This window comes from Exiguobacterium sp. s80, assembly GCF_018618725.1.
Taxonomy (GTDB): Bacteria; Bacillota; Bacilli; order Exiguobacteriales; family Exiguobacteriaceae; genus Exiguobacterium_A; species Exiguobacterium_A oxidotolerans.
The window spans coordinates 1-54,434 of record NZ_JACSMP010000011.1; the positions used below are offsets into that span (position 1 = coordinate 1).

Annotated in this window: 70 protein-coding genes, 1 rRNA gene and 2 other annotated features; of the genes, 1 reads left to right on the top strand and 70 read right to left on the bottom strand. The window is 47.2% G+C overall.

Annotated features, from left to right (window positions below; translation table 11 throughout):
- The 4 genes from KNP94_RS14425 to KNP94_RS14440 form a co-directional block, all read right to left on the bottom strand.
- Positions 1-63: ribosomal RNA gene (locus KNP94_RS14425) — 16S ribosomal RNA — on the bottom strand; the annotation flags it as partial.
- Positions 64-404: 341 nt separating this feature from the next.
- A complete protein-coding gene (locus tag KNP94_RS14430) occupies positions 405-1,010 on the bottom strand; it encodes a KinB-signaling pathway activation protein (RefSeq protein ID WP_214803533.1) in 606 nt (201 codons plus the stop codon).
- Positions 1,011-1,013: 3 nt separating this feature from the next.
- Positions 1,014-2,045, bottom strand: a complete 1,032-nt coding sequence (locus tag KNP94_RS14435) for an Mrp/NBP35 family ATP-binding protein (protein ID WP_029332281.1) — start codon at positions 2,043-2,045, stop codon at positions 1,014-1,016.
- A gap of 191 nt (positions 2,046-2,236) precedes the next feature.
- On the bottom strand, positions 2,237-2,869 hold the full coding sequence (locus tag KNP94_RS14440) for a M15 family metallopeptidase (RefSeq protein ID WP_215115905.1): 633 nt from the start codon (positions 2,867-2,869) through the stop codon (positions 2,237-2,239).
- 100 nt (positions 2,870-2,969) lie between these two features.
- Between KNP94_RS14440 and KNP94_RS14445 the strand changes: the two genes are divergently transcribed.
- On the top strand, positions 2,970-3,260 hold the full coding sequence (locus tag KNP94_RS14445; protein ID WP_088836012.1) for a hypothetical protein: 291 nt from the start codon (positions 2,970-2,972) through the stop codon (positions 3,258-3,260).
- A gap of 93 nt (positions 3,261-3,353) precedes the next feature.
- Here the strand turns inward: KNP94_RS14445 and rpsI are convergent, their stop codons facing one another.
- The 66 genes from rpsI to KNP94_RS14775 form a co-directional block, all read right to left on the bottom strand.
- A complete protein-coding gene (gene rpsI, locus KNP94_RS14450) occupies positions 3,354-3,746 on the bottom strand; it encodes a 30S ribosomal protein S9 (protein WP_029332278.1) in 393 nt (130 codons plus the stop codon).
- Between the two features lie 24 nt (positions 3,747-3,770).
- Complete coding sequence (gene rplM, locus KNP94_RS14455; RefSeq protein ID WP_012369041.1) at positions 3,771-4,208, bottom strand: 50S ribosomal protein L13; 438 nt, start codon at positions 4,206-4,208, stop codon at positions 3,771-3,773.
- A gap of 155 nt (positions 4,209-4,363) precedes the next feature.
- Positions 4,364-5,113: a tRNA pseudouridine(38-40) synthase TruA gene (gene truA / locus KNP94_RS14460; protein WP_029332277.1), complete on the bottom strand. Its 750-nt coding sequence runs from the start codon at positions 5,111-5,113 to the stop codon at positions 4,364-4,366.
- Positions 5,113-5,904 carry an energy-coupling factor transporter transmembrane component T family protein gene (locus tag KNP94_RS14465; RefSeq protein WP_214894451.1) on the bottom strand — a complete coding sequence of 264 codons (792 nt, stop codon included), beginning with the start codon at positions 5,902-5,904 and terminating at the stop codon, positions 5,113-5,115. The genes truA and KNP94_RS14465 overlap by 1 nt, the downstream gene beginning before the upstream one ends.
- Positions 5,901-6,758, bottom strand: coding sequence for an energy-coupling factor transporter ATPase (locus KNP94_RS14470; protein WP_029332275.1), 858 nt, complete (start codon positions 6,756-6,758; stop codon positions 5,901-5,903). The genes KNP94_RS14465 and KNP94_RS14470 overlap by 4 nt, the downstream gene beginning before the upstream one ends.
- Positions 6,746-7,576 (bottom strand): energy-coupling factor ABC transporter ATP-binding protein, encoded by an 831-nt coding sequence (locus KNP94_RS14475; RefSeq protein WP_029332274.1) that lies wholly within the window; start codon positions 7,574-7,576, stop codon positions 6,746-6,748. Before KNP94_RS14475 ends, KNP94_RS14470 begins: the two co-directional genes overlap by 13 nt.
- Positions 7,577-7,671: 95 nt before the next feature.
- Complete coding sequence (gene rplQ / locus KNP94_RS14480) at positions 7,672-8,043, bottom strand: 50S ribosomal protein L17 (protein WP_023466649.1); 372 nt, start codon at positions 8,041-8,043, stop codon at positions 7,672-7,674.
- 34 nt (positions 8,044-8,077) lie between these two features.
- A complete protein-coding gene (locus KNP94_RS14485; protein ID WP_029332273.1) occupies positions 8,078-9,022 on the bottom strand; it encodes a DNA-directed RNA polymerase subunit alpha in 945 nt (314 codons plus the stop codon).
- Positions 9,023-9,159: 137 nt separating this feature from the next.
- Positions 9,160-9,555, bottom strand: coding sequence for a 30S ribosomal protein S11 (rpsK, locus tag KNP94_RS14490; protein ID WP_029332272.1), 396 nt, complete (start codon positions 9,553-9,555; stop codon positions 9,160-9,162).
- A 16-nt stretch (positions 9,556-9,571) separates the two neighbouring features.
- Positions 9,572-9,937 (bottom strand): 30S ribosomal protein S13, encoded by a 366-nt coding sequence (gene rpsM / locus KNP94_RS14495; RefSeq protein ID WP_012369033.1) that lies wholly within the window; start codon positions 9,935-9,937, stop codon positions 9,572-9,574.
- 20 nt (positions 9,938-9,957) lie between these two features.
- Entirely contained in the window at positions 9,958-10,071 is a 114-nt protein-coding gene (rpmJ, locus tag KNP94_RS14500; RefSeq protein ID WP_003156543.1) for a 50S ribosomal protein L36, read from the bottom strand.
- Positions 10,072-10,104: 33 nt separating this feature from the next.
- Entirely contained in the window at positions 10,105-10,323 is a 219-nt protein-coding gene (gene infA / locus KNP94_RS14505; protein ID WP_012369032.1) for a translation initiation factor IF-1, read from the bottom strand.
- A gap of 150 nt (positions 10,324-10,473) precedes the next feature.
- A complete protein-coding gene (gene map / locus KNP94_RS14510) occupies positions 10,474-11,226 on the bottom strand; it encodes a type I methionyl aminopeptidase (protein WP_029332271.1) in 753 nt (250 codons plus the stop codon).
- Positions 11,226-11,873, bottom strand: a complete 648-nt coding sequence (locus KNP94_RS14515) for an adenylate kinase (protein ID WP_026834297.1) — start codon at positions 11,871-11,873, stop codon at positions 11,226-11,228. The genes map and KNP94_RS14515 overlap by 1 nt, the downstream gene beginning before the upstream one ends.
- A 72-nt stretch (positions 11,874-11,945) precedes the next feature.
- Positions 11,946-13,235 carry a preprotein translocase subunit SecY gene (secY, locus tag KNP94_RS14520; protein ID WP_088836008.1) on the bottom strand — a complete coding sequence of 430 codons (1,290 nt, stop codon included), beginning with the start codon at positions 13,233-13,235 and terminating at the stop codon, positions 11,946-11,948.
- Positions 13,235-13,675, bottom strand: coding sequence for a 50S ribosomal protein L15 (gene rplO, locus KNP94_RS14525; RefSeq protein WP_029332269.1), 441 nt, complete (start codon positions 13,673-13,675; stop codon positions 13,235-13,237). The genes secY and rplO overlap by 1 nt, the downstream gene beginning before the upstream one ends.
- Before the next feature lie 35 nt (positions 13,676-13,710).
- Positions 13,711-13,896: a 50S ribosomal protein L30 gene (gene rpmD / locus KNP94_RS14530; protein WP_012369027.1), complete on the bottom strand. Its 186-nt coding sequence runs from the start codon at positions 13,894-13,896 to the stop codon at positions 13,711-13,713.
- A gap of 18 nt (positions 13,897-13,914) precedes the next feature.
- Complete coding sequence (gene rpsE / locus KNP94_RS14535; protein WP_012369026.1) at positions 13,915-14,415, bottom strand: 30S ribosomal protein S5; 501 nt, start codon at positions 14,413-14,415, stop codon at positions 13,915-13,917.
- A gap of 22 nt (positions 14,416-14,437) precedes the next feature.
- Positions 14,438-14,788, bottom strand: a complete 351-nt coding sequence (rplR, locus tag KNP94_RS14540) for a 50S ribosomal protein L18 (RefSeq protein ID WP_029332268.1) — start codon at positions 14,786-14,788, stop codon at positions 14,438-14,440.
- 37 nt (positions 14,789-14,825) lie between these two features.
- Positions 14,826-15,362: a 50S ribosomal protein L6 gene (rplF, locus tag KNP94_RS14545; RefSeq protein ID WP_029332267.1), complete on the bottom strand. Its 537-nt coding sequence runs from the start codon at positions 15,360-15,362 to the stop codon at positions 14,826-14,828.
- 31 nt (positions 15,363-15,393) lie between these two features.
- A complete protein-coding gene (rpsH, locus tag KNP94_RS14550; RefSeq protein WP_012369023.1) occupies positions 15,394-15,792 on the bottom strand; it encodes a 30S ribosomal protein S8 in 399 nt (132 codons plus the stop codon).
- A 31-nt stretch (positions 15,793-15,823) separates the two neighbouring features.
- Complete coding sequence (gene rpsN, locus KNP94_RS14555; RefSeq protein WP_012369022.1) at positions 15,824-16,093, bottom strand: 30S ribosomal protein S14; 270 nt, start codon at positions 16,091-16,093, stop codon at positions 15,824-15,826.
- A gap of 14 nt (positions 16,094-16,107) precedes the next feature.
- The gene (gene rplE, locus KNP94_RS14560; protein WP_029332266.1) at positions 16,108-16,647 is read right to left on the bottom strand and encodes a 50S ribosomal protein L5; all 540 of its coding nucleotides are present in this window, start codon (positions 16,645-16,647) and stop codon (positions 16,108-16,110) included.
- A gap of 31 nt (positions 16,648-16,678) precedes the next feature.
- The gene (rplX, locus tag KNP94_RS14565; RefSeq protein WP_029332265.1) at positions 16,679-16,990 is read right to left on the bottom strand and encodes a 50S ribosomal protein L24; all 312 of its coding nucleotides are present in this window, start codon (positions 16,988-16,990) and stop codon (positions 16,679-16,681) included.
- A gap of 34 nt (positions 16,991-17,024) precedes the next feature.
- Complete coding sequence (gene rplN, locus KNP94_RS14570; RefSeq protein WP_012369019.1) at positions 17,025-17,393, bottom strand: 50S ribosomal protein L14; 369 nt, start codon at positions 17,391-17,393, stop codon at positions 17,025-17,027.
- Between the two features lie 48 nt (positions 17,394-17,441).
- Positions 17,442-17,705, bottom strand: coding sequence for a 30S ribosomal protein S17 (rpsQ, locus tag KNP94_RS14575; protein ID WP_014969155.1), 264 nt, complete (start codon positions 17,703-17,705; stop codon positions 17,442-17,444).
- A gap of 31 nt (positions 17,706-17,736) precedes the next feature.
- A complete protein-coding gene (rpmC, locus tag KNP94_RS14580; RefSeq protein ID WP_012369017.1) occupies positions 17,737-17,940 on the bottom strand; it encodes a 50S ribosomal protein L29 in 204 nt (67 codons plus the stop codon).
- On the bottom strand, positions 17,927-18,364 hold the full coding sequence (gene rplP / locus KNP94_RS14585; RefSeq protein WP_012369016.1) for a 50S ribosomal protein L16: 438 nt from the start codon (positions 18,362-18,364) through the stop codon (positions 17,927-17,929). The genes rpmC and rplP overlap by 14 nt, the downstream gene beginning before the upstream one ends.
- 33 nt (positions 18,365-18,397) lie before the next feature.
- Positions 18,398-19,054 carry a 30S ribosomal protein S3 gene (gene rpsC, locus KNP94_RS14590; RefSeq protein ID WP_026834299.1) on the bottom strand — a complete coding sequence of 219 codons (657 nt, stop codon included), beginning with the start codon at positions 19,052-19,054 and terminating at the stop codon, positions 18,398-18,400.
- A 12-nt stretch (positions 19,055-19,066) separates the two neighbouring features.
- Positions 19,067-19,399 (bottom strand): 50S ribosomal protein L22, encoded by a 333-nt coding sequence (gene rplV / locus KNP94_RS14595; RefSeq protein ID WP_029332264.1) that lies wholly within the window; start codon positions 19,397-19,399, stop codon positions 19,067-19,069.
- 20 nt (positions 19,400-19,419) lie between these two features.
- Positions 19,420-19,698, bottom strand: a complete 279-nt coding sequence (rpsS, locus tag KNP94_RS14600) for a 30S ribosomal protein S19 (RefSeq protein WP_012369013.1) — start codon at positions 19,696-19,698, stop codon at positions 19,420-19,422.
- Positions 19,699-19,761: 63 nt separating this feature from the next.
- The gene (gene rplB / locus KNP94_RS14605) at positions 19,762-20,592 is read right to left on the bottom strand and encodes a 50S ribosomal protein L2 (RefSeq protein ID WP_029332262.1); all 831 of its coding nucleotides are present in this window, start codon (positions 20,590-20,592) and stop codon (positions 19,762-19,764) included.
- 32 nt (positions 20,593-20,624) lie between these two features.
- Positions 20,625-20,909 carry a 50S ribosomal protein L23 gene (gene rplW / locus KNP94_RS14610; protein ID WP_029332261.1) on the bottom strand — a complete coding sequence of 95 codons (285 nt, stop codon included), beginning with the start codon at positions 20,907-20,909 and terminating at the stop codon, positions 20,625-20,627.
- Complete coding sequence (gene rplD / locus KNP94_RS14615; protein WP_029332260.1) at positions 20,909-21,532, bottom strand: 50S ribosomal protein L4; 624 nt, start codon at positions 21,530-21,532, stop codon at positions 20,909-20,911. Before rplD ends, rplW begins: the two co-directional genes overlap by 1 nt.
- A 29-nt stretch (positions 21,533-21,561) precedes the next feature.
- A complete protein-coding gene (gene rplC / locus KNP94_RS14620; RefSeq protein WP_029332259.1) occupies positions 21,562-22,188 on the bottom strand; it encodes a 50S ribosomal protein L3 in 627 nt (208 codons plus the stop codon).
- Between the two features lie 68 nt (positions 22,189-22,256).
- Entirely contained in the window at positions 22,257-22,565 is a 309-nt protein-coding gene (rpsJ, locus tag KNP94_RS14625; protein ID WP_029332258.1) for a 30S ribosomal protein S10, read from the bottom strand.
- 316 nt (positions 22,566-22,881) lie between these two features.
- Positions 22,882-24,069: an elongation factor Tu gene (gene tuf, locus KNP94_RS14630; RefSeq protein WP_088836007.1), complete on the bottom strand. Its 1,188-nt coding sequence runs from the start codon at positions 24,067-24,069 to the stop codon at positions 22,882-22,884.
- A 117-nt stretch (positions 24,070-24,186) separates the two neighbouring features.
- Positions 24,187-26,265, bottom strand: a complete 2,079-nt coding sequence (fusA, locus tag KNP94_RS14635) for an elongation factor G (protein ID WP_029332256.1) — start codon at positions 26,263-26,265, stop codon at positions 24,187-24,189.
- A 124-nt stretch (positions 26,266-26,389) separates the two neighbouring features.
- Positions 26,390-26,860 (bottom strand): 30S ribosomal protein S7, encoded by a 471-nt coding sequence (rpsG, locus tag KNP94_RS14640; protein ID WP_023466623.1) that lies wholly within the window; start codon positions 26,858-26,860, stop codon positions 26,390-26,392.
- 49 nt (positions 26,861-26,909) lie between these two features.
- Positions 26,910-27,332: a 30S ribosomal protein S12 gene (gene rpsL, locus KNP94_RS14645; RefSeq protein ID WP_012369004.1), complete on the bottom strand. Its 423-nt coding sequence runs from the start codon at positions 27,330-27,332 to the stop codon at positions 26,910-26,912.
- A 125-nt stretch (positions 27,333-27,457) separates the two neighbouring features.
- Positions 27,458-27,709: a ribosomal L7Ae/L30e/S12e/Gadd45 family protein gene (locus KNP94_RS14650; RefSeq protein ID WP_088836006.1), complete on the bottom strand. Its 252-nt coding sequence runs from the start codon at positions 27,707-27,709 to the stop codon at positions 27,458-27,460.
- 80 nt (positions 27,710-27,789) lie between these two features.
- A complete protein-coding gene (gene rpoC / locus KNP94_RS14655; protein WP_088836005.1) occupies positions 27,790-31,389 on the bottom strand; it encodes a DNA-directed RNA polymerase subunit beta' in 3,600 nt (1,199 codons plus the stop codon).
- A 20-nt stretch (positions 31,390-31,409) separates the two neighbouring features.
- A complete protein-coding gene (rpoB, locus tag KNP94_RS14660) occupies positions 31,410-34,967 on the bottom strand; it encodes a DNA-directed RNA polymerase subunit beta (RefSeq protein ID WP_088838389.1) in 3,558 nt (1,185 codons plus the stop codon).
- Between the two features lie 231 nt (positions 34,968-35,198).
- Positions 35,199-35,795, bottom strand: coding sequence for a class I SAM-dependent methyltransferase (locus KNP94_RS14665; protein WP_088836004.1), 597 nt, complete (start codon positions 35,793-35,795; stop codon positions 35,199-35,201).
- Between the two features lie 81 nt (positions 35,796-35,876).
- Complete coding sequence (gene rplL, locus KNP94_RS14670) at positions 35,877-36,242, bottom strand: 50S ribosomal protein L7/L12 (protein ID WP_214767887.1); 366 nt, start codon at positions 36,240-36,242, stop codon at positions 35,877-35,879.
- Positions 36,243-36,318: 76 nt separating this feature from the next.
- Entirely contained in the window at positions 36,319-36,825 is a 507-nt protein-coding gene (gene rplJ, locus KNP94_RS14675) for a 50S ribosomal protein L10 (RefSeq protein WP_029332251.1), read from the bottom strand.
- Positions 36,826-36,875: 50 nt separating this feature from the next.
- Positions 36,876-37,030 (bottom strand) — a sequence feature (ribosomal protein L10 leader region).
- A gap of 54 nt (positions 37,031-37,084) precedes the next feature.
- A complete protein-coding gene (gene rplA / locus KNP94_RS14680) occupies positions 37,085-37,771 on the bottom strand; it encodes a 50S ribosomal protein L1 (protein ID WP_029332250.1) in 687 nt (228 codons plus the stop codon).
- 117 nt (positions 37,772-37,888) lie between these two features.
- The gene (gene rplK, locus KNP94_RS14685) at positions 37,889-38,314 is read right to left on the bottom strand and encodes a 50S ribosomal protein L11 (RefSeq protein WP_012368996.1); all 426 of its coding nucleotides are present in this window, start codon (positions 38,312-38,314) and stop codon (positions 37,889-37,891) included.
- Positions 38,315-38,463: 149 nt separating this feature from the next.
- Positions 38,464-39,015, bottom strand: a complete 552-nt coding sequence (gene nusG / locus KNP94_RS14690; RefSeq protein ID WP_088836003.1) for a transcription termination/antitermination protein NusG — start codon at positions 39,013-39,015, stop codon at positions 38,464-38,466.
- 18 nt (positions 39,016-39,033) lie between these two features.
- Positions 39,034-39,204, bottom strand: coding sequence for a preprotein translocase subunit SecE (gene secE, locus KNP94_RS14695; RefSeq protein ID WP_029332248.1), 171 nt, complete (start codon positions 39,202-39,204; stop codon positions 39,034-39,036).
- Between the two features lie 44 nt (positions 39,205-39,248).
- Entirely contained in the window at positions 39,249-39,395 is a 147-nt protein-coding gene (gene rpmG / locus KNP94_RS14700) for a 50S ribosomal protein L33 (protein ID WP_029332247.1), read from the bottom strand.
- Between the two features lie 156 nt (positions 39,396-39,551).
- The gene (gene sigH / locus KNP94_RS14705; protein WP_088836002.1) at positions 39,552-40,196 is read right to left on the bottom strand and encodes an RNA polymerase sporulation sigma factor SigH; all 645 of its coding nucleotides are present in this window, start codon (positions 40,194-40,196) and stop codon (positions 39,552-39,554) included.
- 179 nt (positions 40,197-40,375) lie between these two features.
- Positions 40,376-40,906: an NYN domain-containing protein gene (locus KNP94_RS14710; protein WP_088836001.1), complete on the bottom strand. Its 531-nt coding sequence runs from the start codon at positions 40,904-40,906 to the stop codon at positions 40,376-40,378.
- Positions 40,903-41,664: a 23S rRNA (guanosine(2251)-2'-O)-methyltransferase RlmB gene (gene rlmB, locus KNP94_RS14715; protein ID WP_088838388.1), complete on the bottom strand. Its 762-nt coding sequence runs from the start codon at positions 41,662-41,664 to the stop codon at positions 40,903-40,905. Before rlmB ends, KNP94_RS14710 begins: the two co-directional genes overlap by 4 nt.
- A gap of 79 nt (positions 41,665-41,743) precedes the next feature.
- The gene (locus KNP94_RS14720) at positions 41,744-42,148 is read right to left on the bottom strand and encodes a Mini-ribonuclease 3 (protein WP_088836000.1); all 405 of its coding nucleotides are present in this window, start codon (positions 42,146-42,148) and stop codon (positions 41,744-41,746) included.
- Positions 42,145-43,542, bottom strand: coding sequence for a cysteine--tRNA ligase (cysS, locus tag KNP94_RS14725; RefSeq protein WP_088835999.1), 1,398 nt, complete (start codon positions 43,540-43,542; stop codon positions 42,145-42,147). Before cysS ends, KNP94_RS14720 begins: the two co-directional genes overlap by 4 nt.
- The gene (gene cysE / locus KNP94_RS14730; RefSeq protein WP_214805997.1) at positions 43,496-44,179 is read right to left on the bottom strand and encodes a serine O-acetyltransferase; all 684 of its coding nucleotides are present in this window, start codon (positions 44,177-44,179) and stop codon (positions 43,496-43,498) included. The genes cysS and cysE overlap by 47 nt, the downstream gene beginning before the upstream one ends.
- Positions 44,180-44,224: 45 nt before the next feature.
- Positions 44,225-44,442: a binding site (T-box leader), on the bottom strand.
- Positions 44,442-45,887 carry a glutamate--tRNA ligase gene (gene gltX / locus KNP94_RS14735; RefSeq protein ID WP_215115906.1) on the bottom strand — a complete coding sequence of 482 codons (1,446 nt, stop codon included), beginning with the start codon at positions 45,885-45,887 and terminating at the stop codon, positions 44,442-44,444. (Overlaps the previous feature by 1 nt.)
- 44 nt (positions 45,888-45,931) lie before the next feature.
- Positions 45,932-46,414, bottom strand: a complete 483-nt coding sequence (ispF, locus tag KNP94_RS14740) for a 2-C-methyl-D-erythritol 2,4-cyclodiphosphate synthase (protein WP_029332239.1) — start codon at positions 46,412-46,414, stop codon at positions 45,932-45,934.
- A gap of 2 nt (positions 46,415-46,416) precedes the next feature.
- Positions 46,417-47,100 (bottom strand): 2-C-methyl-D-erythritol 4-phosphate cytidylyltransferase, encoded by a 684-nt coding sequence (ispD, locus tag KNP94_RS14745; RefSeq protein ID WP_215115907.1) that lies wholly within the window; start codon positions 47,098-47,100, stop codon positions 46,417-46,419.
- A gap of 51 nt (positions 47,101-47,151) precedes the next feature.
- Complete coding sequence (locus KNP94_RS14750) at positions 47,152-48,243, bottom strand: PIN/TRAM domain-containing protein (protein ID WP_088835995.1); 1,092 nt, start codon at positions 48,241-48,243, stop codon at positions 47,152-47,154.
- A gap of 130 nt (positions 48,244-48,373) precedes the next feature.
- Positions 48,374-49,750 carry a DNA repair protein RadA gene (radA, locus tag KNP94_RS14755; protein WP_029332236.1) on the bottom strand — a complete coding sequence of 459 codons (1,377 nt, stop codon included), beginning with the start codon at positions 49,748-49,750 and terminating at the stop codon, positions 48,374-48,376.
- Positions 49,751-49,827: 77 nt separating this feature from the next.
- Entirely contained in the window at positions 49,828-52,275 is a 2,448-nt protein-coding gene (gene clpC / locus KNP94_RS14760) for an ATP-dependent protease ATP-binding subunit ClpC (protein WP_088835994.1), read from the bottom strand.
- On the bottom strand, positions 52,275-53,348 hold the full coding sequence (locus KNP94_RS14765) for a protein arginine kinase (protein ID WP_214846401.1): 1,074 nt from the start codon (positions 53,346-53,348) through the stop codon (positions 52,275-52,277). The genes clpC and KNP94_RS14765 overlap by 1 nt, the downstream gene beginning before the upstream one ends.
- Complete coding sequence (locus tag KNP94_RS14770) at positions 53,341-53,769, bottom strand: hypothetical protein (RefSeq protein ID WP_088835992.1); 429 nt, start codon at positions 53,767-53,769, stop codon at positions 53,341-53,343. The genes KNP94_RS14765 and KNP94_RS14770 overlap by 8 nt, the downstream gene beginning before the upstream one ends.
- 17 nt (positions 53,770-53,786) lie before the next feature.
- On the bottom strand, positions 53,787-54,242 hold the full coding sequence (locus KNP94_RS14775; protein WP_088835991.1) for a CtsR family transcriptional regulator: 456 nt from the start codon (positions 54,240-54,242) through the stop codon (positions 53,787-53,789).
- Positions 54,243-54,434 lie beyond the last annotated feature (192 nt).

Genomic DNA, 54,434 nt, shown 5'->3' on the forward strand with positions numbered 1-54,434 from the left:
GACTTGCATGTATTAGGCACGCCGCCAGCGTTCGTCCTGAGCCAGGATCAAACTCTCCATAAAGTGTTTGACTTGCTCGTTTTTGTGACTAAAAGTCACGTTGACGAAGCTTGCGCTTCATTCATTGTTTGTATCCGAAGATACGTTTTTTGCCTCATCGTTCAGTTTTCAAAGTCCGATATGTCATTTGACGACTTTTAAATCTTACAGTAAAGTATTAACTGGTGTCAATTACTTTTTATAAGTTTTTTTCGTTGTATGACGCTCGCTTTCGGTGTGTGCCTCAGCGACATGTATTAATATATCAACTCTTGTTTTTCACGTCAACTGTTTTTCTAAAAAAACTTTTAAAAAAGATGGACTCGATGGAATAGGTCAGAACAACCATCCCTCGAGTCCTTTTCTTATGCCTGTTTTTGCGACTGTACTTTCGCTGGAGCAGGCTTTTCTTGCAGGCGATGCAACATCAGGATTTGATACGCATTACAAACCAAGAGTGTCGCCAGTGCCGCCCAAAGCATCCGCTTGTCTTGCGTTGCCTGAAGAGCTGGTACCCATTCAATCAACGTGATGACCGTCATTAAGAATAACGTCGGGATGAAAGCAGTGAAATTTGTTTCACGGGCTTTCGTACGCGCGACGAGAAACGCGACGAACAATAAGACAACCATTTCACCAATATAGAGGCTTGTCTTATCGAATCCGAACGCAAGTCCACGCAAGTAGACGCCGTCAAACAAGGCGAAGGCAATCAAAACGACCTGAACCCGATTCCATAACTTTGCGCCGCGGAACAGATCAAGTCCGACCCGGTGCAAAATCAAATAAGAGAAAAAGCCCATCAGGCTGATTGCCGTCCATGTACTACTGTATGCCAAGGCCGTAATGTATCCGCTAATCGATTGATTGCGGACGTACCCTGGTTCAGCGACAAGGTTAAACACGAAGCCGGCTAGCGTCCCAATTAGGAGCGTCATCCAGAACAGCTTCAAAAATCCTTTAATCTTCATGTATTATCCCTCTACTTTTTCGATGACACGCGCTGCGAGTTCATTATAGTGTGTTTCAAATGGATGGTCATCGCGATAAATCGATGGTGCAAAGTCCGATTCATTCGCATATGGTTGTCCAAGTGGAATCTTAGCTAGAATATCTGTTTTTAGCGCTTCTGACAACTTCTCTCCGCCACCTGATCCGAAGACATACTCTTTTTCACCGGTTACCTTGCTTTCGAAGTACGCCATATTTTCAATGATACCGAGCAAACGGTGGTTCGTCTTAATCGCCATCGCACCGGCACGAGCTGCAACGAATGCCGCTGTCGCATGTGGTGTCGTGACAATCAATTCCTGACAGCTTGGGAGCATCGAGTGAATATCAAGTGCGACGTCACCCGTTCCTGGCGGCAAATCGAGCAAGAGGTAATCAAGATCGCCCCACTCAACATCCGAGAAGAAGTTATTGAGCATCTTCCCGAGCATCGGTCCACGCCAGATGACTGGTGCATTGTCTTCGACGAAGAAGCCCATCGAGATGACTTTTACGCCAAACCGCTCTGGCGGAATGATCCGGTCATTGACGACGGTCGGTCGTGTTTCAATTCCCATCATATCCGGAACACTAAAACCATAGATATCCGCGTCGATCAAACCGACTTTTTTACCTGCCCGTGCAAGGGCAACTGCGAGGTTGACGGAAACCGTCGATTTTCCGACGCCCCCTTTACCAGAAGCGATCGCGATGAACGTCGTCCCTGACTCCGGTTTAAGAATCGATGGTGTCGTCGCTGCCTGAATCCCGTGATCGCCGAGTGCCTCGAAACGAAGTCCGACCGTCTTGAAGCCTTTTTCTTTTAACTCTTTAACGATTTCTTGTTGTAACGTCAACTGTTCACCTGAACCTGCTTGCGCAAGTGCGATTTTCAGGCTGACGTAGTCTCCTTTGATTCGGACATCACGAATCCCGTTCGTATCTGCAAGCGAGCGTTCGATCGTCGGATCAATTAACTGTCCGACTACCTCGCGAATTTCTTGTTCATTCAACATAGTGCCTTCCCCCTGAGAACGTTCGATTTATTCCATTTCAGTATAACAAAAATAAGATAGCGCTTGCACATTTCGACTCGGAAAGGAGAATATTTCCTGAAGTTTCGTACTCAGTGAAAGACGACTCGCTTTATGATCGAAAAAGACTACTCTCCTTCGGCGTACCCGCAGAAAGAACAGTAGTCATTTCATTAAAACATTCGATTCCAGGTCGCTGGTCCTACGACACCGTCAACCGCAAGCCCTTGCCGTACTTGATAGGCTCTCACTTGCCGTGCCGTCGTCTCGTCAAACCGTTTCGTCACGGGCGCCTTCACTGCCCGCTGGATTCGCTCGATGTCACGTGCATTCATCCCGATCGCCCCCCGGTACAGTGGACGACCTGGATACGGAACAAGGACGTCGGTCGTTGCCTTCAATAGTTCAAAGTGAGGGTAATCCTGAAACGTCACCCAATCACCGCCCCAAGAAAAGCCTTGCTCTTTCATTGCCTGGACGATTTGTTGAAAGTTGGCATCGGTATTAAAGATCGCTTCCGTTCCGTCCATGGAGTATTGAAACAGATCAACGGCAATCCCGCGGTTATGATTTGATTGTCCTCCACGGGCATGCGTGACAATCGCTCCCGGCGTCGTTCGTCCTTGCGCATAGAGTTTCTCCTGCTCGGCATAGGAACGCAAGCCTTGGGCCACTCCGACATAAATTCCTTTGACATGGAGTTCCCGGATGACTTGGCGTGTCTTTCGGGCGACTTCCGGCGAGAGTCCGGGAACATTCAGTTTTCGATTGGCTCGTTCGAGCAACCAATTGACTGATAGTGTCATCTTTCACCACACTCCTTTCTCCTCTGTTCCCGAAAACAGAATCCGGTATACTTAACGATGGACTTATCCTCACCAAGCATTCGGAAAAAGGAGTTTTTTGATGAAAAAAATGTTAGTCTTCGCAAGCGTCATCACAGTCTTCTTACATATCGGCTATGCGATTTACTTTTATGCAGGGCATGAAGCAAATGTAGCTTATCAACCCGCTCTCCCTGAAAACAGCACGGTGTTAAGTCAGGAGACGTCTTTTACCGGTACAGTCGGTTCACAGACGGCGAATGATCCTCTTGCATTTTTACAGCATCTGTTCCTCTGGAGTATCCCGCTGACGTTTGTTGCTCTCACAGCACTCTTATTCCTCATCCGAACAATACGACGACGTACGTTTTGAACGGCAGACAGTTGCTTGACCGCTTTTTTAATTAGAGAGCGGTCTTTTGGCATAAAAAAACCTCCCACCCGTAAGGATGAGAGGTAAAAACGATTAACGTTTTGAGAATTGAGGCGCACGACGTGCTGCTTTAAGACCGTATTTCTTACGTTCTTTCATACGAGCATCGCGTGTTAAGAAGCCTTTAGCTTTAAGTGTTCCACGGAAATCTGGATCCGCTTGAAGAAGTGCACGTGAGATACCGTGACGGATAGCGCCTGCTTGACCAGTGAAGCCGCCGCCTTTGACCGTTACCATGATATCGTATTTACCTTCTGTTTCTGTGATTACGAGTGGTTCTTTTGCAGTCATGATTAAAGTTTCATAACCGAAGTATTCGCTGATATCGCGCCCGTTAACTGTGACTTTACCGTCTCCAGCAACGAGGAAAACGCGAGCTGCCGCGTGTTTACGGCGACCAGTGCCGTAGTAACGTACATCTGCCATCGTGTAGTTCCTCCTAAATTCGTATTAACCGCGAAGTTCGTAAACTTCTGGTTGTTGTGCTTCTTGCTTATGAGTATCTCCAGCGTAAACGTGGAGTTTGTTGAACATTTGACGACCGAGGCTACCTTTTGGAAGCATCCCTTTGATCGCGAGTTCAAGCATACGCTCAGGTTTGTTAGCGAGTAAGTCGCGTGCGACAGTCTGCTTCAAGCCGCCTGGATGACCAGAGTGACGGTAGTAGACCTTTTTGTCGAGTTTGTTACCAGTTAATACGATTTTCTCAACGTTGATGAGGATAACGTGATCCCCACAGTCAACGTGTGGTGTGAACGTAGGTTTGTGCTTACCGCGGAGAAGTGAAGCCACTTCGCTCGAAAGACGACCGAGTGTTTTGCCTTCTGCGTCGATAAGGAGCCATTTGCGTTCTACATCAGTAGCTTTCGCCATGAAAGTTGTGCGCATGTAAAATACCTCCTAAGGAATTTAAAAGTTTCTTTTTTGATTTTTCATTTATTCACTGTGTGAATCTATCAGAATCTTAGGTGTACGGGGCTAAGATTGTGGTTTCATAATAAATGAAATGCCAATAAACATTGTATGTTTTTTAGCGGCTAATGTCAAATGCCTTTTTTAGACTCTGGGTAGAAAACTTCCCAAAGGTACAACCCGTGCGGTGGTGCCGTCACACCAGCGACGTTTCGATCCTTCGCGGCAAGCATCTTCTTGATGTCCGTAGCGGCAAAACGTCCGCGTCCGACATCAAACAAAGTCCCGACCATGATACGAATCTGATTATAGAGAAAACCGCTTCCTTTAAACCGAAAGATCAGCTCTTCCCCGTACTCAATCAACTCCGCTTCATAAATCGTCCGGATCCGATTATCCGTTTCCGTCTTCGCGACACAAAACGAACTGAAATCATGGGTGCCGACTAAATACGTCATCGCTTGACGCATCACGTCGAGATCAAGCGCGTACGGAATCAATACCGATTGATGACGTCGAAACGCATCTTCGGTCCGGCGTACGAAGTACCGGTACTCTTTCCCCACTACATCATACCTTGCTTCGAAGTCAGAAGCGACCTCTTTACAGTCCCGGACACGAATATCATCCGGTAATAACGTATTTAAGGCCTTGACCATGCTGTCCGGCGCAATCGCAAGTTCCGTATCGAAATGGATGACTTGCCCCTGTGCGTGCACACGAGCGTCTGTACGCCCTGATCCAATCACCTTGACCGGGTGCTTGTGCATCCGCGCAAGCGTCTTCTCGACGACCTCCTGGATCGTTACACCATTCGGTTGGACTTGGTAACCGGAGTAACCCGTCCCGTCATATTGAATCGTACATTTAAAACGTCGCATCAGAAACCTCCTCGTAAGTAAACAAGCAGGAGCGCGACGACGACGAGGAGACCCATCAAACCGGTATCACGTGCCGTCCATTTCGATTCCCGGAGACGCGTCCGTCCTTCTCCCCCACGGTAGCCGCGCGCTTCCATCGCAATCGCGAGGTCCTCTGCCCGCTTAAAGGCCGAGATGAACAATGGAATCAAAAGTGGGATGATTGCCCGCAGACGCTCTTTAATCGGTCCTGCCGCTAAATCAACACCACGTGCCTGCTGTGCTTTCATGATCTTCTCCGTCTCTTCTGCCAGTGTCGGTAAGAACCGCAGTGAAATCGAGAGCATCAAGGCAATCTCATGCGTCGGAACGCGGACGACCTTGAATGGCTTCAAAAGCAACTCGATTGCATCTGTCAGCTCGATCGGTGACGTCGTCAAGGTGACGAGTGTCGTGATCGAGACCAAATAGAAGAAGCGGAGCGAGACGATGATAGCGAGACGCAGACCTTCCGAATAAATTTTCAACCATCCAAATTCGAACAAGACGGTTCCTTCCCGCGTAAAGAACAGTTGAACGACGAAGGTGAAGACGATTAGGAAAAGAATCGGACGTAAGCCCTTCAAGACGTAGCGGAGTGGCAATTTACTACTCGCTAACGCTAAAAACGTAAAGATGAGTAAAAAAATGTTCGTCGCTGCATTGTTCGCGAGGAACACGAGCGGGATGAAACAAAATGCAAAAATAATTTTTGCAAGCGCAGAAGAACGATGAAGATAGGACGTACCCGGAATATGTTGTCCGACGATCATATACGTCCCCCCTGTACCTGTAGAATCCAATCCACGACTTCCGGTTCCGTTCGTAAGTTCGGACGCGAAAGTCCGAGTCGGTCTGCCACCGGCCAGGCAAGTGCTAAGACGTGCGGCAAATCAAGATGGAACTGCTTCAGCAGCTCCGCCTGTTGGAATAATCCGATCGGCTCTCCGTCATATGCGACTTGTCCATGCTCCATGACGACGACACGATTCGTATATTCGAGCACTTGATCCATATCATGCGTGATCAAGAGTAATGTCAAACCCGTTTCCGCATGAAGTCGGGCGAAAAGACTCAGCATTTGCTTACGTCCTTGCGGATCGAGTCCAGCGGTCGGTTCGTCGACGATCAACACGTCTGGTTGACTAGCGAGTACGCCTGCGATCGCAACACGCCTCATTTGCCCACCAGACAAGTCAAACGGCGATCGGGACCAGAAGACTTCGTCTAGCCCTACTGTGCGTAATGCCTCTTTTGCGAGCCGTTCCGCCTCTTCCTGCTCATGCCCGAAGTTCATTGGACCGAACATGACATCCTTTAAGACTGTTTCTTCAAACAGCTGGTACTCAGGATACTGAAAGACGAGACCGACACGTTTTCGTAGTGCCTTTAAATCTTGTTTTCGTTTTGGTTCAATGATGATGTCATCGACTTGGACTTTTCCTCTCGTCGGTTTCAGCAATCCGTTGATGTGCTGGACGAGCGTCGACTTCCCAGACCCAGTGTGCCCTACAAACGCAACAAGCGCCCCTGACGGAATCTCAAGATTCACATCACGCAGCGCGACTCGTTCGAACGGACTATTAAGTTGGTACGTATAGTTCAATTCCTGGATTAGGATTGGCATAAGCGGTTCACCAATTCACTTTCATCTAGTATCGTGTCCCCATACGAGAGACCTCGCGCCCGCAATTGCTCCTGAACTCGAACGATGAAAGGAACATCGAGACCGATTTCTTGGAGAAACGCCGATTTCGCAAAGACTTCTTGAGGTGTACCTTCTAATACGATTTTCCCGGCATCCATCACGATGACACGACTGGCCTGTAAGACCTCGTCTAATTCATGTGTAATGGCGACTACCGCCATCGGATGTCGTTCATATAATTCTTGAACGGTCGACATAACCTCTTCACGTGCGAGTGGATCAAGCATCGATGTTGCTTCATCAAGCACGAGAACATCAGGGCGCATCGCAAGTGCCGAAGCAATTGCGACACGCTGCTTCTGTCCGCCGGATAGTTGATGGGGTTCCCGATCAACAAAATCCGTAAGGCCAACGCGCGCTAGACTGTCGTCAATACGACGAACCATTTCCTCGCGTGGCACACCCCAATTTTCAAGGGCAAATGCCACGTCGTCGCGCACGGTCGTGCCAACAAATTGATTATCTGGATTTTGAAAGACGATGCCGATTGCCCGACGCATCTCCCATAGTTGCTCCGGATTCGCACTCGAGAATGTCTCGCCTACGGTCACCGTTCCTGATTCAGGAAGCAACAAGCCATTAAACAATTTAGTCAGCGTTGATTTTCCAGAGCCGTTGTGTCCAACGATGGCGACCCATTCACCAGAATGAATCGTCAGAGAGACATCTTGTAACGCAGCTTGTTCCTGTTCCGGATACCGATACGTAACGTGATCCAGTTCAATTAGCTTCGTCATGTCTACTCCTCCTTCATCAAATCAATTAATTCCATTTGTAACAAAAGGGCAGAAGCGAGTTACGCACTGCCCTTTTATAACGAATCATTTAAAAATTAAACGAGTTCGATGATGACCATTTCTGCGCCGTCACCACGACGTGGTCCCATTTTCATGATGCGTGTGTAACCACCTTGACGCTCAGCAAAACGTGGAGCAACATCAGCGAATAATTTTTGGATCGCGTCTTGTGCTTTGCCCTCTGCGTTTTGACCAGCAGCTTCACGGCGAACGAACGATGCAACTTGACGACGAGCGTGGAGATCACCGCGTTTACCTAAAGTGATGAGTTTCTCAACGACTGGACGAAGTTCCTTCGCTTTTTGTTCTGTAGTTTGGATACGCTCATTGATGATGAGATCAGTCGCAAGGTCACGCAAAAGTGCCTTACGTTGTGAGCTTGTACGGCCTAATTTCGAGTATGCCATGGATGGATTCCCTCCTTCGTGCAATTAATAGTTTTTAGTCTTCTTTACGCAAACCAAGTCCGAGTTCGTCGAGCTTCGCTTGAACTTCTTCGAGTGATTTACGTCCGAGGTTACGAACTTTCATCATCTCGTCTTCGCTCTTATTCGCGAGTTCTTGAACCGTATTGATACCAGCGCGTTTCAAACAGTTGTACGAACGAACTGAAAGATCGAGTTCTTCGATCGTCATTTCAAGTACTTTTTCTTTTTGATCTTCTTCCTTTTCGACCATGATTTCGGCATGGAGCGCTTCGTCCGTAAGACCAACAAAGATGTTTAAGTGTTCTGTCATGATTTTCGCACCGAGTGACACTGCTTCTTCAGGGCGGATTGAACCGTCCGTCCAAACATCAAGCGTCAATTTATCGAAGCTCGCATCTTGACCGACACGTGTTTTTTCAACTTGATAGTTTACACGTTGAATTGGCGTGTAAATCGAATCAATTGGGATCACACCGATTGGCATATCGTCCCGTTTGTTATCTTCAGCCTGAACATACCCACGACCGCGACGAGCTGTCAGACGCATATGAAGTGATGCACCTTCTGCAAGTGTTGCAATGTGAAGTTCTGGGTTGAGGATTTCGACGTCGCTGTCATGCGTAATGTTTGCCGCAGTAACAACGCCAGCGCCTTGAATATCGATCTCAAGTGTTTTCTCTTCTTCCGAGTAAACTTTGAGGGCGAGTTTCTTAAGGTTCAAGATGATTTGGGTAACGTCTTCTACAACGCCATCAATCGTCGAGAACTCATGAAGAACGCCATCGATTTGGACTGCAGTGACTGCAGCACCCGGAAGTGAAGATAATAGGATACGACGCAATGAGTTACCAAGCGTTGTACCGAATCCACGCTCAAGCGGTTCTACTACGAATTTACCAAACGTAGCGTTTTCGCTTAATTCGACCGTTTCAATCTTCGGTTTTTCGATTTCGATCATCTGAACCCCTCCTTGAATATCGTCCTGTTGGCCATCGCGTTCAATCGCCAACCGTCTCGTGTACGTGTCTACTGCTTGATTTGGTCAAACGATCAACAAAAGTCTACTCGATTTCCCGCTTTGCAGTACAAGACGGGTTACACGCGACGACGTTTTGGAGGGCGGCAACCGTTGTGTGGAACTGGAGTTACGTCACGGATCGCTGTAACTTCGAGACCGATTGCTTGAAGCGCACGGATAGCAGCTTCACGACCTGCACCAGGACCTTTAACGTTGACTTCTACAGTACGCATACCGTTGTCCATTGCAGTTTTTGCAGCTGTTTCAGAAGCAAGTTGTGCTGCGAATGGAGTCGATTTACGTGAGCCTTTGAAGCCCATGTTACCTGCAGTTGCCCAAGAGATTGCATTCCCTTGCACATCAGTGATCGTAACGATTGTGTTGTTGAATGTTGAACGGATATGCACGATACCAGACTCAATATTCTTTTTGACTTTACGTTTACTACGAACGTTCTGTTTACGTTTTGCCATATTAGTTTACCCTCCCTTACTTCTTCTTGTTCGCTACTGTACGGCGTGGGCCTTTACGAGTACGCGAGTTGTTTTTAGTGTTTTGACCACGAACTGGAAGACCACGACGGTGACGAACACCACGGTAGCAACCGATTTCGATCAAACGTTTGATGTTGAGTGAGATTTCACGACGAAGGTCACCCTCAACTTTTACTTTATCTAAACCATCACGAAGTTGGTTGAGTTGTTCTTCAGTCAATTCACGAGTACGAGTATCTTCAGAGATACCAGCTTCTTTCAAGACTTTCTGAGCAGTCGTTTTACCAACACCATAGATGTAAGTGAGTGAGATAACGATGCGTTTCTCACGTGGAATATCTACACCAGCAATACGTGCCATGTGTGCACCTCCTTGTTTAATTACCCTTGTTTTTGTTTATGCTTAGGGTTTTCGCAAATAACCATTACTTTGCCTTTACGGCGGATAACTTTACACTTTTCACAGATCGGTTTAACCGAAGGTCTTACTTTCATTGTGAATACCTCCTCCTGAAAAAATCGGAGTTTTTATTTGAAACGGTATGTGATCCGTCCGCGAGTTAAGTCGTATGGTGACAACTCAACTGTTACTTTATCTCCTGGTAAGATCCGAATGAAGTGCATCCGAATTTTTCCTGAGACGTGCGCGAGGACCGTGTGGCCGTTTTCTAACTCCACCTTAAACATCGCATTTGGAAGTGGTTCGATAACCGTACCTTCCACTTCGATTACATCTTGTTTCGCCATCAATTATACCCCTTTCTCTATAAAGTTGATTGGGAGCCCAGACGATTTGTAGCGCTTAGGGGCTTTCTACAGTAGCCGTTGAGAGATCATCGGTCACAAACACGAGTGGATAGCGGCTTATAGAAAGGTGACACCAATAACGCGCACAGCTCACTCTGCATCGACCGTTAAGATCTCGTAGCCGTCGTCTGTGATGGCGATGGTGTGCTCAAAGTGGGCGCACATGCTACCGTCCACTGTCACTACCGTCCAATTGTCGGATAGTGTGCGAACATAGCGTTTCCCGACGTTGACCATTGGCTCAATCGCCAGTGTCATGCCGGTTTTCAGGCGCGGCCCTTTCCCCGGTGGTCCATAATGTGGGATTTGCGGATCTTCATGCAAATTTTGTCCCACGCCGTGGCCCACATATTCGCGGACTACAGAAAAATTCGCTGCTTCGACATGTGACTGAATCGCATGCGAAATATCTGTCAGGTGCACACCAGCTTTGGCGCGCTCCAATCCTTTATACAGAGATTCTTCAGTTACGTCAAGTAACTGCTTTGTCTCTTCAGAGATTGTACCGACCGGATATGTCCAGGCTGAATCTCCGTGATATCCATTATACTCCGCCCCGATATCAATCGAGATGATGTCTCCATCGTGGAGTACGCGGTCACCCGGAATACCATGGACAAGTTCTTCATTTACTGATGCGCAGATGCTACCAGTAAACCCATTATAACCTTTAAACGATGGTGTTGCCCCTTGACTTCGAATATAACGTTCAGCGATCGCGTCGAGTTGCCCCGTCGTGATGCCTGGACGAATGTGAGCTTTAAGCTCCTTATGCGTCCGAGCGACGATTTGTCCTGCCTTACGCATAATGTCGATTTCACGCGGCGCTTTCGTAATGATCATTACTGACCACCAAGAAGTGCTTGAACATCGGAGTAAACTTCATTAATCGGACGATCACCGTCCAAATTACGAAGATACCCTTTTTCAGCGTAAAAGTCAATCAAAGGTTGCGCTTGCGCGACGTTGACTTCAAGACGACGGCGAACCGTTTCTTCTTGATCATCTTCACGTTGAACAAGTGCTGATCCGTCGATATCACAGACACCTTCCACTTTTGGTGGGTTATAGATGACGTGATACGTTGCTCCACATGTCGGGCAAATCCGGCGGCCTGTCAAACGAGGGACAAGTTTCTCCGGGTTGACACCGATGTGAATGACGTGATCGATTTGTTTGTTAAGATCCGCAAGTAATGCTTCAAGAGCATCTGCTTGTTTCACTGTGCGTGGGAAACCGTCAAGAAGAAAACCATTTGCACAGTCTTCTTTGGCGAGACGTTCACGTACGATGCCGATTGTGACTTCATCCGGAACGAGTTCCCCTTTATCCATGTACGATTTCGCTTCCTGCCCGAGCGGTGTTTGATCTTTGATCGCCGCGCGGAACATGTCGCCTGTCGAGATGTGTGGAATGGCGTAGTCTTCGATAATTTTCGCAGCCTGCGTCCCTTTTCCAGCACCCGGCAAGCCCATCAATACAAGATTCATGTCGGTAGCCTCCACTTCTATAGACTCTATAGACACAACAGAAAGGAAAGGGATGGTCCCCTTCCTCCCGCCTTATCGGATAAAGCCTTTGTAGTGTCGTTTAACCAGTTGACTTTCAATCTGTTTCATCGTCTCAAGACCTACACCGATGACAATCAGCAAGCTTGTTCCACCAATTTGCACCGAGTTCGGTAAACCAGCGAACTTAATAAAGAACGTTGGCGTTACCGCGATGACAGCAAGGAAGAGCGAACCGAAGAATGTCAGACGATAGAGGATCTTCGTGATGTATTGTTCCGTTTGCTTACCAGGACGGATACCAGGAATGTACCCGCCTTGTTTTTGAAGGTTCTCTGCCATTTGTTCCGGGTTGACCTGAACGAATGTGTAGAAGTACGAGAAGGCGATGATCAATGCAACATAAATCGACATTCCGATTGGACTCGTATAGTCGAAGATGTCACGAATTTTCGTCGCGTTTTCCGGACTCGCAAAGAAACTTGCAATCGTTGGTGGAGTCACCATGAACGATACCGCGAAGATAACTGGGATAACACCAGCAGCATTCAGCTTCATCGGCAAGTGTGTCGATTGGCCGCCTACTGGCGCACGGTTCACCGTACGCTTAGCGTACTGAATCGGAATCTTACGTGCAGCTTGCTGCACATAGATGACACCGACGATGACCGCAATGATGATTAAAAGCAACAGTACGATATAAAGCACATTGACGAACAAAGCATCCCCTGCATTTTGGAGCTTTGTTTCGTAAATCTGGCGGAACGCGTTCGGGAAGCCTGCGACAATCCCAGCGAAGATGATCATTGATATCCCGTTACCAATGCCCTTCTCCGTAATGAGTTCACCGAGGAACATCAAGAACGCTGTACCAGCCGTCAAAACAAGTGCAATCATAACGTACGTCCAGGTGCCAAAATCTTCATTGACAAGACCTGGATAGATACGGTTAAATCCAAGCGCGATTCCAAACGCTTGGACTAAGCCGAGTACGATCGTTCCATAGCGCGTTACCGTTGCTAACTTCTTACGGCCCGCCTCTCCTTGTTTTGCCCATTCGGCAAACTTTGGAACAACGTCCATCTGTAAGAGTTGGACAACGATCGAGGCCGTAATATACGGCATGATTCCCATCGCAAAGAGTGAGAAATTCTGCAAAGCATTCCCGCCGAAGGAGTTCAAGAATCCGAGAATACCATTCTCGTCAATCTTGAATACTTCAGTGTTTACCATCGGCACTGGGATATGCGCTCCGATCCGGAACACGATAATCAGGGCCAAGGTAAAGAGAATGCGCCGACGGATGTCGGCTACGCGCCACATATTGGAGATCGCTTGAAACATTAGATCACCTCAACCGTACCGCCGGCAGCTTCGATCGCTTGCTTCGCAGCTTCGGAGAACTTGTGAGCTTTTACTGTCAGTTTCTTTTCAATCTTGCCGTTTGAAAGGATCTTAACGCCGTCTTTCATACCTTTGACTGCGCGAGTCTCGATAAGAAGTTCAGGAGTTACTTCAGTTCCTTCTTCAAAACGGTTAAGTGTGTCAAGGTTGATAACCGCGAACTCTTTACGAGTTGGGTTGTTGAAGCCGCGTTTTGGTAAACGACGGAAAAGTGGGTTTTGTCCACCTTCGAAACCTGGACGAACACCACCGCCTGAACGAGCTTTTTGACCTTTGTGACCACGGCCAGAAGTCTTACCGTTACCAGAAGACATACCGCGACCTACACGGTTGCGTTCTGAACGTGAACCAGCAGCTGGTTTCAATTCATGGAGTTTCATAGTGGGGCACCTCCTCATAAAATTATATCGTTCTATTACTCTTGAATTTCTTTAACTGTCAATAAGTGTGACACGTGGTTAATCATCCCACGCATAGCAGCGTTGTCAGGTACGACAACCGTTTGGTGCATCTTACGGAGACCAAGCGTACGAGTAGTAACGCGTTGGTTCTCCGGACGACCGATCATGCTGCGTGTGAGGGTAACTGCGAGTTTCGCCATCTGTATTCCCTCCCTTTCTTAACCGCGAAGTTCTTCGACGGTTTTACCGCGGAGTTTCGCAACGTCTTCAGCACGTTTAAGTGAAGTGAGACCTTTAACAGTCGCACGAACCATGTTGATTGGAGTGCTTGATCCAAGTGATTTCGAAAGAATGTCGTTGATTCCCGCTAATTCGAGAACCGCACGAACTGGGCCACCAGCGATGACTCCAGTACCTTCAGAAGCAGGTTTCAAGAAGACGTGACCTGCACCGAAAATTCCGTTGATTTCGTGTGGAATTGTAGTGTTAACGATTGGAACGTTAACCATGTTTTTCTTTGCATCTTCGATTGCTTTACGGATCGCTTCAGGCACTTCCTGAGCTTTACCCGTACCGAAACCTACGTGACCATTCTTGTCACCTACGACGACGAGTGCAGCAAAACGGAAGCGACGGCCACCTTTTACTACTTTCGCGACGCGGTTTACAGTAACAACGCGTTCTTCGAGTTGATCCATGTTAATTTCTAACTGGCGCATGTAGAGGTTCCCTCCTTTTCTATTAGAATTTGAGACCAGCTTCACGAGCTGCTTCAGCTACAGCTTTGATACGTCCATGATAGAGATATCCTCCACGGTCGAAAACGACTGTTTCAATACCTTTTTCAAGAGCGCGTTCAGCTGCGAGCTTACCGACTGCTGTTGCAGCGTCAGCTGTGTTGCCTTTTTCAAGATCGAGTGATGATGCAGATGCGAGTGTTGCATGTGTTGCATCGTCAATGACTTGTACGTAAATGTTCTTGTTCGAACGGAATACGTTCATGCGTGGACGTGTTGCAGTCCCGATGATTGTACGACGTACACGACCATGACGCTTTTTACGCGTAGCGTTTTTGTCTGCCTTTGAGATCATTTATGCCACTCCTTTCCGGTCAATTCGTATCAACGAATTACTTACCTGTTTTACCTTCTTTACGACGAACGACTTCATCACTGTAACGAATTCCTTTACCTTTGTACGGCTCAGGTTGACGGTACGAACGAATCAATGCAGCAACGTGTCCAACACGCTCTTTGTTGATTCCGCGGATGATGATTTGCGTATTCGTAGGAACTTCGACTTCAATGCCTTGTTCCGGAGTGTACTCGATTGGGTGTGAGTAACCGAGGTTGAGTACGATTTTGTTACCTTGCTTTTGAGCACGGTAACCAACACCTTGGATATCAAGTGTCTTAGCAAAACCGTTGTTTACACCTTCGACCATGTTCGCGATAAGCGCACGAGTCGTTCCGTGAATTGTACGGTTAGCCTTTTCGTCGTTTGGACGAACGACAGTCAATTCATTACCTTCTACGTTGATAGCCATAGTCGGGTTGAACTCACGTGTGAGTTCACCTTTAGGACCTTTTACTGTAACTGTGCTGTTTTCAACTGTTACTGTAACGCCTGCTGGGATAACGACCGGCTTTTTACCAATACGTGACATTTAAGACACCTCCGTTCTTTTTATGCGTGAATTACCAGATGTATGCGATCACTTCGCCGCCGACTTTTTGTTGGCGAGCTTCTTTGTCTGTCATAACACCTTTAGATGTTGAAACGATAGCGATTCCGAGACCACCGAGTACTTTCGGGATTTCATCAGCTTTCGCGTAAACGCGAAGACCTGGTTTCGAGATACGTTTGAGTCCAGTGATAACGCGTTCGTTGCTTGCGCCATACTTAAGGAATACGCGGAGCGTACCTTGTTTGCTGTCCTCGAGATATTCAACATCGCGGATGAAACCTTCACGTTTGAGGATTTCAGCGACTTCACGTTTGATTGTAGAAGCTGGCATTTCCAACTTCTCATGGCGAACCATGTTTGCATTACGAATGCGTGTAAGCATATCTGCAATCGGATCTGTCATAACCATGCGATGTACCTCCTTTCACAACTTTAATGAATTACCAGCTTGCTTTTTTAACACCAGGGATTTGACCTTTATGAGCAAGATCACGGAACTTAATACGGCTGATACCGAATTTACCAATGTAACCGTGTGGACGGCCAGTGATACTGCAACGGTTGTGTAAACGAACCGCTGAAGAGTTACGTGGGAGTTTGCTCAAGCCGATGTAGTCGCCTTGTGCTTTCAATTCTGCGCGTTGTTCAGCGTAGCGCTCTACGAGTGCTTGGCGTTTTACTTCACGTGCGATCATTGATTTCTTAGCCATGTGTGCGGCCTCCCTTATTTTTGGAATGGCATGCCGAGTGCTGTGAGAAGCTCACGAGACTCTTCATCCGTATTAGCAGTAGTTACGATAACGATGTCCATACCACGGACTTTAGATACGCGATCGTAGTCGATCTCTGGGAAGATCAATTGTTCCTTCACGCCTAGCGTGTAGTTACCACGGCCATCGAATGATTTCTTCGATACACCACGGAAGTCACGTACACGTGGAAGTGACACGTTGATCAACTTGTCGAGGAATTCGAACATGCGCTCTCCGCGAAGTGTAACCTTCGCACCGATTGGCATACCTTCACGAAGTTTGAAACCAGCGATTGATTTCTTAGCTTTCGTGATGAGTGGCTTCTGACCAGTGAGGAGCTGAAGCTCTTCTACTGCCATGTCAAGTGCTTTCGTGTTCGTAACAGCGTCACCAACACCCATGTTGATTACGATCTTATCGACTTTCGGCGCTTGCATTACAGAAGTATAGTTGAATTTCTCCATCATTACTTTGACGATTTCGTCTTGGTATTTAGCTTTTAAACGGTTCATCAGAAAGTGGACCTCCTTTCTTTAAATCTTCTTATTTATCTAAAGCTTCGCCCGATTTTTTAGCGATACGTACTTTCTTGCCGTCAACCACAGTGAAACCAACGCGTGTTGGAGTTCCTGTCTTAGGGTCGATGAGCATAACGTTCGATACGTGAATCGGTGCTTCTTTCTCGACAATTCCGCCTTGCGGGTTAAGTTGAGAAGGTTTTGTGTGTTTTTTGATCATGTTAACGCCTTCGACGATAACGCGATCTTTTTTAGGCATAGCAGTAAGAATAACGCCTTGTTTGCCTTTATCTTTACCAGTCATAACCTGAACTTTATCACCTTTTTTGACATGCATCGTTAGAGCACCTCCTTGTAGGAATTCTTTGGAATTAAAGTACTTCCGGTGCCAACGAGACGATCTTCATGAAGTCTTTTTCACGAAGTTCGCGTGCGACTGGTCCGAAGATACGTGTGCCACGTGGGCTTTTATCATCTTTGATGATGACTGCTGCATTTTCGTCAAAACGGATGTACGAACCGTCTTTACGACGAACGCCACGTTTAGTACGAACGACTACTGCGCGTACAACTTCACCTTTTTTGACAACGCCACCTGGTGTTGCTTGTTTAACTGTGCAAACAATTACGTCACCGATGTTAGCAGTTTTGCGACCAGATCCACCGAGGACTTTGATCGTCAAGACTTCACGAGCTCCTGAGTTGTCTGCTACTTTCAAGCGAGATTCTTGTTGAATCATACGATTGTACCTCCCTCCGGATGTTTATTCATCCGAACTAATTAGAGTTTAGATGATTACTGCTTTTTCGACGACTTCTACGAGACGGAAACGTTTGTCCTTAGAAAGTGGACGTGTTTCTTGAATGCGTACAACATCACCGATTTTAGCTGTGTTGCTTTCATCATGCGTTTTATACTTCTTAGAGTAGTTTACGCGTTTGCCGTAGAGCTTGTGCTTTACTTTAGTCTCAACTGAAACAACGATCGTTTTATCCATTTTGTCAGATACGACGCGTCCAGTTAATACTTTGCGGTTGTTAGTGCGTTCCATTGAGTGTTCCTCCTCTCAGAATCCGAGTGAATTATGCGTTGTTGATGCCGAGTTCGCGTTCACGAAGAACGGTTTTCGCGCGTGCAATCGACTTGCGCACTTCACGGATACGAGCAGGGTTCTCAAGCTGACCAGTCGCGAGTTGGAAACGAAGGTTGAACAACTCTTCTTTCCACGAACCGACTTTACCGTTGAGCTCTTCTGTAGTTTGCTGACGGAGATCAGTTGCTTTCATTCGTATCACCACCATTTTCTTCACGTTTTACGAACTTACATTTTACTGGAAGTTTGTGTGATGCAAGACGGAGAGCTTCGCGTGCGATCTCTTCCGATACTCCTGCGATTTCGAACATTACTTTCCCCGGTTTAACGACTGCAACCCAGCCCTCCGGAGCACCTTTACCTGAACCCATTCGGACTTCAAGAGGTTTTTTAGTGTATGGTTTATGTGGGAAAATCTTGATCCACACTTTACCACCACGTTTCATATAACGAGTCATCGCGATACGCGCTGATTCGATTTGACGGCTAGTGATCCAGCTAGCTTCTTGAGCTTGGATACCGAACTCGCCGAAGTGTACTGTAGTACCACGTTTCGCTTTACCACGCATGTTGCCGCGGTGAACACGACGATATTTTACACGTTTTGGTAACAACATGTTGTGTTGCCTCCTTCCCTAGACGGATGTGGATTATTGTTCGTTAGATGCTGCTTTTTTAGTAGGAAGCACTTCACCGTGGTGGAGCCATACTTTTACGCCAATTTTGCCGTAAGTTGTATCAGCTTCAGCAGTACCGTAATCGATGTCTGCACGGAGTGTATGAAGTGGAACTGTTCCTTCTGAATACTTCTCTGAACGAGCGATATCAGCGCCACCAAGACGACCAGAAACTTCAGTCTTGATTCCTTTGATACCTGAACGCATAGAACGTTGGATTGATTGCTTCATTGCACGACGGAAAGATACGCGGCCTTCAAGTTGGCGAGCGATGTTTTCAGCGACAAGTTTAGCAACTGCATCCGGGTTTTTCACTTCAACGACGTTAACGTGAACGCGTTTGCCTTTTGCAAGGTTAGTGATGTCTGTACGAAGTGTTTCGATTTCAGAACCGCCTTTACCGATAACCATACCAGGTTTAGCAGTGTGAAGTGAAATGTTCAAGCGGTTTGCAGCGCGCTCGATTTCAATTTTAGAAACACTAGCGTCTTTAAGACGTTTTTCGATATATTCACGAACTACGTAGTCTTCATGAAGGAGATCAGCATAGTCTTTATCTGCGAACCAACGTGATTCCCAGTCTTTGATGATACCTACGCGAAGACCAGTTGGGTTAATCTTCTGACCCACGGTAATCCCTCCTTATTTTTCAGATACCACGATGTGAACGTGGCTCGTACGTTTGTTGATACGGCTTGCGCGACCCATTGCACGTGGGCGGAAACGTTTGAGCGTTGGACCTTCGTTGACGTAAGCCTCTGTTACTACGAGGTTTTCGATGTTCATGTCGAAGTTGTGCTCAGCGTTCGCGATTGCCGATTTCAATGCTTTTTCAACGATTGGCGTTGCTGCCTTGTTCGTGTAAGCAAGAATCGAAAGAGCTTCGCCGATTTGCTTCCCGCGGATTAAGTCTACTACGAGACGTGCCTTACGAGGAGCAATGCGAACCATATTAGCCGATGCTTTTGATTGCATAATGAGTACCTCCCCTCAGATTAACGTTTCGTCTTCTTATCGTTACCAGCATGTCCTTTATAAGAACGAGTTGGCGCGAATTCACCAAGTTTGTGACCGACCATATCTTCTGTCACGTAAACCGGTACGTGTTTACGACCATCGTAGACAGCGATCGTGTGACCGATGAACTCTGGGAAGATTGTCGAGCGGCGTGACCAAGTTTTGATAACATGCTTGTCACCAGCTTCGTTGGCTTTATCAACCTTAGCGAGCAAATGGTGATCTGCAAATGGACCTTTTTTCAAGCTGCGACCCATAGTTGTACCTCCCTTTGGCATGATTCAGGAACGGTTCCTACGAACCGTTCAGAAATCACGTAATTATTTTTTAGAACGGCGGACGATGTATTTATCGCTCGCTTTGTTTTTCTTACGAGTTTTGTATCCGAGTGCCGGTTTACCCCAAGGAGTAAGTGGGCCCGAACGACCGATTGGAGCACGTCCTTCACCACCACCGTGTGGGTGATCAACTGGGTTCATTACAGAACCACGAACTGTAGGACGTTTTCCGAGCCAGCGTGAACGACCAGCTTTACCGATATTGACGAGCTCATGCTCTTCATTACCGACAGCGCCGATTGTAGCACGGCAAGTAGCAAGGATCATACGTGTTTCGCCTGATTGAAGACGAACAATCGCGTATTTACCATCTTTACCGAGAAGCTGAGCAGAAGTACCAGCTGAACGAACGAGCTGACCACCTTTACCAGGCTTAAGTTCGATGTTGTGGATCAACGTACCAACTGGGATGTTTACAAGTGGAAGAGCGTTACCGACTTTAATGTCAGCTTCTGCTCCTGACATGATTTGCATGTCAACTTTCAATCCTTTAGGTGCGAGGATGTAGCGTTTTTCACCATCGATGTAGTGTACAAGAGCGATGTTTGCAGAGCGGTTCGGATCGTACTCGATTGTAGCGATACGGCCAGCGATGCCATCCTTGTTACGTTTGAAATCGATGATACGGTATTTACGTTTGTGTCCGCCACCTTGGTGACGTACTGTCAAGCGACCTTGGTTGTTACGTCCGCCCTTTTTCGAAAGCTTTTCAGTTAACGATTTTTCAGGACGTGAAGCCGTAATTTCAGCAAAGTCGAGTGCAGTCATGTTACGACGACCGTTAGTGGTCGGTTTAAACTTTTTAATTCCCATCGAGAGTTCCCTCCTTTTCTACAGAGTACCGATTAACCGAGGTAATCGAGTTCTTTGCTATCTGCAGTAAGCGTGACGACCGCTTTTTTGCGGCGTGCTGTGTAACCAGCGTGACGACCTACGCGTTTTGCTTTTGGTTTTGAGATAAGTGTGTTGATTTTTTCAACTTTAACGCCGAAGATCGCTTCAACAGCATCTTTGATTTGAGTCTTAGATGCCTTCACGTCTACTTCGAACGTGTACTTTTTCTCAGCCATTTGGTTCACTGAGCGTTCAGTAATTACAGGACGTTTGATAATGTCGTGTGTATGTGCCATTATGCAAGCACCTCCTCTACTCTCGCAACTGCATCCTTCGTGAAGATGACTTTGTCGTGTCCGACAAGATCAAGGACGTTTACTCCAGCAGCGTCAACGACTGTGACACCAGGAATGTTGCGTGTTGAAAGAACGACTGTCTCGTTGTAATCAGCAGTAACGACAAGAACTTTACGTTCGATTGAAAGAGCAGCGAAGACCGAAATCATATCTTTTGTTTTCGGAGCATCGATTGTCAAACCTTCAAGAACGATGAACTCGTTGTTAGCGACTTTCGAAGAAAGTGCTGAACGTAATGCGAGACGACGAACCTTTTTAGGAAGTTTATAAGCGTACGAACGTGGTGTTGGACCGAAGACTGTTCCACCGCCAACCCATTGTGGCGAACGGATCGAACCTTGGCGTGCACGACCAGTACCTTTTTGTTTCCATGGTTTACGGCCGCCACCGCGAACTTCCGAGCGACCTTTTGTATCATGTGTACCTTGGCGACGTGAAGCTTGTTGCATGACGATTGCATCGTATACGACTGCTTCGTTTGGCTCGATTCCGAAAACGGCATCTGCGAGCTCAATATCTCCAACTTGTGTACCTGTTTGGTTAAGCAAAGCTACTTTAGGCATTCGTTATTCCTCCTTTCCTTGCAAACGGATTAGTTGCCTTTAACCGCAGTTTTGACGACAACTTGGCTCTTACGTGCGCCTGGGATAGCACCCTTGACGAGGAGTAAGCCACGTTCTACATCAACTTTTACGATTTCAAGGTTTTGAACAGTGATTTGTTCTCCACCCATGCGTCCTGGGAGCAATTTCCCTTTGAATACACGGTTTGGAGCGACAGGACCCATTGAACCTGGGCGACGGTGGTAACGCGAACCGTGAGCCATTGGACCACGTGATTGGTTGTGACGCTTGATTGCTCCAGCGAAACCTTTACCTTTCGACGTACCTGTTACATCAACCATTTCGCCTGCAGCGAAAGTATCTGCTTTAATCTCTTGACCGATTTCGAAATCTGTTACAGATGTACGGATTTCTTTAATGAAGCGCTTAGGTGTCGCACTTGCTTTCGCAGCGTGACCTTTTTGCGGTTTGTTTTGACGACCTTCTTTGATATCACCAAAGCCGAGTTGGACTGCTTCGTAACCGTCCACTTCCATTGTCTTCAATTGAAGAACAACGTTACCTTCTACTGAAACGACAGTAACTGGTACTACTTCGCCTGACTCGTTGAAGATTTGTGTCATACCGAGTTTAGTTCCTAAGATTCCTTTAGCCATGAGATACACCTCCTAATATTGAATGATTTTGATCTTCTGGCTAGTATCAACTATTTATAGAAGAAAAATTAAAGTTTGATTTCAATGTCAACGCCCGACGGAAGTTCAAGACGCATAAGCGCATCAACTGTTTTCGGTGTTGGGTTAACGATGTCGATCAAACGTTTGTGTGTACGCATTTCGAACTGCTCACGAGCATCTTTGTACTTGTGAACGGCACGAAGTACTGTGTAGATCGCTTTCTCCGTTGGGAGTGGGATCGGTCCAGATACAGTAGCACCAGAACGTTTTGCTGTGTCGACAATCTTCTCAGCCGATTGATCAAGCACGCGGTGATCGTATGCTTTCAAACGGATCCGAATTTTTTCATTTGCCATGTTGTTTCCCTCCTTTTCGCCTATTTCGTAAATAGACATTCTCCGCGGAAATTTCCACACTAGCCATGGCAATGCCGCCTGGTGTGTCATAACCTCCCGCTTCATCGCGTTGTGTTTGTGACCAACATATTCTAGTTTACTTAATTCCAAGCAAGAATGCAAGCAAAATAAATTAGAACTTGTTTTCAAGTCTCTCACCACTCGCACAAACACTTTCCTCAGTATATAAGATGTCTGACCATGTTGCAAGACTGTTTTTCAGAAAACAAAAAAAGGTCTTCCGTCACGGGAGACGGAAGACCTTTTTGCTTAAAAATTACTCAACGATTTCTGTAACTGATCCAGCGCCTACTGTACGGCCACCTTCACGGATTGAGAAACGAGTTTCTTTTTCAAGAGCGATTGGTGCGATGAGTTCAACAGTCAATTCGATGTTGTCCCCAGGCATAACCATTTCAGTACCTTCAGGAAGTTGGCACATACCAGTTACGTCAGTTGTACGGAAGTAGAACTGTGGACGGTAGTTACCGAAGAATGGCGTGTGACGGCCACCCTCTTCTTTTGAAAGGATGTAAACTTGCGCTTTGAAAGTTTTGTGCGGTGTGATTGTGTTTGGTTTCGCGAGAACTTGTCCACGCTCGATGTCGTCACGTGATACACCACGAAGAAGAGCTCCGATGTTGTCGCCAGCTTCAGCATAGTCAAGAAGCTTACGGAACATCTCTACACCAGTACATACTGATTTTTTAGTTTCTTCGTGAAGACCAACGATTTCGATCTCGTCGTTGACTTTAAGAACTCCACGCTCAACGCGGCCAGTAGCTACTGTACCACGACCAGTGATTGAGAAAACATCCTCAACTGGCATCATGAAGTCTTTTTCAGTGTCGCGAGTTGGCTCAGGGATGTACTCATCAACAGCTGTCATGAGTTCCATGATTTTTTCTTCCCATTTAGCTTCGCCGTTAAGCGCGCCGAGAGCAGATCCTTGGATAACTGGGAGGTCATCGCCTGGGAAGTCATACTCAGAAAGAAGTTCGCGAATTTCCATTTCAACGAGTTCAAGAAGCTCTTCGTCGTCAACCATGTCGACTTTGTTCATGAATACTACGATGAAAGGAACACCTACTTGACGTGAAAGCAAGATGTGCTCACGTGTTTGTGGCATTGGACCATCAGTTGCAGAAACAACGAGGATCGCGCCGTCCATTTGTGCAGCACCAGTGATCATGTTTTTAACATAGTCAGCGTGACCTGGGCAGTCAACGTGTGCATAGTGGCGTTTTTCTGTTTCGTACTCGATGTGAGCTGTTGCGATAGTGATACCGCGCTCGCGCTCTTCTGGAGCACCATCGATTTGGTCAAACTTAGTTGCAGCTTTACCTTGTGATTTTGCAAGTACAGCTGAGATAGCTGCTGTTAAAGTTGTTTTACCGTGGTCGACGTGGCCAATTGTACCAACGTTAACGTGCGGTTTAGAACGGTCGAATTTTTCTTTACCCATTCTGAATTCCTCCTCTATGTGTCTAATAATTTTTTATAACTAGGAAGGTGAATCGTCGAATAACGTACACCTTCCTTAGCTTACACTAATCAAATAATCGTGACAACCTGTGAAGGATTAGCCGTTTGATTTTTTGATGATTTCTTCAGCAACTGATTTCGGTACTTCTTCGTAGTGATCGAAGTGCATTGAGTACGTACCGCGACCTTGTGTGCGCGAACGAAGTCCTGTTGCATATCCGAACATTTCCGAAAGTGGAATCATCGAGCGAACGACTTGTGCGTTCCCACGAGCTTCCATACCTTCAACGCGTCCACGGCGTGACGTAACGTCACCCATGATGTCTCCCATGTATTCGTCTGGGATGACGATTTCAACTTTCATCATTGGCTCAAGGATAACAGCGCCGCTCTTATCTTTAAGTTGTTTGACTGCCATTGAAGCCGCGATTTTAAATGCCATCTCGTTTGAGTCGACATCGTGGTATGAACCGAAAACGAGTGCTGCTTTAACGTCAACTACTGGATAACCAGCAAGGATACCGTTTTGAAGTGCTTCTTCGATTCCGTTTTCAACCGCTGGGATGTATTCACGCGGAACAACACCACCGACGATTTTGTTGTTGAACTCGAAGCCAGCACCTTCTTCGTTCGGCTCGAATTCTACGACGACGTGACCATACTGACCACGACCACCTGATTGACGAGCGAACTTAGAATCGATTTTCGCTGCTTGGCGAATCGTTTCACGGTAAGCTACTTGTGGAGCACCAACGTTAGCTTCGACTTTGAACTCGCGACGCATACGGTCAACGATGATGTCGAGGTGAAGCTCACCCATACCTGAGATGATCGTTTGACCAGTCTCTGGGTTTGTTTCAGTGCGGAACGTTGGATCCTCTTCAGCAAGCTTAGCAAGTGCTTGACCCATTTTATCTTGGTCGGCTTTCGTTTTTGGTTCGATTGCGACCGAGATAACTGGTTCTGGGAATGTCATTGATTCGAGAACGACGTTGTCTTTCTCAGAACAAAGCGTATCACCAGTAGTCGTATCTTTAAGACCTACAGCTGCAGCGATGTCACCAGCGAAGACCATTGGGATCTCCTCACGGCTGTTCGCGTGCATTTGAAGGATACGTCCAAGACGCTCACGTTTACCTTTTGTTGAGTTCTTAACGTATGATCCTGCCGAAGCTGTACCAGAGTACACACGGAAGAACGTTAATTTACCAACATACGGGTCAGTCATAACTTTGAATGCAAGTGCAGAGAATGGCGCTTCGTCAGTAGACTCACGAACGATCTCTTCATCTGTATCCATGTTAATTCCTGTGATTGCTTTTACGTCGACTGGTGATGGGAGGTAGTCAAGGACTGCGTCAAGCATAAGCTGGACACCTTTGTTCTTGAATGCCGAACCAACGAGTACAGGGTAGAAATCAACTGTAAGAGTCGCTTTACGGATACCCGCTTTTAACTCTTCGATTGAAATTTCCTCGCCCTCGAGGTATTTCATCATCATTTCTTCTTCGTAATCCGCAACAGCTTCGATTAATGATGCACGAAGTTCTTCAGCTTCGTCTGCGAATTCTGCAGGGAAACCATCCGTTACTTCGATATCAGTACCGATGTCGTTACCGTACATGTATGTTTTCTTTTCAACGAGGTCGATGATTCCTTTGAATTCATCTTCAGCGCCGATTGGAATTTGGATTGCGTGTGCGTTCGCTTGAAGGCGATCGCGGAGCGTTCCGACCGAGTACAGGAAGTCTGCACCGATTTTATCCATTTTGTTTACGAAAACGATACGTGGTACGCCGTAAGTTGTAGCTTGGCGCCATACTGTCTCAGTTTGTGGCTCAACACCAGACTGAGCATCAAGTACTGCAACCGCACCATCAAGTACACGGAGTGAACGTTCAACTTCAACAGTGAAGTCTACGTGTCCAGGAGTATCGATGATGTTTACGCGGTTACCTTTCCATTGTGCAGTTGTTGCTGCCGATGTAATCGTGATTCCACGTTCTTGCTCTTGCTCCATCCAGTCCATTTGTGAAGCACCTTCGTGCGTTTCACCAATTTTGTGGATACGACCCGTGTAATAGAGGATCCGCTCAGTCGTTGTTGTTTTACCAGCATCGATGTGGGCCATGATCCCGATATTACGGGTGTTCTTAAGGGAGAATTCTCTTGCCATCTTTAAACATTCTCCTTTCGCATTTTAATTTAGTGTCCGTGTGTTGCCACACGTCATGACTATACCCGAAAGCCACCTCATATTTCCATACAAAATGGCATAGATGAGGTGGTTAATTCCGGATTTACCAGCGGTAGTGAGCAAACGCTTTGTTCGCTTCCGCCATTTTGTGCATATCTTCGCGCTTCTTAACAGAAGCACCAGTGTTGTTTGCAGCGTCCATGATTTCATTAGCAAGACGAGCATCCATAGTTTTCTCGTTACGGAGACGTGAGTAGTTCACGAGGTAACGAAGTGCGAGTGTCGTACGGCGCTCAGGGCGGACTTCGACAGGAACTTGATAGTTAGCTCCACCTACACGGCGTGCTTTTACTTCAAGAACTGGCATGATGTTGTTCATCGCCTCTTCAAAAACTTCCATTGCATCGCGACCTGAACGTTCAGCGATAGTTTCGAAAGCTTTGTATAAGATTTGTTGAGCAGTACCTTTTTTACCATCTAACATAAGACGGTTGATAAGGCGGGTAACGAGTTTAGAGTTGTAGATCGGATCAGCCATTACATCACGACGTTCTGCTTGACCTTTACGTGGCATTCCGAGTCCCTCCTTTCATATAGTGAGGTGATATCTTCAGATATCTAGATTATTTTTTTGCTGCTTTTGGACGTTTAGTACCATATTTCGAGCGACCTTGCATACGGCCGTCAACTCCAGCTGTATCAAGTGCACCACGAACGATGTGATAACGTACCCCTGGTAAGTCTTTTACGCGGCCTCCGCGAATAAGAACAACACTGTGTTCTTGCAAGTTGTGGCCGATACCTGGGATGTAAGCTGTTACTTCCATTGTGTTCGTCAAGCGTACACGTGCGTACTTACGAAGAGCCGAGTTCGGTTTCTTCGGAGTCATTGTACCTACACGAGTACAAACACCACGTTTTTGTGGTGAGCTGATGTCAGTACGAGCTTTAATGAAGCTGTTGTACCCTTTGTTCAGCGCTGGCGAATCTGATTTCACAACTTTTGATTGACGTCCTTTACGGACCAATTGATTGATAGTAGGCATCTTTGAGATCCTCCCTTCCTGAATTCATGACAAGTTTCAAAACCACCGAGCCGGGTGGTTCATCGAAAGTCATAATGAAACGTTTTGCGTGGCTCAGGCATTCCATCGCCACACAAAACGTATTATCAAACTTTCTTAATGGCAACAGCAGTTGCCGCGACATCGATTCCACAAACCTTACCAAGCTCAAGCTTAGAAGGCACGTTCACAACCGGAACGTTAGCTTGTTTCGCCGCATCGAGCAATGCTTGTTTTACGTGTTCATCTGCGTCATCCGCGATGATCACTTCCGACGCCTTGCCAGATCGCAATGCTTTGAGCGTTTGCTTTTGACCGACAAACTTCAAATCTGCGCCGACTACTTTTTTGTAAGACATGAAGATATCCTCCAAAATAACACGGCCGGTTGGCAACACTATATCATAGTAGCACCGCCATACCGACGTGTCAAGGCGTTTTATTCTACAGGAGAATCTGCTTCTACAGGTGCTTCACCAGCTACTTCGAGTCCGATTTGACGGTAACGTGTCATTCCTGTACCAGCTGGAACTAGTTTACCGATAATAACGTTCTCTTTCAAGCCGCGAAGGTAGTCGCTCTTCCCTTTGATTGCTGCATCCGTAAGGACACGAGTAGTTTCCTGGAACGAAGCAGCTGATAGGAACGAGTCTGTCTCAAGCGATGCTTTTGTAATACCAAGGAGAACTGGTTTAGCGGAAGCGAGTGCTTTTCCTGCACGGAGCGCTTCTTTACATGCTTCTTTAAAGGTACTGATATCAACGAGTGAACCAGGGAGAAGTGTTGTCTCACCTGACTCGATGACGCGAACGCGGCGGATCATTTGACGAACCATGACCTCGACGTGCTTGTCACCGATTTCAACTCCTTGCATCCGGTATACTTTTTGAACTTCCTGAAGAAGGTAGTTCTGAACACCAGATACACCTTTAACGTTTAAGAGTTCTTTCGGATCAATCGATCCTTCTGTGAACACTTGACCGGCAATGACTTCTTCACCGAGTTGAACACGAAGACGCGATCCGAATGGAATCGTGTATGTGCGTGTTTCGCTCAGACCTTGAATCGTCAATTCACGTTTGTCACGCGACTCTGTAAAGTCGATGACTTGTCCGTCGATTTCCGAGATGACCGCTTGACCTTTCGGGTTACGGGCCTCGAACAACTCTTGGATACGTGGAAGACCTTGCGTGATATCATCTCCGGCAACCCCACCTGTGTGGAAGGTACGCATTGTAAGCTGCGTTCCTGGCTCACCGATTGATTGTGCCGCAATGATTCCGACTGCTTCACCGACTTCAACATCGTTACCCGTTGCAAGGTTACGTCCGTAACATTTCTTACAGACACCATGACTCGTGTTACAAGTGAAGGCAGTACGAATTTCAACGTTGTCGATACCAGCGTCCGTAATTGTACGCGCGATATCTTCGTCGATGAGTTCGTTAACAGAAACAAGAACTTCTCCCGTTTCCGGGTGAACGACTTTTTCGAATGCCGTACGTCCGACGAGTCGGTCGTAAAGACTTTCGATTTCTTCCGTTCCTTCGCGAAGAGCCATGACACGGATACCACGATCCGTTCCACAATCATCTTCACGAATGATAACATCTTGCGCTACATCAACGAGACGACGAGTCAGGTAACCTGAATCGGCAGTTTTCAAGGCTGTATCGGCAAGACCTTTACGCGCACCGTGCGTCGAGATGAAGTATTCCTGAACCGTCAGACCCTCACGGAACGAAGATTTGATCGGGAGCTCGATGATCCGTCCACTTGGAGCGGCCATGAGTCCACGCATCCCTGCAAGCTGCGTAAAGTTTGACGCGTTACCACGGGCACCAGAGTCACTCATCATGAAGATCGGGTTTAGACGGTTGAGGGATTTCATCAGACGAGACTGAATTTCATCCTTCGCGTCGTTCCACGACTTGACGACACGCTCATAGCGCTCGTCTTCCGTGATGAGACCACGGCGGTACGATTTCATAACGCGATCCACGTTATCTTGTGCTTCGACCAGGATTTCCTGTTTGTCCGGAAGTACGATGATATCCGAGATACCAACCGTGATACCGGCACGTGTCGAGTGTTTGAAACCAAGGTTTTTCATGCGGTCGAGCATACGGCTCGTCTCCGTCGTTTCGAAACGTTTGAAGACTTCCGCGATGACATTTCCAAGGAATCCTTTTTTGAATGGCTCAATGATTGGACGGTTCTTGATTTCAGCAGCAACATCCGTTCCATTTTCAAGGAAGTACTTCTCAGGCGTTGCTTCCTGTAAGTTGCTCATTGTTGGCTCATTCAAGTATGGGAAAGTCGTTGGGAGGATCTCGTTGAAGATCAACTTACCGACAGTCGTAACCAATAATTTCTCGTTTTGTGACTCTGTAAACGTCGGGTTCTTAAGAACGCCGGCAGGAATCGCAACACGTGAATGGAAGTGAACATACCCGTTTTGGTAGGCGATGAGTGCTTCATTCACAGTCGAGAAGATTTTACCTTCACCGATCGCGTTTTCGCGTTCGAGTGTGAGGTAGTAGTTACCGAGGACCATATCCTGCGATGGTGTAACAACAGGCTTACCGTCTTTCGGGTTCAAGATGTTTTGTGCAGCGAGCATGAGAAGACGTGCTTCTGCTTGTGCTTCTGCAGAAAGTGGTACGTGGACCGCCATTTGGTCACCATCAAAATCGGCGTTGTAAGCCGTACATACGAGCGGGTGAAGACGAATCGCGCGACCCTCGACAAGTGTTGGTTCGAACGCCTGAATACCGAGACGGTGAAGTGTCGGTGCACGGTTCAAGAGAACCGGATGCTCGCGGATGACTTCTTCAAGTACATCCCAGATTTCAGGTTGAACGCGTTCGATTTTACGTTTCGCACTCTTAATGTTTGGTGCGATACCACGTGAGACGAGTTCTTTCATGACAAACGGTTTGAAGAGCTCAAGGGCCATTTCTTTTGGAAGACCACATTGATACATCTTCAAGTTTGGACCAACGACGATAACCGAACGACCAGAGTAGTCGACACGTTTACCGAGTAAGTTTTGACGGAAACGTCCTTGTTTCCCTTTCAACATATGTGAAAGAGATTTTAATGGACGGTTACCTGGTCCAGTGACCGGACGGCCACGACGACCATTATCGATCAAGGCATCAACCGCTTCTTGTAACATCCGTTTTTCATTCTGAACGATGATGTTCGGAGCGCCAAGGTCAAGAAGACGCTTGAGACGGTTGTTACGGTTGATAACACGACGGTATAAATCGTTTAAATCTGATGTCGCGAAACGTCCACCATCAAGCTGGACCATCGGACGAAGTTCCGGCGGGATGACTGGCAATACTTCGAGAACCATCCATTCCGGGTTGTTGCCTGAGTTGCGGAAAGCATCTAAGACTTCAAGACGTTTGATCGCACGTGTACGACGTTGTCCTTGAATCATTCGAAGGTCTTCACGTAAACCAGCTACTTCTTTTTCGAGTTCAACGTCGCGGAGCAATTTACGAACTGCTTCCGCACCCATTTCAGCTGTGAATGAGCTACCGAATTTCTCACGGTATGCACGGTATTCTTTTTCTGAAAGGAGTTGTTTTTTCTCGAGTGTCGATTCGCCCGGATCTGTAACGACGTACGATGCGAAGTAAATGATCTCTTCGAGCGCACGTGGTGACATATCTAAGACAAGACCCATACGACTTGGGATTCCTTTGAAGTACCAAATGTGCGAAACCGGTGCTGCGAGCTCGATGTGACCCATGCGCTCACGACGGACTTTCGACTTCGTGACTTCAACGCCACAGCGGTCACAAATGATTCCTTTATAACGGATTCGTTTGTATTTCCCACAGTAACATTCCCAGTCTTTCGTTGGACCAAAAATCCGTTCACAGAACAAGCCGTCTTTCTCTGGCTTGAGCGTACGATAGTTGATCGTCTCCGGCTTTTTCACTTCCCCGAAAGACCACGAACGGATCTTTTCGGGGGAAGCGAGGCCGATTTTCATATATTCAAATCTATTAACATCTACCAAGGGGTGGACCTCCCTTTCGCTTATTCCTCTTCAGTAACAACTGGTGCGACAGGCGCTTGAACTTCTTCGAGTGCTGGAGTCGCGTTCGGGATGTTGTCCTCGTCGTCGTCCTTCATTTCGATCTCTTCGTCCTCAGCAGACATCATCTTAACGTCCATACCAAGTGATTGAAGTTCTTTAATGAGAACTCGGAACGATTCCGGTACGCCCGGTTGCGGTACATTTTCGCCTTTAACGATCGCTTCATACGCTTTAACACGACCGATCGTATCATCCGATTTGATCGTTAAGATCTCTTGGAGTGTATACGCGGCACCATATGCTTCAAGTGCCCAAACTTCCATCTCTCCGAAACGCTGTCCACCGAACTGGGCTTTACCACCGAGCGGCTGTTGCGTAACGAGTGAGTAAGGACCCGTCGAACGTGCGTGAAGCTTATCATCGACCATGTGGGCGAGTTTAATCATATACATGACACCGACCGAGATGCGGTTATCAAACGCTTCACCCGAACGACCGTCATAAAGAACAGTCTTCGCGTCGCGATCCATACCGGCTTCTTCAATCGTTGCCCAAACATCTTCCTCACGTGCACCATCAAATACCGGTGATGCGACTTTGATTCCGAGTTGGCGTGCAGCCATACCAAGGTGAAGCTCGAGCAACTGCCCGATGTTCATTCGTGATGGTACACCAAGTGGGTTCAACATGATGTCGATTGGTGTGCCGTCTGGCATGTACGGCATGTCTTCTTCTGGCAAGATACGTGAGATAACACCTTTGTTACCGTGACGACCTGCCATTTTATCTCCTTCGTGAATCTTACGTTTTTGAACGATGTACGCACGGATCAACTGGTTGACACCAGGAGATAGTTCGTCGCCGTTATCACGATCGAAGATTTTGACGTCAAGGATGATACCGTCGCCGCCGTGTGGTACACGGAGTGATGTATCACGCACTTCACGTGCTTTTTCACCGAAGATCGCATGTAACAGACGTTCTTCAGCTGTCAATTCCGTTACGCCCTTAGGTGTAACTTTACCGACTAAGATATCCCCATCTTTTACTTCAGCACCGACACGAATGATTCCGCGGTCGTCGAGGTTTTTCAGGGCGTCGTCACCGACGTTCGGAATATCACGAGTGATTTCTTCCGGTCCGAGTTTTGTATCCCGTGATTCACATTCGTATTCCTCAATGTGGATCGATGTGTAGACATCATCTTTCACAAGACGTTCGCTCATGATGACGGCATCCTCGTAGTTGTAACCATCCCATGTCATGAAACCGACGAGTACGTTACGACCGAGCGCAAGTTCCCCACCGTCCATTGATGGACCATCTGCAAGAATCTCGCCTTTATCGACAGGATCGCCTGCTTTGATGATTGGTTTTTGGTTATAGCACGTTCCTTGGTTAGAACGAATGAATTTTTGGATTTTATAACGATCAAGTTCACCTTGAACGATGTTGCCATCGACTTCCGTCGTACGACGGACAAGGATTTCACGAGCCGTTACGCGCTCAGCGATACCAGAGTGTTTTGCAACAACGGCAGCTCCTGAGTCTTTCGCAGACACGTACTCCATCCCAGTTCCAACAATCGGAGATTCTGGATCGAGAAGTGGTACGGCCTGACGTTGCATGTTCGCTCCCATGAGGGCACGGTTCGAGTCATCGTTCTCAAGGAACGGAATACATGCTGTCGCTGCCGAAACAACCTGTTTCGGAGAAACATCCATGTAATCGACACGTGATGGCTCAACAGACAAGTTTTGTCCACGGAAACGTGATAGGACGTGTGTATCTTGGAACGTCTTCTCTTCCGTCAACAACATGTTTGCCTGCGCAACGACGTAGAGATCTTCTTCGTCTGCCGTCATGTAGTGAATTTCATCCGTGACAACACCCGTTTCCGGATTGACACGGCGGTATGGTGCTTCGATGAAACCATACTCATTGACTTTCGCGAACGAAGACAGTGAGTTGATCAAACCGATGTTTGGTCCCTCTGGCGTTTCGATTGGACACATACGGGAATAATGCGAGTAGTGAACATCTCGAACTTCAAAGCCAGCACGCTCACGTGTCAAACCACCGGGTCCGAGAGCAGATAGACGACGTTTGTGCGTCAACTCAGCGAGCGGGTTTGTTTGGTCCATGAACTGTGATAACTGTGAGCTACCGAAGAACTCTTTAATTGACGCGATAACAGGACGAATGTTGATCAATGCCTGTGGTGTGATCGCATTCTGATCTTGAATCGACATACGTTCCTTAACGACACGTTCCATACGTGAAAGACCAATACGGAACTGGTTTTGGAGCAATTCACCGACAGAACGGAGACGACGGTTACCGAGGTGGTCGATATCGTCTGTTGTCCCTACTTCATGCAACAAGTTGAAGAAGTAGTTGATTGCAGCAATCATGTCAGCAGGCGTAATGTGCTTGATGTCACGATCGATGTTACCGTTACCGATGATATTGATGATGCGTTCACCTTCAGCATCGTCCGGTGCGAACACCTTGATCGATTGCAAGTTGAAGGCTTCGCCTTGTGTTACGCCGCCAGTTGGCGTCGCTTCGATGTAACCGACAGATCCTTCAAGGAATGGCAAGACTTTGTCGAGCATGCGTCGGTCAAGAACCGTTCCAGCTTCTGCGATTACTTCACCTGTTTCAGGGTCAACGAGCGTTTCCGCAAGCTTTTGTCCGAACAGACGATTCTTCAGATGAAGCTTCTTATTGATTTTATAGCGACCAACGTTTGCCAAGTCGTAACGTTTCGGGTCGAAGAACCGTGACACGAGAAGTGCTTTCGCATTTTCAACTGTCGGTGGCTCACCCGGGCGTAGACGCTCATAGATTTCGATGAGGGCTTTTTCCGTTGATTCTGTATTATCTTTTTCAAGCGAATTCCGGAGGTACTCATCATCTCCAAGGAGATCGATGATTTCCTGATCCGTACCGAAACCAAGAGCACGTAAAAGAACCGTTACAGGAATCTTACGCGTGCGGTCGATTCGGACATATACGATATCTTTCGCATCTGTCTCAAGTTCGAGCCATGCTCCACGGTTCGGGATGACCGTTGCCGAGAATCCACGTTTACCGTTCTTATCTAACTTATTGTTGTAATACACACTTGGCGAACGAACAAGCTGAGAAACGATAACTCGTTCCGCACCATTAATAATGAATGTTCCCGACTCCGTCATAAGCGGGAAGTCACCCATGAAGACTTCTTGTTCCTTCAATTCACCCGTCTCTTTGTTTTGAAGACGGACTTTAACGCGCAGTGGTGCCGAATAGGTCACGTCGCGTTCTTTCGATTCATCAATCGAATACTTCGGCTCACCGAGCGAGTAATCGATGAATTCTAATACGAGATTTCCTGTGAAGTCGGAAATCGGCGAAATGTCATGAAACATCTCACGAAGACCTTCCCGTAGGAACCATTCGTATGAATTCGTTTGAATCTCAATTAGATTTGGAAGTTCTAATACTTCGCTGATACGTGCATAGCTTCTTCTCTGACGGTGACGACCGTACTGAACAAGTTGACCAGTCAACTGATTCACCTCTCAGACCCACTTCTTCTTCTAGAGAAGGACGGGTGTAATATCGAACATTGAAGCCATTTTTTGACCGATAAGCGCAAAAAAGCGACGTCTTGTCTACTCAATCATCTGTAGTCGAGAACGCCAGCTACTTTCAACCTGCTTATCCAAAAATCACTCCAATGGCATTTTATAATACTATCATAGACACAACACAAGGTCAACGACAAATCACCCGATTTGTCAAGACCGAATTGATTTAAATATTGAATACCCTTTATCGCGGGTTACTGTCTCGCAAGAACCGAAGACTTCTTCCATCAGTTTCTTCGCTGATGGTCCCCCTTGTTTTTTCTGAATGACGACCCAGAGGGCGCCCCCTACTACGAGGTGATCATAAGCTTCACGTAAAATCCGATGAACAACTGCTTTTCCTGCCCGAATCGGTGGATTCGTCACGATCGCTGCAAATGTCTCATCACCTACGCCAACATACCCGTCACTTACACCGGTCGTCACGGAAACACCATTCGCACGTGCATTTTCAGCCGCTAGTTCAAGTGCCCGTTCGTTAACATCAACGAGTTTCGCGTCACGCCCGGTCGCTTTTGCCAGTGAAATCCCCATCGGTCCATATCCGCAACCGACATCTAGAATCGCACCCGGTACATCCGGCTCAACGAATGCCTCAATCAATAGACGCGAACCAAAGTCGACGCCACCTTTTGAGAACACACCGTGGTCCGATGTGAAGCGGAATGTTTCGCCGCGTAGGACGAACTCCCATGATTTCGGATCTCGTTTTGAGGAGGGATCATTCGTGTAATAATGGTCTGCCATGTTTCCTTCCCCTCTCTTGATTAAAGATGAAAACAAAAGAAGCCCGCAAAGCGAGCTTCTTTTGTCTGCGGAAGAAGAAAATTACTTAACTTCTACGCTTGCGCCAGCTTCTTCAAGCTTAGCTTTGATTGCGTCAGCGTCTTCTTTCGAAACGCCTTCTTTAACTGGAGCCGGAGTTCCGTCAACGAGTGCTTTCGCTTCTTTAAGACCGAGGCCTGTCAATTCGCGAACTGCTTTGATGACGTTGATTTTACCAGAACCTGCGTTAGTAAGGATTACGTCGAATTCAGTTTGCTCTTCAGCTGCTGCTGCGCCTGCACCTGCTGCTGCTACTGGAGCTGCTGCTGATACGCCGAATTCTTCTTCGATTGTTTTTACGAGTTCGTTAAGTTCAAGAACAGTCATGCCCTTGAGGTCTTCGATAAATTGCTCTTTGTTGAAAGCCATTATGGTTTTCCTCCTTTGATTTAGCCCACGTTGGGGTTTGAAAAATTGTGTGTTTGCCTATCCCGCTAAGCGGACATTAAGCAGATTGTTCTTCTTTTTGCTCTGCGATTGCGTTCGTTGCCACCGCGAGACCACGGATTGGCGCTTGAAGCACGCTGAGGAGCATTGAAAGGAGACCTTCGCGTGATGGAAGTTCTGCAAGGGCTTTGACATCTTCTACTGAAGTGACTTTGCCTTCGATGATACCACCTTTAAGTTCGAGAGCCTTGTGTTCTTTAGAGAAGTTGTTCAAGATCTTAGCTGGCGCGATAACGTCTTCATTGCTGAATGCGATCGCACTAGGACCAGTGAATACTTCGTCAAGACCTTCAAGGTTGCTTTGAACTGCTGCGCGGCGAAGGAGACCGTTTTTGTAAACTTTGAATTCAACACCCGCTTCGCGGAGTTGTTTACGAAGTTCAGTGACTTCGTCTACTGTGAGACCACGGTAGTCGACGACGATTGTTCCAGCGCTCGCTTGCATTTTCTCAGCGATCTCAGATACGAGATCCGCTTTGACAGCGATAACTTTTTCGTTTGCCATTTCTGTTGCACCTCCTGGTAAATAAATTGTACCGGCGCGAGGGGCTGCTCGATTTCAAATAAAAAGCCTCCTTCTGCAGGGCAGAGGAGGCGTAATCGTCAAAAAGGATACCTGAACAAACAGGCTCTCTGAGCAAGAACACCTCGGAAGGGTTTAAGCTCAATCGATGAGCACCTTCTGTCTACGGTATGTCGAATATATCAACGTTTTATACTGTAACAGCGTTCTTAGAACGTTGTCAAGTTCGTTTTAGACGAAATTATTTCGCGAAGTCAGCTGAAGATACTTTAACACCAGGACCCATTGTAGAAGCGATCGCGATGTTTTTAAGGTAAACACCTTTAGCAGTAGCAGGCTTAACTTTTACGAGAGTTTCCATAACGGTAGTGATGTTTTCAACCAACTTCTCGTTATCGAATGATTTTTTACCGACAGGAACGTGGATGTTACCTGATTTGTCGACACGGTACTCAACTTTACCAGCTTTGATATCGTTGATTGCTTTTGTGACGTCAAATGTAACAGTTCCTGTTTTCGGGTTAGGCATGAGGCCTTTAGGTCCGAGAACACGACCGAGTTTACCAACTTCACCCATCATGTCAGGTGTCGCAACGATAACATCGAAGTCGAACCATCCTTTTTGGATTTTAGCGATATACTCAGAATCACCAGCGTAATCTGCTCCAGCAGCTTCCGCTTCTTTCAATTTCTCACCTTTCGCGAAGACGAGAACGCGTTGTGTTTTACCAGTACCGTGTGGCAATACGACTGCTCCACGGATTTGTTGATCTGCTTTCTTCGGATCGACTCCGAGACGAACAGCAAGTTCAATCGTTTCATCGAATTTCGCTGTTGCAGACTTTTTAGTTAAGTCTACAGCTTCAGCGAGTTCGTATGAAACCGTACGATCGATAAGTTTAGCAGCTTCTTTGTACTTCTTACCCATTTTAGGTTCCTCCTTTGTGGTTGTGCGGAAAATCCTCCCACATAATGAAAGGGTAGCAAGGCTTCAATTAACTATCCGCCTGCGACCCTCATCGTTGTTCATTGTAATTCGAAAGACTTAGTCTTCGATTACGATACCCATAGAACGTGCAGTACCTTCAACCATCAACATCGCTGTTTCAACAGATGCTGCGTTGAGGTCTGGCATTTTCGTTTCAGCGATTTCGCGAACTTTGTCACGTTTGACAGTCGCTACTTTCTTACGGTTAGGCTCGCCTGAACCGCTCTCGATTCCAGCTGCTTTCTTCAAGAGAACTGCTGCTGGTGGAGTTTTAGTAATAAACGTAAATGAACGATCTTCAAAAACCGTGATGACTACAGGGATAATCAAGCCGGCTTGGTCTTGTGTACGAGCGTTGAACTCTTTACAGAAGCCCATGATGTTCACACCTGCTTGACCGAGTGCCGGTCCAACTGGTGGAGCTGGGTTTGCTTTGCCCGCAGGAATTTGAAGTTTAACTAGTTTCATAACCTTCTTCGCCACGAGACACACCTCCTTAATTCTTTAATGTGGTTTAATTGGACGTTGCGCGTCCTCCCACTCATTCTATTCGACGAGTTATTTATCGAAATAAGCACAACATCAAACAGGAAAAATTGTACCATTAAAACAAAACATTCGCAATAGGAAACTTAATCGATTTTTTCAACTTGTGAAAAATCGAGTTCTACTTTCGTTTCGCGACCGAACATATCTACAGAAACTTTCATTTTTTCTGTTTCTGTATCAAGCTCTTCAACCGTTCCTTCAAGGTTCTCGAAGGCACCCTCTTTGATTCGGACGATTTGACCGAGTGAGTAGTCATAACGACTCTTCATGTCGACAAGTCCCATTGAACCAAGGATGTTTTCAGCTTCTTCAGGAAGAAGCGGCGTCGGTTTCGATCCACCACCCACTGAACCGAGGAATCCGGTTACGTTCGGTGTGTTACGAACAACATACCAAGAATCATCCGTCATGACCATTTCAACGAGGACATACCCCGGGAAAATCTTAACTTCACGCTCTTTGATTTTTGTTTCGCCTTTTTTATTCGTTACTTCTTCCTGTACCGTTTCAATCGGAACGAGTACACGGAAGATTTTCTCGTCCATGTTCATAGACTCGATCCGACGTTCAAGGTTAGCCTTGACGTTGTTTTCGAATCCAGAGTACGTTTGGACGACAAACCACTGTTTATCCATGGTACGCCACCTCTTCTTTTACTTAATCAACCAACTCATGAGTGCGCTGAGACCAGAATCGATACCAAAGATGAAGACGCCCATGAAGATAACCATACCGATTACCGTCAATGTGTACTTCGTCAATTCTTTTCGTTTTGGCCAGCTCGTCTTTTTCAGTTCATTCCATACGTCACGCAAAAATTTCATCGTACTTTCCCTCCAGGATGTATTAAATCGGGATAGATGAAGCCTTATTTCGCTTCTTTATGAATCGTATGCGCGTTACAACGCCGACAGAATTTTTTCAATTCCAAGCGGACTGTGACATCCTCTTTTTTCATCGTCGTATAATCGCGGGCACCGCAAATATCACAAGCAAGGCCTACTTTCTTCGCCATCTCAAAAGACCTCCTTCTTTGCCGCTCTCTCTCTCGAACGGAGGAGATTCCTCCAAAAAAGAGCGTAAAAAAAAACGCCTATGAGCGGCGTCTCGCTAGTAAGGCGCTATTTATACAGTAGCATACGGTAGTCGGATTGGTCAATCCACCTCGCGGTTAGACAATCAACTCACGTGCCTCGAGGTATCGCTCCAGTTTCCGTTTGACACGCTGTAACGCGTTATCAATTGATTTGACGTGGCGATCGAGATCATCCGAAATCTCTTGGTACGTTCTTCCGTCGAGATAAAGTGCCAACACTTTTCGTTCTAAGTCACTAAGAATTTCATCCATCTTCGTTTCGATGTCTGCATACTCTTCTCGGTTGACGATCAAGATTTGCGGATCCGATGGTGCCGTTGAAGTGATGATATCAAGCAACGTCCGTTCAGAAGATTCATCATCATAAATTGGTTTATCGAGCGAGATGTACGAATTGAGAGGAATATGTTTTTGACGGGTCGCCGTCTTGATTGCCGTGATCATTTGCCGTGTGATGCAGAGTTCGGCAAATCCTTTAAAAGAAGCCAACTTATCAGTCCGGTAGTCACGTACTGCTTTGTATAGGCCAATCATACCTTCTTGAATGATATCTTCGCGGTCCGCACCAATCAAAAAATATGACCGGGCCTTCGCACGTACGAAGTTACGATAGCGCTCGATCAAAAATTCAAGGGCATCGCTATTATCGAATACCTTCGCTTGTTCCACAAGCGCCTCATCAGACATGCACTCAAACTGGTCGAACGAAACCAAACTCATCCTTCATCCCTCCAAGCTTCTATGACGAACTAATCAATTGCCTACAATTATACAATAATTTCCTATCCTGCGACAGTGAAAATTGGCATGACCTCTTTTTATCTGTATTTCGCCCTTAAAAAAACCGCCTTCTCGACAGGTACGTCAAGAAAACGGTTTATTTTTAAGGGGAGACCCCCTTACTGATCTGAATTTTTTCTTCTTCGGATTTGTTCAAGCCGTTCGATGACATCTGCCGGCAAATCGATAGTCGACCGCGGTTTCTTGCTCGTCTTCGACATCGTCGTCTGTCCCTGAATGACGGCGACCGCTGCTTTCCAGTCCCGTCTCAACTCTTGTGCCGAGATGCGGAGTGCGCCGAGCGTAAAGATCACCCATTGTTCCGTGAAGTCGTTCGTCGCGACCGTCAGCTTGACACGGATGTCTTGTAACCACTCGGCTGCCGTTTTTTCTATCCATTCGTCAGCAGTTTCATTCTCGCGTGTATAAATGACCTCGAGTCCACTCTTTTTTAAACGTGACTCGCGCCCTGGCTGAAGATAGGCATCAAAGACGATGGTGACACTAATTCCTGTCACTGCCTGATATTCCGCCATTGCATCGACCAATCGTTCCCGTGCTAATTCAAAATCTTGCTCCCGCAATGTCCGGAATTCCGGCCATGCGCCAATGATATTGTAGCCATCAACGATCAGACGGTCATATTTCATCGCGCGTACGGCTTTCTCGTCCGGTACACTTCATACAATAAGAGTGACGCGGCAACGGAAGCATTGAGTGACGTGACATGGCCCGCCATCGGAAGGTGGACAAGGAAATCACATTTCTCTCGGACGAGGCGACTCATCCCTTTTCCTTCACTACCAATGACGATTCCAAGCGGCATCGTTCCGTCAAGCGTCCGGTAATCATCACTTTCACGCGCATCCGTCCCGACGAACCAAAGTCCTTTTTTCTTGAGGTCTTCCATCGTCCGCGTTAAGTTCGTCACGCGAACGACCGGAATATGCTCGATTGCACCCGTCGATGCTTTTGCGACGACTTGTGTCAATCCGACCGAGCGCCGTTTCGGAATGATGACCCCGTGCGCACCGACAGCGTCTGCCGTCCGAAGAATCGAACCGAGGTTATGCGGGTCTTCCAGCTCGTCGAGTAAGACGATGAGTGGTGTCTCATCCTTCTTCTCTGCTAAGGCAAAGATATCGTCGAGTTCCGCGTATTCATAGGCGGCAACTGCCGCAACGACACCTTGGTGGTTGTCGCTCCCTGTCAGACCATGCAGTTTTGAACGGGGGACGATTTGAATTTGGACATTCGCTTCTTGCGCCATCGCATGGATGACGGCGAGTGGACCTTTTTGTTGACCTTCCTGGATAAAGAGTTTATTCATTTCGCGTCCACTTCGTAACGCTTCGAGAACGGGATTTCGTCCGTAAAGGAAATCCTGCCCTTCCGCGAGTGGTTCGATGACGACCGGGTCCTCTTGTTTCTTTTCAACACGTTTTCGCTTTTCGCCAGTCTTAGGGCGCTGTCCTTGATCGACTGGGTTATTTTCCGTCTGTCGTTTCGGCTTCGAGTAATTCGAACGCTTGCCCGATGAGTTCTTCAAGACGATCCCCTCCTTCTGAAAGATAAATGTAGCCTAACAATGCTTCGAACGCCGTCGCGTAGCGGTACGTATGGACATCCGTACTTTTTGGTACAGAACCGGACTTCGCATTTTTCCCACGCCGGACGACGGCTTGTTCCTCTTCTGTCAGTGTTCCCTGATTGAGCCAATGTGTAACGACGGTCGCCTGTGCTTGCGCCCGGACATACTGGACCGCTGCTTGATGCAACTCGCCTGGTTTGACGAAACCACGGTCAAGTAGTCGCTCTCTTACATGCATCTCATAGACGACGTCTCCCATATAGGCGAGCGCGAGCGCGTTCAATTGTTTATAGTTCTTCATCCGCGCTTCCACCGCATCCCTTGCGCTGTATCTTCAAGCAAGATGCCCTGGTCGCGTAACTGATCGCGGATTTCATCTGCCCGTCCGAAATCACGATTTTTCCGTGCTTCGTTTCGTTCTGTGATCAACTGTTCGACTTCTTCGTCGAGCAGTCCGCGGTCGACCGTCAACGTTACACCTAATACGCCCGACAATTCATTGAAAACGGTCAGGAAGCGCTCAAGAACTTCTTTTGACACTTGTGCTTCTGCAAGATAAAGATTTGCTTCTTTCGATAAATCGAACAAATCCGTTACAGCGTTCGCTGTATTGAAGTCATCATCCATCGACGTGATGAAATGTTGCTTGATGTCTTCAATCCGCTTTAACCATTTTTCGTTTGCCGTTCCGAGATCTGCCGTCATCGCGAGACGATGCTCGACGTTTGCGACCGACTCCCGAATTCGCGCGAGACCGTTGACCGCTTGATCAATCAGCTCACGGCTGTAGTTGATCGGATGACGATACTGAACAGACAGCATGAAGAAGCGTAAGACCATTGGATCGACGACTTGAATCGCTTCATGGACCGTCAAAAAGTTTCCGAGTGATTTCGACATCTTCTCGTTTTCGATGTTGACGAATCCATTGTGCATCCAGTAGTTCGCGAATTTTTGAGAATTGCATGCTTCCGACTGGGCAATTTCATTTTCATGGTGCGGGAATTTCAAGTCTTGTCCACCGGCATGGATATCAATCGTATCGCCAAGGTATTTCTTTGCCATCGCCGAGCACTCGATGTGCCAGCCCGGACGTCCTTCACCCCATGGACTTGTCCAAGACGGTTCGTCCGGCTTAACGGCTTTCCAAAGAACGAAATCGAGTGGATCTTCTTTTTTCTCGCCGACTTCAATCCGCGCGCCCGATTGTAATTCATCAATCGATTGCTGACTCAACTGACCATACGTCTCAAAACTCCGTGTCCGGAAGTAGACATCTCCGCCTGAAGCATAGGCATTCCCTTTTTCAACGAGAACTTTGATGAAGTCGATGATATCATCCATCGTCTCCGTAACGAGCGGATGGACGTCCGCTTGTTGCACGTTCAAAGCGCCCGTATCTGCATGATACGCGGCAATGAAACGTTTCGTTAAGTCATGATAATCTTCACCGAGTTCATTTGCCGTCCGAATGATTTTATCATCGACATCCGTAAAGTTCGAGACATACTGAACCTCATAACCGCGGTACGTAAAGTAGCGGCGGACTGTATCGAAGACGATTGCCGGGCGGGCATTACCAATGTGGATATAGTTATAGACGGTCGGTCCACAGACGTACATCTTGACCTTACCTTCTTCTAACGGTTTAAATGGTTCCTTTTTTCCGGTCATGCTGTTGTAGAGTTGTATCATTCCGAAGTCCTCCTTTGATTCGTTCAATTTCCCGTTTTAGTTCATCGATTTCAATTTCAATCCGTTCCTGGCACTCACTAACAGGATCCGGTAGACGGTGATCGAGAGGGGCCTCGACTTTCATTCCGTCCTGGATGACGACACGTCCCGGAATCCCGACGACGGTTGCGTTAGCAGGGACGTCTTTCAGGACGACTGAGCTTGCCCCGATTTTTGATGCATCCCCGACCGAAATATCACCGAGTACACGTGCTCCGGCTGAAACGAGCACGCCATTACCGAGCGTCGGATGACGTTTGCCCGTCTCTTTGCCCGTCCCGCCGAGCGTCACGCCTTGAAAAATCGTCACATCGTCGCCAATGATGGCTGTTTCTCCGATGACGACACCCATCCCATGGTCGATGAAGAAGCGACGACCAATCGTCGCACCCGGATGAATTTCGATCCCTGTCAAGAAGCGGCTGAACTGTGAAATGCTTCGCCCCAGTAACTTTAAGTTCAACTTCCATAACCGATGGGCTACACGGTGCATCCAAATCGCATGTAAGCCGGGGTACGTCAAGATGACTTCAATGCTACTGCGTGCAGACGGGTCTTGGTTGAATACATTGCGAATGTCTTCTCGTATACGTGTCATGTTCAATCTCCTCTCCATAAGAAAAAGCGCCTCCGTGCATCGCTGCACAGAGACGCTAATTAGCGCGGTCCCACTCTGTTTGGACGAATCAATCGTCCCTCTCCGTGTCCGTTAACGCCGGAGATACGTCTACGCCTACTCTCACTGATTTCGGGTAGCACTCAGAGGGGCATTTCATGGCAATTTTCTTCAAGCTCTCGCACCACACAAGCTTGTCTCTGGAGAAGAAACATTGACACTACTTTCCTCATCTACGCTTTATTTATACGTCTAGTCGCGCAAGTACGCGGTCTTTTCCTAATAGTTGAATCGTATTCGGAAGTTCTGGACCATGTGTTTGCCCCGTCGTTGCGACGCGGATTGGCATGAACAGATTTTTTCCTTTTTGACCGGTTGCTTTTTGTGTTGCCTTAATCGATGCTTTGATCGCTTCCGGCGTCCACTCTTTAAGTGTCCGCAATTGGTTCGCGAATTCAGCTAAGACGGTCGGAACCGTTTCGCCACTCAAGACAGTGTTTGCTTCTTCATCATACACCACTTCATCTTCAAAAAACATCTCTGAAAGCTCAACGACTTCCGCTCCGTGTGTCATCTGCTCACGGTAAAGTCCGACGAGGTTCTTCGCCCAGTCGAGTTCTTCTGCTGACGGCTCGTTTGAGACGCGTCCTGCTGCTTGAAGGAATGGAAGACTCGCTTCGAATACTTCTTCGAACGATTGATGTTTCATGTACTGCCCATTGATCCAAGCGAGTTTTTGTTGATCGAAAACAGCTGGACTCTTCGACAGGCGGGACGCATCAAAGATCTCGATGAATTCTTCTTTCGTAAAGATTTCTTGTTCTCCGACCGGCGACCAACCAAGCAACGTCACGAAGTTAAGTAACGCTTCCGGGAGATACCCGAGGTCTTTATACTGCTCGATGTACTGAATGATTGATTGATCACGTTTCGACAGTTTTTTATGCTCTTCGTTGACGATGAGCGTCATGTGACCAAATGTTGGATACTCCCAACCGAACGCATCATAAATCATCATCTGTTTCGGCGTGTTCGAGATGTGGTCGTCTCCACGTAAGACATGGCTGATTGCCATCAAGTGATCGTCGACGACAACGGCGAAGTTATACGTCGGAATCCCGTCTTTTTTGACGATGACCCAGTCCCCGAAGTCTTTTGATTCAAACGATACGTCTTCTTTGACGATATCGTTCCACGTATATGTCACGCTTTCCGGTACACGAATCCGAATCGATGGTGTCCGTCCTTCTGCGACAAATGCGTCTTCTTGTTCTTGCGATAAATCTCGGTGTGCACCTGAATAACGCGGTGCTTCACCACGTGCAATTTGTGCTTCACGTTCCGCCTCAAGTTCTTCCGAGGTCATGTAGCAACGGTAGGCGAGTCCTTTTTCAAGTAACTCGTCTGTGTATTTTTGATAAAGATCAAGCCGTTCCATTTGGAAGTAAGGACCGTAATCGCCACCGCGGCCTGGACCTTCATCCCAATCGATTCCGAGCCACTCGAGGTACTTCATCTGACTTTCAACGCCACCATCAATGTTTCGTTTTTGGTCCGTATCCTCAATCCGTAAAATCATTTTCCCGCCCGCATGACGTGCGAACAAATAGTTGAATAAAGCCGTCCGTGCATTCCCAATATGAAGGTGCCCGGTCGGACTTGGTGCATAACGTACACGTACTTCTGCCATTGCCGATCACTCCTTTAGTCTCAAATTCGCTTAATTAGTATACCTTATTCTTCGATTCGTTTCAGCAGAATCACAGCTTGGCACGCAATTCCTTCTTCACGCCCTGTAAACCCGAGCCATTCCGTTGTCGTCGCTTTGACATTGATCTGCTCGATGTCCGCTTCAAGCAGTTCCGCAATCCGCGCACGCATCGTATCGATGTACGGGCGTAATTTAGGCGCTTGCGCGATGACGGTCGCGTCTAAGTTACTCAATTCATATCCTTTACGCTTGACGAGTGCATAGACATGTTCGAGCAGTTTAGCAGAGTCCGCATCTTTGAACTCAGGATCGGTGTCCGGAAAATGTTTGCCGATATCCCCTTCTGCAATCGCTCCGAGTGCTGCATCCGCAATCGTATGGAGCAAGACGTCTGCATCCGAGTGACCGAGTAATCCTTTCGTATGTGGGATTTCAATCCCGCCTAAAATGAGTTTCCGATCTTCTGCGAATGCATGTACATCAAAACCTTGTCCAATTCGAATCATCGTTATTTCCCTCGTTTCATTAGGATCGCTTCACCAAACCATAAATCATCCGGTGTCGTCACTTTAATATTTTCATACTGACCGGTGACGAGCGTCACCTTTCCTCCGTCCCATTCTATCAAACTTGCATCATCTGTACCTAAATAGTGTTCTGCTGCTTTTTGATGGACAGTTCGGATCATATCGAGGTCGAAGGCTTGCGGCGTTTGAGCTGCCATCAGTTCGTCACGCGGAACCGTTTCGACGATCGTCTCTCCGATGATCCGTTTGACCGTATCTTTGACCGGGACGGCGAGAATCGCTGCTTTGTGCTCGACTGCCGCCGCGACGACGGCATGAATCGCTGTCTGTTCGATGAATGGCCGGGCGCCATCATGAATCAACACGATCCCGGGTGCTTCGATGACTTCCAGTCCGCGTAAGACACTTTCTTGCCGTTCCCGTCCTCCGGCAACAAGGCGTACAGGCGTTGCGTATCGGTCCGTCACTTGCTCAAACCAGACTTGTTCCGCCGGATTGATGGCAAGAATGATTTCTTCACATAAGGGATCGGCTTCAAACACATCGAGTGTCCACTCAATGATTGAACGGTCCCGTAACAGCAGCATCAGTTTATTACGATCTGCGCCCATTCTTTTTCCGGCACCAGCTGCCGGAATGACGACGCGGTATGTCTGTTCTATCACTGCATTCCCTCTTTTCTCATAAGTAAAGACTGCCACAGTTGTGGCAGTCCCTTATTTTTCTTGTGGCTTCGCAAAAATCATCCGTCCAGCAGACGTCTGAAGGACACTCGTCACGACAACACCAATCGTTTTCGAAATCAAGTGTTTACCACCTTCGACGACGACCATCGTGCCATCTTCGAGGTAGGCAATCCCTTGCTTTTGCTCTTTTCCTTCTTTGATGACAAGCACCATCATCTCTTCACCCGGAATCACAACTTGCTTGACGGCATTTGCTAAATCATTGATGTTCAAGACGGGTACGTTCCGGACTTCACACACTTTATTCAAGTTGTAATCGTTCGTAACGACAATTCCTTTCATCAACTCTGCCAGCTTAATCAGTTTGATGTCGACTTCTGGTACATCCTCGAAGTCACCATCATAAATTTCGACTTCCATTCCAGGGATTGATTGGAGTTCTTTTAAGACGTCAAGCCCCCGGCGTCCACGATTTCGTTTTAATGTATCCGATGAATCGGCAATGTATTGAAGTTCCCCAATCACGAACTGCGGAACGATCAGTTTCCCTTCAACAAATCCGGTCTTCGCGATATCTGTGATCCGTCCATCGATGATAACACTCGTATCGAGTACTTTACTGTTTGATTTTGCGACAACAACGGGTTCCGGTGTCGACTTTTTATCCGAGTTACTACTGTTTGACCGTAAAAAGATTTTCGTCAACTCATGCCGTTTGCGATATCCGACCGTAAAGCCGAGGTATCCGAATAAGGCAGTCGCGAAAATGGTTAAGACATTACTAAGCAGCGGAATCCCGACAAGTTCAATCAACATGCTGACGAGAAATGCCATCACGAGACCTAGCAAGAGACCAAATGTTCCAAAGAATAAATCTGCAGCGGGCGCCTTTACTAGTTTTTCTTCTAAAAATCGGAGAAGTCGAATAACCGCATCCGTAATGAATAATCCAATTAATAAAAATATGAGTGCACCAATCGTTCCGGTTACGTATGTCGTCATCAACCATTCCGGGAAAGTCATCCCTGTCGCCGCTTCAATTAATTGAAATAACTGGGGCAATAACAAGACACCAAGCGCAAGACCGAGTAACGCGAAAAAGATTCGAATGATGATTTTCAATCTTCCCACCTCCTTCTATTATTTTAAGTTCATTGTAACATGTATTTATTTGAATCACCTACGCCTTAAGGTGGGGAAACTGTTTACATATCCATTACAGCCTCCCCATCTTTTCCTACATTTCAGGCGTTTAAAACGGGATGGTTTCGCGTAACGCTTCGTCAACACTTTCGACACCGATGACCGTGATGCCGTCCGGATAGGTCCATCCCCCGAGATTGTTTTTCGGAATGATGGCTCGTGTGAATCCGAGCTTCGCAGCTTCTGCGACGCGTTGCTCAATCCGTGAGACGCGCCGGACTTCTCCCGTCAAACCTACTTCACCAATGACGACATCTGTCGGACGTGTCGGCTTGTCGCGAAAACTCGAGGCAATCGCGACACAGACGGCGAGGTCAATCGCCGGTTCATCGAGCTTGACGCCACCAGCTGCTTTCAAATAGGCATCTTGTGTCTGGAGCAGTAAACCAGATCGTTTCTCAAGCACTGCCATCAGCAAGGCCACCTTGTTTTGGTCAATCCCTGTTGCCATACGGCGTGGATTACCGAATGATGTCGGTGAAATCAGGGCTTGTAACTCAACGAGAACAGTCCGTGTCCCCTCCATCGAAGCAACGATTGTCGAACCCGATACACCGGACGTCCGCTCCTCGAGGAAGATTTCCGATGGATTCAAGACTTCTTCTAAACCAGACTCCCGCATTTCAAAGATTCCAATCTCGTTCGTCGAACCAAACCGGTTTTTGACGGCACGGAGGATCCGGAACGTATGGTGACGTTCCCCTTCGAAGTACAGGACGGCATCGACCATGTGTTCGAGTAAACGAGGTCCGGCAATCGAACCTTGTTTCGTGACGTGACCGACGATAAAGATGGCAATGCCGCGACTCTTCGCGATTTTCATCAGCATCGCCGTACATTCACGTACTTGCGTGACGCTACCAGGGGCAGACTGAATTTCATCGATATAGACCGTTTGAATCGAGTCGATGATTAAAAAGCCTGGTTTTTCTTCGTCGACGACCCGCTCAATCATATTCATGTCCGTTTCACTGAGCACGAATAAGTCTTGAGTCGGTAAACCGAGCCGTTCAGCGCGGAGTTTTGTCTGTTTGAGCGATTCCTCACCTGAGATATAGAGGACTTTTTCGCCGCGTTGTGCAAGGCGAGCACTTGTCTGTAACAGAATCGTCGATTTCCCAATCCCCGGGTCACCTCCGACGAGGACCATCGATCCGGGCACAATCCCGCCGCCGAGCACACGGTCAAATTCACTACTCCCCGTGAAGACACGACTTTCTTCTTGTGAGACGATATTTGCGAGACGTTCCGGTTTCAATTGTTTCGTCGTCGTATGGACAAAAGCGGAACCGCGTCGTGCTTTCTTCTCCTCGACGACTTCTTCGACCATCGTATTCCATTCCCCACAGCCGGAGCAGCGTCCCATCCATTTCGGTGACTCCGTCCCACAGCTTTGGCAAACAAATTTCGTCTTCATTTTAGCCACTCTGTTCATCCTTTCTCTATCCAAGAAAAAGCCCAGCTTTCGCTTCGTACTTGCGAAAGCTGGACCCTGTTGATCACTTATTCTGTCGTTGCCGGTTCCACTTGGTGGCGGCGGACGATGAATTCATCGTTTTCTACATCAAGTGCAACACGTTCTCCTTTTTGAATGTCTCCCGCAAGCAATGCTTCCGACAAACGATCCTCAGCTTCTCGTTGAAGTGCACGACGGATTGGGCGAGCTCCGTATTCTGGGTCGTATCCGATGTCGGCAATCTTCGAAAGCGCGGCAGGTGTCAATTCAAAGTGAACCTGTTGTTCCGCAAGGCGTTTTTCGAGAGTCTTCGCCATGAGTTTGACGATCTCTTCGATGTGTTTTTTCTCAAGTGAGTGGAAGACGATCGTTTCGTCAATCCGGTTCAAGAACTCAGGACGGAAGGCTTTCTTCAGTTCGTCCATCACTTTCCCCTTCATGTCTTTGTATTCGCGGTCCGTATCGTCCGACACTGTGAACCCGACGTATTTATTCCGTTTGAGGGCACTTGCACCGACGTTCGACGTCATGACGATGATCGTATTACGGAAATCGACTGTCCGGCCTTTTGAATCCGTAAGACGTCCATCATCGAGCACTTGAAGCAAGATGTTGAAGACTTCAGGGTGAGCTTTTTCAATTTCATCAAGCAAGATGACGGAGTACGGTTTACGGCGTACTTTTTCAGTCAATTGACCGCCTTCTTCATATCCGACATATCCAGGAGGTGAACCGACGAGTCGGCTTGTTGCATGTTTCTCCATGTATTCTGACATGTCGATTCGGATGATGGCATCCTCGTCACCAAACATCGATTCTGCGACGGCACGGGCAAGCTCTGTTTTACCGACACCCGTTGGACCGAGGAAGATGAATGAACCGATTGGACGTTTAGGATCTTTGAGTCCGGCACGTGCGCGACGGATTGCTTTTGAGATTGATTTGACCGCTTCATTTTGACCGATGACCCGACTATGAAGAATTTCTTCGAGACGGAGCAAACGATCGGTTTCTTCTTCAGCGATTTTCGTTACGGGTACGCCCGTCCAGCTCGCGACGACCTGCGCGATATCATCTTTTGTGACTTCAAGCTTCTCATTGCCTTGTTTGTTCTGCCATTCTTCTTTTAAGCGCTCGAGCTCATCGCGAAGTTTTTGCTCAGTGTCGCGTAAGCTTGCTGCTTTTTCGAATTCTTGGCTTTGGACGGCTTCGTCTTTATCTTTTCGGATGCCTTCAAGTTTTGCTTCGACTTCTTTTAAGTTCGGTGGTGCTGTATATGAACGAAGACGAACTTTTGAAGCCGCTTCGTCAATTAAGTCGATTGCTTTATCCGGTAGGAAACGGTCCGAGATGTAACGGTCAGAAAGCGTCACCGCTTCTTGAATCGCTTCATCCGTGATCGTGACACGGTGGTGGGCTTCATAACGGTCACGAAGACCAAACAAGATTTGTGTTGCTTCGTTCGCTGTTGGTTCAGCGACTTGAATTGGTTGGAAACGACGCTCAAGCGCTGCATCTTTTTCGATATATTTGCGGTATTCGTCAAGTGTCGTCGCACCGATACATTGGAGTTCACCGCGCGCGAGTGATGGTTTTAAAATGTTTGACGCATCGATTGCGCCTTCTGCTCCACCTGCACCAATCAATGTGTGCAATTCGTCGATGAAGAGAATGATGTTTCCAGCTTGACGGATTTCATCCATGACCTTTTTCAAACGGTCTTCGAACTCACCACGGTATTTCGTCCCGGCGACGAGCGTCCCCATGTCGAGAACCATGACGCGTTTATTCCGTAACGTTTCCGGCACTTCATTGTTGATGATTTGTTGGGCGAGTCCTTCGACGACAGCTGTTTTACCAACACCTGGCTCCCCAATCAAAACCGGGTTGTTTTTCGTCCGACGACTCAAGACTTCGATGACACGTTGAATTTCTTTTGCGCGTCCGATGACTGGGTCGAGACGTGTCTCACGTGCTTGTTGCGTCAAGTCGCGTGCCAAGCCATCTAGCGTTGGCGTCGCGACGCCTGAGCCTGCTTGTGATGCGTTAGCTGTCGTTTCGCTGTTCCCAAGCAGTTGCAATACTTGCTGACGCGCTTTAGAAAGACTGATTCCAAGGTTGTTTAAGACGCGTGCCGCAACACCTTCACCTTCACGAATCAAGCCGAGTAAGAGGTGCTCCGTGCCGACATACGAATGACCGAGCTTACGTGCTTCATCCATTGAAAGTTCGATGACTTTTTTTGCGCGCGGCGTATAGTGAATCGTCGTCGCACCATCTTGTCCACGACCGATCAATGCTTCGACTTCCATTTGAATTTTATCTGAACTGAGTCCGAGTGCTGTTAAAGCTTTCGCAGCAATCCCATCTCCTTCACGTACAAGCCCGAGTAAAATATGTTCTGTCCCGATATTATGGTGTCCGAGTCGTACCGCTTCTTCCTGTGCAAGTGCGAGTACGCGTTGGGCACGCTCTGTGAATCGTCCAAACATCATTACGCAAAACCTCCTTGTGTGTGATCCCTGTGTTTCTGTTCGGTTAACATCTGACGAATCACATTCGCTCGCTCGATGTCCCGTTCTCTTGTTGTTAATTGATTCCCGAAATGCTTTTGTAGAAAACCTGTTTGTAAGGATACAAGTAAATGATGGAACACATTCGGTGCGAGATTGACAGCTAGTCCTAGCCCATCTGCTAAGCGAACATCGGATAGACGTTCCGTTGCTTCTCGTGCCGTAATTAAACGGGCGGATGTTAAAATGCCATACGACCGGTATAACCGGTCTTCTAGTTCTTCTTGATACATCTCCAATAATCCTTTTCTTGCGGCCTGTTCTGCCTCAATTAATGCTTCAACAGCAAAAAGATAATCCGTAATCAACATATCTTCACTCGCTCCAAGAGTCCGTTGATTCGACAGTTGAAACATCCGCCCAGAGGCGTCGCTGCCTTCACCATACCGGCCACGAATCGCAAAACCAAGCTGTCTCAAGTGCTTGACGTATCCTTGAATTTGATTCGTCAAGACAAGTCCAGGTAGATGCAGCATGACAGAAGCGCGAAGTCCCGTCCCGACATTGCTCGGACAGGTTGTCAAATAACCGAGTGTATCATCAAAGGCAATCTTAAAACGTTCACTAATCAATTGATCGACTTGTTTCGCGATCCGAAAAGCTTCTTCGAGTTGTAGACCCGGAAACAATGTTTGAATCCGGAAATGATCTTCTTCATTCACCATGACGCTAATCTGTTCATCTTCACTAATGAACAATCCCGTCCGTGGATGGGATGCAAGTGCGGGACTGATTAAATGTTTTTCCACTAAAGCAGTCCGTGTCAGCGCATCCGCCTGGTCGACCCGTCCAAATCGGAATCCTTTTAGTCCACTCAACTGGCGTTCCGTTTCATCAATCAGTTCATTCGCCTCTTTTTCCGACAGCATCGTCGAGAACGGATATTGCATCGCATTTCGAGCTAAACGAATCCGTGTCGAGACGACGATGTCATCATAAGGGGCTTGTTGATTCATTTTTTCACTTAAAGGATGCGTCAATAATTCTTTAAACATGGCGCAAATCCTCCTCGACGCTAACAATCTGTTGTTTAATCAGTTCAGCTTCTTCGTAATCTTCTGACAAGACCTTCCGATTGAGTTGTTCTTTTAACCGGCTTAACTGTTGCTTCAAACGCTTTTCGACTGATTCTTCATCAGGGCGTGATCCATAATGTTTGGAGTGGCCATGCTGGAATTGACGGACCATTCCATCGACTTCATCCTTAAATACGGTGTAACACGTCGCACAACCAACTTTTCTCAAATGCAACAACTGTTGTCGTGTCATACCACAAGAAGGACACGTTGTACCTTGATACTCGCGCGCAAGCTCTCGGACACATACAGAACATAAAACACGCTCTGCTCCTTCCGTTTCTTGTGGAAGTTTGACACGTACGATTGCCTCGCGCTCTAAACAACGTTGACATCGCATATGGCATTCCTCCAATGCTACAATCGCTTGATGGTTTGGAGAAGTGATTGCATCAGATGCGCTCGCATCCGGTGTTGATCTTCTACATCCATCGGTAGACTTTCTTTTCGTAACAACGCTTGGATGATAATCGCTTCACGTCGCGTTAATAATTGTTCATTCATTAATCGAATCAAATAATCTTCAGCAGCCTGTTCGGTTAATTGATCACCGACCCAGGCACTCATCTCGTCTAAGAGATCGTGACTATCTAGCAAAACGATTTTCTGAATCCGGATATACCCTCCACCACCACGCTTACTTTCGACAAAATAGCCTTTTTCGACTGTAAAACGTGTGTTGATGACATAATTGATTTGGGAAGGAACACAATCAAAACGCTGGGCAATTTCTTGACGTTTGATTTCAACTTTTGTTTCATCATTTAAGATTTGTTTTAAATAGGCTTCGATGATATCTGTGATGTTTTGCATGGGCACCACCTCTCTGACCATCTTTGACTATTGTTTGATTTAATAGTAATCATCTTAAAAGTGAATTGCAAATAATTTAACTCTAAATGAACATACACAAAAAGACCGACCTGCAAGATGCAGATCGGTCTTTTTCAATTGCCTGGCAACGTCCTATCCTCACAGGGGGAAGCCCCCAACTACTTTCGGCGT

What these genes read in the sequence shown, in the direction of transcription:
- KNP94_RS14430 (WP_214803533.1), bottom strand. Translation starts at nt 1,010, where the DNA reads ATGAAGATTAAAGGATTTTTGAAGCTGTTCTGGATGACGCTCCTAATT.
- KNP94_RS14435 (WP_029332281.1), bottom strand. Translation starts at nt 2,045, where the DNA reads ATGTTGAATGAACAAGAAATTCGCGAGGTAGTCGGACAGTTAATTGAT.
- KNP94_RS14440 (WP_215115905.1), bottom strand. Translation starts at nt 2,869, where the DNA reads ATGACACTATCAGTCAATTGGTTGCTCGAACGAGCCAATCGAAAACTG.
- KNP94_RS14445 (WP_088836012.1), top strand. Translation starts at nt 2,970, where the DNA reads ATGAAAAAAATGTTAGTCTTCGCAAGCGTCATCACAGTCTTCTTACAT.
- rpsI (WP_029332278.1), bottom strand. Translation starts at nt 3,746, where the DNA reads ATGGCAGATGTACGTTACTACGGCACTGGTCGCCGTAAACACGCGGCA.
- rplM (WP_012369041.1), bottom strand. Translation starts at nt 4,208, where the DNA reads ATGCGCACAACTTTCATGGCGAAAGCTACTGATGTAGAACGCAAATGG.
- truA (WP_029332277.1), bottom strand. Translation starts at nt 5,113, where the DNA reads ATGCGACGTTTTAAATGTACGATTCAATATGACGGGACGGGTTACTCC.
- KNP94_RS14465 (WP_214894451.1), bottom strand. Translation starts at nt 5,904, where the DNA reads ATGATCGTCGGACAACATATTCCGGGTACGTCCTATCTTCATCGTTCT.
- KNP94_RS14470 (WP_029332275.1), bottom strand. Translation starts at nt 6,758, where the DNA reads ATGCCAATCCTAATCCAGGAATTGAACTATACGTACCAACTTAATAGT.
- KNP94_RS14475 (WP_029332274.1), bottom strand. Translation starts at nt 7,576, where the DNA reads ATGACGAAGCTAATTGAACTGGATCACGTTACGTATCGGTATCCGGAA.
- rplQ (WP_023466649.1), bottom strand. Translation starts at nt 8,043, where the DNA reads ATGGCATACTCGAAATTAGGCCGTACAAGCTCACAACGTAAGGCACTT.
- KNP94_RS14485 (WP_029332273.1), bottom strand. Translation starts at nt 9,022, where the DNA reads ATGATCGAAATCGAAAAACCGAAGATTGAAACGGTCGAATTAAGCGAA.
- rpsK (WP_029332272.1), bottom strand. Translation starts at nt 9,555, where the DNA reads ATGGCAAAACGTAAACAGAACGTTCGTAGTAAACGTAAAGTCAAAAAG.
- rpsM (WP_012369033.1), bottom strand. Translation starts at nt 9,937, where the DNA reads ATGGCACGTATTGCTGGTGTAGATATTCCACGTGAGAAACGCATCGTT.
- rpmJ (WP_003156543.1), bottom strand. Translation starts at nt 10,071, where the DNA reads ATGAAAGTAAGACCTTCGGTTAAACCGATCTGTGAAAAGTGTAAAGTT.
- infA (WP_012369032.1), bottom strand. Translation starts at nt 10,323, where the DNA reads ATGGCGAAACAAGATGTAATCGAAGTGGAAGGTACGGTTATCGAACCA.
- map (WP_029332271.1), bottom strand. Translation starts at nt 11,226, where the DNA reads ATGATCATTACGAAAGCGCCGCGTGAAATCGACATTATGCGTAAGGCA.
- KNP94_RS14515 (WP_026834297.1), bottom strand. Translation starts at nt 11,873, where the DNA reads ATGAATCTTGTATTGATGGGCTTGCCGGGTGCTGGAAAAGGGACGCAG.
- secY (WP_088836008.1), bottom strand. Translation starts at nt 13,235, where the DNA reads ATGTTTCAAGCGATCTCCAATATGTGGCGCGTAGCCGACATCCGTCGG.
- rplO (WP_029332269.1), bottom strand. Translation starts at nt 13,675, where the DNA reads ATGAAACTCCATGAATTGAAACCAGCTGCTGGTTCACGTTCAGAACGC.
- rpmD (WP_012369027.1), bottom strand. Translation starts at nt 13,896, where the DNA reads ATGGCGAAACTCGCAGTTACCCTCACACGCAGCATGATCGGTCGTCCG.
- rpsE (WP_012369026.1), bottom strand. Translation starts at nt 14,415, where the DNA reads ATGCGCCAGTTAGAAATTAACATGGATCAACTCGAAGAACGCGTTGTT.
- rplR (WP_029332268.1), bottom strand. Translation starts at nt 14,788, where the DNA reads ATGATCTCAAAGGCAGACAAAAACGCTACGCGTAAAAAGCGTCATGGT.
- rplF (WP_029332267.1), bottom strand. Translation starts at nt 15,362, where the DNA reads ATGTCACGTATTGGTAAAAAGCCGGTCGTTATCCCAGCAGGCGTTACA.
- rpsH (WP_012369023.1), bottom strand. Translation starts at nt 15,792, where the DNA reads ATGGTTATGACAGATCCGATTGCAGATATGCTTACACGCATTCGTAAT.
- rpsN (WP_012369022.1), bottom strand. Translation starts at nt 16,093, where the DNA reads ATGGCTAAGAAATCAATGATCGCACGTGAAGTAAAACGCCAAGCACTC.
- rplE (WP_029332266.1), bottom strand. Translation starts at nt 16,647, where the DNA reads ATGAACCGTTTAAAAGCTAAATACCAAGACGAAATCGTCAAAGTAATG.
- rplX (WP_029332265.1), bottom strand. Translation starts at nt 16,990, where the DNA reads ATGCATGTCAAAAAAGGTGATAAAGTTCAGGTTATGACTGGTAAAGAT.
- rplN (WP_012369019.1), bottom strand. Translation starts at nt 17,393, where the DNA reads ATGATTCAACAAGAATCTCGCTTGAAAGTAGCAGACAACTCAGGAGCT.
- rpsQ (WP_014969155.1), bottom strand. Translation starts at nt 17,705, where the DNA reads ATGGAACGCACTAACAACCGCAAAGTATTAACTGGACGCGTCGTATCT.
- rpmC (WP_012369017.1), bottom strand. Translation starts at nt 17,940, where the DNA reads ATGAAAGCAACTGATCTCCGTCAGCAAACTACAGAAGAGCTCAACGGT.
- rplP (WP_012369016.1), bottom strand. Translation starts at nt 18,364, where the DNA reads ATGTTGTTACCAAAACGTGTAAAATATCGTCGTGTTCACCGCGGCAAC.
- rplV (WP_029332264.1), bottom strand. Translation starts at nt 19,399, where the DNA reads ATGCAATCAAAAGCATCGGCTAATATGGTTCGCATTGCTCCTCGTAAG.
- rpsS (WP_012369013.1), bottom strand. Translation starts at nt 19,698, where the DNA reads ATGGGTCGCAGCTTGAAAAAAGGTCCATTTGCAGATCACCATTTGCTC.
- rplB (WP_029332262.1), bottom strand. Translation starts at nt 20,592, where the DNA reads ATGGGAATTAAAAAGTTTAAACCGACCACTAACGGTCGTCGTAACATG.
- rplW (WP_029332261.1), bottom strand. Translation starts at nt 20,909, where the DNA reads ATGGCACATACACACGACATTATCAAACGTCCTGTAATTACTGAACGC.
- rplD (WP_029332260.1), bottom strand. Translation starts at nt 21,532, where the DNA reads ATGCCTAAAGTAGCTTTGCTTAACCAAACAGGTACACAAGTTGGAGAT.
- rplC (WP_029332259.1), bottom strand. Translation starts at nt 22,188, where the DNA reads ATGGCTAAAGGAATCTTAGGAACTAAACTCGGTATGACACAAATCTTC.
- rpsJ (WP_029332258.1), bottom strand. Translation starts at nt 22,565, where the DNA reads ATGGCAAATGAAAAAATTCGGATCCGTTTGAAAGCATACGATCACCGC.
- tuf (WP_088836007.1), bottom strand. Translation starts at nt 24,069, where the DNA reads ATGGGTAAAGAAAAATTCGACCGTTCTAAACCGCACGTTAACGTTGGT.
- fusA (WP_029332256.1), bottom strand. Translation starts at nt 26,265, where the DNA reads ATGGCAAGAGAATTCTCCCTTAAGAACACCCGTAATATCGGGATCATG.
- rpsG (WP_023466623.1), bottom strand. Translation starts at nt 26,860, where the DNA reads ATGCCACGTAAAGGTCAAGCAGAACGTCGTGATGTAATGGCTGATCCG.
- rpsL (WP_012369004.1), bottom strand. Translation starts at nt 27,332, where the DNA reads ATGCCTACTATCAATCAATTGGTCCGTAAAGGACGTCAATCAAAAGTT.
- KNP94_RS14650 (WP_088836006.1), bottom strand. Translation starts at nt 27,709, where the DNA reads ATGTCTTACAAAAAAGTAGTCGGCGCAGATTTGAAGTTTGTCGGTCAA.
- KNP94_RS14665 (WP_088836004.1), bottom strand. Translation starts at nt 35,795, where the DNA reads ATGGCAGACCATTATTACACGAATGATCCCTCCTCAAAACGAGATCCG.
- rplL (WP_214767887.1), bottom strand. Translation starts at nt 36,242, where the DNA reads ATGGCTTTCAACAAAGAGCAATTTATCGAAGACCTCAAGGGCATGACT.
- rplJ (WP_029332251.1), bottom strand. Translation starts at nt 36,825, where the DNA reads ATGGCAAACGAAAAAGTTATCGCTGTCAAAGCGGATCTCGTATCTGAG.
- rplA (WP_029332250.1), bottom strand. Translation starts at nt 37,771, where the DNA reads ATGGGTAAGAAGTACAAAGAAGCTGCTAAACTTATCGATCGTACGGTT.
- nusG (WP_088836003.1), bottom strand. Translation starts at nt 39,015, where the DNA reads ATGGATAAACAGTGGTTTGTCGTCCAAACGTACTCTGGATTCGAAAAC.
- secE (WP_029332248.1), bottom strand. Translation starts at nt 39,204, where the DNA reads ATGAAATTTTTGCGTGACGTATGGAATGAACTGAAAAAGACGAGCTGG.
- rpmG (WP_029332247.1), bottom strand. Translation starts at nt 39,395, where the DNA reads ATGGCGAAGAAAGTAGGCCTTGCTTGTGATATTTGCGGTGCCCGCGAT.
- sigH (WP_088836002.1), bottom strand. Translation starts at nt 40,196, where the DNA reads ATGAGTTTGGTTTCGTTCGACCAGTTTGAGTGCATGTCTGATGAGGCG.
- KNP94_RS14710 (WP_088836001.1), bottom strand. Translation starts at nt 40,906, where the DNA reads ATGAAATATGACCGTCTGATCGTTGATGGCTACAATATCATTGGCGCA.
- KNP94_RS14720 (WP_088836000.1), bottom strand. Translation starts at nt 42,148, where the DNA reads ATGAAGAACTATAAACAATTGAACGCGCTCGCGCTCGCCTATATGGGA.
- cysS (WP_088835999.1), bottom strand. Translation starts at nt 43,542, where the DNA reads ATGATACAACTCTACAACAGCATGACCGGAAAAAAGGAACCATTTAAA.
- cysE (WP_214805997.1), bottom strand. Translation starts at nt 44,179, where the DNA reads ATGACACGTATACGAGAAGACATTCGCAATGTATTCAACCAAGACCCG.
- gltX (WP_215115906.1), bottom strand. Translation starts at nt 45,887, where the DNA reads ATGGCAGAAGTACGTGTACGTTATGCACCAAGTCCGACCGGGCACCTT.
- ispF (WP_029332239.1), bottom strand. Translation starts at nt 46,414, where the DNA reads ATGATTCGAATTGGACAAGGTTTTGATGTACATGCATTCGCAGAAGAT.
- clpC (WP_088835994.1), bottom strand. Translation starts at nt 52,275, where the DNA reads ATGATGTTTGGACGATTCACAGAGCGTGCCCAACGCGTACTCGCACTT.
- KNP94_RS14765 (WP_214846401.1), bottom strand. Translation starts at nt 53,348, where the DNA reads ATGTTTAAAGAATTATTGACGCATCCTTTAAGTGAAAAAATGAATCAA.
- KNP94_RS14770 (WP_088835992.1), bottom strand. Translation starts at nt 53,769, where the DNA reads ATGCGATGTCAACGTTGTTTAGAGCGCGAGGCAATCGTACGTGTCAAA.
- KNP94_RS14775 (WP_088835991.1), bottom strand. Translation starts at nt 54,242, where the DNA reads ATGCAAAACATCACAGATATCATCGAAGCCTATTTAAAACAAATCTTA.